Annotated in this window: 55 protein-coding genes and 1 pseudogene (1 of these 56 cut by a window edge); 30 read left to right on the top strand and 26 right to left on the bottom strand. The window is 59.7% G+C overall.

The window, feature by feature from the left end:
• Window positions 1-96: 96 nt before the first annotated feature.
• Complete coding sequence (locus D7241_RS19365; protein WP_408102871.1) at window positions 97-1,284, bottom strand: acetate kinase; 1,188 nt, start codon at window positions 1,282-1,284, stop codon at window positions 97-99.
• Window positions 1,285-1,521: 237 nt separating this feature from the next.
• Here D7241_RS19365 and D7241_RS19360 point away from each other — a divergent pair, with 237 nt between their 5' ends.
• From D7241_RS19360 to D7241_RS19345, 4 genes and pseudogenes are all read left to right on the top strand, one after another.
• The gene (locus D7241_RS19360) at window positions 1,522-2,007 is read left to right on the top strand and encodes a peptidylprolyl isomerase (RefSeq protein WP_255981241.1); all 486 of its coding nucleotides are present in this window, start codon (window positions 1,522-1,524) and stop codon (window positions 2,005-2,007) included.
• A 109-nt stretch (window positions 2,008-2,116) separates the two neighbouring features.
• Window positions 2,117-2,599 carry a glutathione peroxidase gene (locus tag D7241_RS19355; protein ID WP_255981243.1) on the top strand — a complete coding sequence of 161 codons (483 nt, stop codon included), beginning with the start codon at window positions 2,117-2,119 and terminating at the stop codon, window positions 2,597-2,599.
• A gap of 164 nt (window positions 2,600-2,763) precedes the next feature.
• Window positions 2,764-3,360: pseudogene (locus tag D7241_RS19350) on the top strand (TetR family transcriptional regulator C-terminal domain-containing protein).
• A 64-nt stretch (window positions 3,361-3,424) separates the two neighbouring features.
• Window positions 3,425-4,534 (top strand): NADH:flavin oxidoreductase, encoded by a 1,110-nt coding sequence (locus D7241_RS19345; RefSeq protein WP_408102870.1) that lies wholly within the window; start codon window positions 3,425-3,427, stop codon window positions 4,532-4,534.
• A gap of 92 nt (window positions 4,535-4,626) precedes the next feature.
• Here the strand turns inward: D7241_RS19345 and D7241_RS19340 are convergent, their stop codons facing one another.
• The 7 genes from D7241_RS19340 to D7241_RS19310 form a co-directional block, all read right to left on the bottom strand.
• Window positions 4,627-5,238, bottom strand: a complete 612-nt coding sequence (locus tag D7241_RS19340; protein WP_408102869.1) for a flavodoxin family protein — start codon at window positions 5,236-5,238, stop codon at window positions 4,627-4,629.
• 54 nt (window positions 5,239-5,292) lie between these two features.
• The gene (cysZ, locus tag D7241_RS19335) at window positions 5,293-6,051 is read right to left on the bottom strand and encodes a sulfate transporter CysZ (RefSeq protein ID WP_408102868.1); all 759 of its coding nucleotides are present in this window, start codon (window positions 6,049-6,051) and stop codon (window positions 5,293-5,295) included.
• 216 nt (window positions 6,052-6,267) lie between these two features.
• Entirely contained in the window at window positions 6,268-6,627 is a 360-nt protein-coding gene (locus D7241_RS19330) for a HopJ type III effector protein (RefSeq protein WP_255981253.1), read from the bottom strand.
• Complete coding sequence (locus D7241_RS19325) at window positions 6,624-6,917, bottom strand: DUF1244 domain-containing protein (protein WP_255981255.1); 294 nt, start codon at window positions 6,915-6,917, stop codon at window positions 6,624-6,626. Before D7241_RS19325 ends, D7241_RS19330 begins: the two co-directional genes overlap by 4 nt.
• A gap of 194 nt (window positions 6,918-7,111) precedes the next feature.
• The gene (gene folX / locus D7241_RS19320; protein WP_255981257.1) at window positions 7,112-7,486 is read right to left on the bottom strand and encodes a dihydroneopterin triphosphate 2'-epimerase; all 375 of its coding nucleotides are present in this window, start codon (window positions 7,484-7,486) and stop codon (window positions 7,112-7,114) included.
• Between the two features lie 16 nt (window positions 7,487-7,502).
• Window positions 7,503-8,213, bottom strand: a complete 711-nt coding sequence (folM, locus tag D7241_RS19315) for a dihydromonapterin reductase (RefSeq protein ID WP_408102867.1) — start codon at window positions 8,211-8,213, stop codon at window positions 7,503-7,505.
• Between the two features lie 99 nt (window positions 8,214-8,312).
• The gene (locus D7241_RS19310) at window positions 8,313-8,960 is read right to left on the bottom strand and encodes a PilZ domain-containing protein (RefSeq protein ID WP_408102866.1); all 648 of its coding nucleotides are present in this window, start codon (window positions 8,958-8,960) and stop codon (window positions 8,313-8,315) included.
• Between the two features lie 234 nt (window positions 8,961-9,194).
• On the opposite strand from D7241_RS19310, the gene D7241_RS19305 reads away from it, so the two are divergent.
• Complete coding sequence (locus tag D7241_RS19305; RefSeq protein ID WP_408102865.1) at window positions 9,195-9,647, top strand: flavodoxin; 453 nt, start codon at window positions 9,195-9,197, stop codon at window positions 9,645-9,647.
• A 104-nt stretch (window positions 9,648-9,751) separates the two neighbouring features.
• Window positions 9,752-10,528 carry a class II aldolase/adducin family protein gene (locus D7241_RS19300; RefSeq protein WP_408102864.1) on the top strand — a complete coding sequence of 259 codons (777 nt, stop codon included), beginning with the start codon at window positions 9,752-9,754 and terminating at the stop codon, window positions 10,526-10,528.
• Here the strand turns inward: D7241_RS19300 and D7241_RS19295 are convergent.
• The 3 genes from D7241_RS19295 to olsB are packed head-to-tail and all read right to left on the bottom strand — an operon-like array spanning window position 10,516 to window position 12,674.
• A complete protein-coding gene (locus D7241_RS19295; RefSeq protein ID WP_408102863.1) occupies window positions 10,516-11,118 on the bottom strand; it encodes an ACP phosphodiesterase in 603 nt (200 codons plus the stop codon). The two genes, D7241_RS19300 and D7241_RS19295, sit on opposite strands and share 13 nt — an antisense overlap.
• Before the next feature lie 39 nt (window positions 11,119-11,157).
• Entirely contained in the window at window positions 11,158-11,928 is a 771-nt protein-coding gene (locus D7241_RS19290; protein WP_408102862.1) for a lysophospholipid acyltransferase family protein, read from the bottom strand.
• Window positions 11,928-12,674: an L-ornithine N(alpha)-acyltransferase gene (olsB, locus tag D7241_RS19285; RefSeq protein ID WP_408102861.1), complete on the bottom strand. Its 747-nt coding sequence runs from the start codon at window positions 12,672-12,674 to the stop codon at window positions 11,928-11,930. The genes D7241_RS19290 and olsB overlap by 1 nt, the downstream gene beginning before the upstream one ends.
• Window positions 12,675-12,867: 193 nt before the next feature.
• On the opposite strand from olsB, the gene D7241_RS19280 reads away from it, so the two are divergent.
• The 4 genes from D7241_RS19280 to D7241_RS19265 all read left to right on the top strand — a co-directional run bounded on the left by D7241_RS19280 (window position 12,868) and on the right by D7241_RS19265 (window position 16,105).
• On the top strand, window positions 12,868-13,776 hold the full coding sequence (locus D7241_RS19280) for an acyl-CoA dehydrogenase (protein ID WP_408102860.1): 909 nt from the start codon (window positions 12,868-12,870) through the stop codon (window positions 13,774-13,776).
• A 217-nt stretch (window positions 13,777-13,993) separates the two neighbouring features.
• A complete protein-coding gene (locus D7241_RS19275) occupies window positions 13,994-15,154 on the top strand; it encodes a phospholipase D-like domain-containing protein (protein WP_408102966.1) in 1,161 nt (386 codons plus the stop codon).
• A gap of 53 nt (window positions 15,155-15,207) precedes the next feature.
• Window positions 15,208-15,789, top strand: a complete 582-nt coding sequence (locus D7241_RS19270) for a DJ-1/PfpI family protein (RefSeq protein ID WP_408102859.1) — start codon at window positions 15,208-15,210, stop codon at window positions 15,787-15,789.
• Window positions 15,790-15,874: 85 nt separating this feature from the next.
• Complete coding sequence (locus D7241_RS19265) at window positions 15,875-16,105, top strand: VF530 family protein (protein ID WP_255981277.1); 231 nt, start codon at window positions 15,875-15,877, stop codon at window positions 16,103-16,105.
• A gap of 49 nt (window positions 16,106-16,154) precedes the next feature.
• Here D7241_RS19265 and D7241_RS19260 read toward each other — a convergent pair whose 3' ends face one another.
• Window positions 16,155-17,678, bottom strand: a complete 1,524-nt coding sequence (locus D7241_RS19260; RefSeq protein ID WP_255981279.1) for a fumarate hydratase — start codon at window positions 17,676-17,678, stop codon at window positions 16,155-16,157.
• 366 nt (window positions 17,679-18,044) lie between these two features.
• Between D7241_RS19260 and D7241_RS19255 the strand changes: the two genes are divergently transcribed.
• On the top strand, window positions 18,045-19,175 hold the full coding sequence (locus D7241_RS19255; protein WP_408102858.1) for a diguanylate cyclase domain-containing protein: 1,131 nt from the start codon (window positions 18,045-18,047) through the stop codon (window positions 19,173-19,175).
• Window positions 19,168-20,103 carry an iron-sulfur-binding ferredoxin reductase gene (locus tag D7241_RS19250; RefSeq protein ID WP_408102857.1) on the top strand — a complete coding sequence of 312 codons (936 nt, stop codon included), beginning with the start codon at window positions 19,168-19,170 and terminating at the stop codon, window positions 20,101-20,103. The genes D7241_RS19255 and D7241_RS19250 overlap by 8 nt, the downstream gene beginning before the upstream one ends.
• Before the next feature lie 140 nt (window positions 20,104-20,243).
• Here D7241_RS19250 and pyk read toward each other — a convergent pair whose 3' ends face one another.
• On the bottom strand, window positions 20,244-21,698 hold the full coding sequence (gene pyk, locus D7241_RS19245; RefSeq protein ID WP_255981285.1) for a pyruvate kinase: 1,455 nt from the start codon (window positions 21,696-21,698) through the stop codon (window positions 20,244-20,246).
• Between the two features lie 179 nt (window positions 21,699-21,877).
• On the opposite strand from pyk, the gene D7241_RS19240 reads away from it, so the two are divergent.
• The 3 genes from D7241_RS19240 to D7241_RS19230 are packed head-to-tail and all read left to right on the top strand — an operon-like array spanning window position 21,878 to window position 23,207.
• Window positions 21,878-22,255: a tol-pal system YbgF family protein gene (locus D7241_RS19240; protein WP_255981287.1), complete on the top strand. Its 378-nt coding sequence runs from the start codon at window positions 21,878-21,880 to the stop codon at window positions 22,253-22,255.
• A gap of 38 nt (window positions 22,256-22,293) precedes the next feature.
• Window positions 22,294-22,722, top strand: coding sequence for a DUF4124 domain-containing protein (locus D7241_RS19235; RefSeq protein WP_408102856.1), 429 nt, complete (start codon window positions 22,294-22,296; stop codon window positions 22,720-22,722).
• Window positions 22,723-22,772: 50 nt separating this feature from the next.
• Window positions 22,773-23,207, top strand: a complete 435-nt coding sequence (locus D7241_RS19230) for a PilZ domain-containing protein (protein WP_255981291.1) — start codon at window positions 22,773-22,775, stop codon at window positions 23,205-23,207.
• Window positions 23,208-23,278: 71 nt separating this feature from the next.
• Here the strand turns inward: D7241_RS19230 and D7241_RS19225 are convergent, their stop codons facing one another.
• Genes D7241_RS19225 through D7241_RS19200 form a run of 6 tightly spaced genes read right to left on the bottom strand, consistent with a single transcriptional unit; the run spans window position 23,279 to window position 30,048 of the window.
• Window positions 23,279-24,607 carry a DUF58 domain-containing protein gene (locus D7241_RS19225; protein ID WP_408102855.1) on the bottom strand — a complete coding sequence of 443 codons (1,329 nt, stop codon included), beginning with the start codon at window positions 24,605-24,607 and terminating at the stop codon, window positions 23,279-23,281.
• Window positions 24,608-24,632: 25 nt separating this feature from the next.
• Window positions 24,633-25,646, bottom strand: a complete 1,014-nt coding sequence (locus tag D7241_RS19220) for an AAA family ATPase (protein WP_408102854.1) — start codon at window positions 25,644-25,646, stop codon at window positions 24,633-24,635.
• Entirely contained in the window at window positions 25,643-26,815 is a 1,173-nt protein-coding gene (locus tag D7241_RS19215) for a DUF4350 domain-containing protein (RefSeq protein ID WP_408102853.1), read from the bottom strand. The genes D7241_RS19220 and D7241_RS19215 overlap by 4 nt, the downstream gene beginning before the upstream one ends.
• A complete protein-coding gene (locus D7241_RS19210; protein WP_408102852.1) occupies window positions 26,812-28,374 on the bottom strand; it encodes a DUF4129 domain-containing protein in 1,563 nt (520 codons plus the stop codon). Before D7241_RS19210 ends, D7241_RS19215 begins: the two co-directional genes overlap by 4 nt.
• Window positions 28,361-29,344, bottom strand: a complete 984-nt coding sequence (locus D7241_RS19205; RefSeq protein ID WP_408102851.1) for a stage II sporulation protein M — start codon at window positions 29,342-29,344, stop codon at window positions 28,361-28,363. The genes D7241_RS19210 and D7241_RS19205 overlap by 14 nt, the downstream gene beginning before the upstream one ends.
• Window positions 29,341-30,048 (bottom strand): RDD family protein, encoded by a 708-nt coding sequence (locus D7241_RS19200; RefSeq protein WP_408102850.1) that lies wholly within the window; start codon window positions 30,046-30,048, stop codon window positions 29,341-29,343. Before D7241_RS19200 ends, D7241_RS19205 begins: the two co-directional genes overlap by 4 nt.
• Before the next feature lie 279 nt (window positions 30,049-30,327).
• Here D7241_RS19200 and sbcB point away from each other — a divergent pair, with 279 nt between their 5' ends.
• The gene (gene sbcB, locus D7241_RS19195; RefSeq protein WP_408102849.1) at window positions 30,328-31,755 is read left to right on the top strand and encodes an exodeoxyribonuclease I; all 1,428 of its coding nucleotides are present in this window, start codon (window positions 30,328-30,330) and stop codon (window positions 31,753-31,755) included.
• A 92-nt stretch (window positions 31,756-31,847) separates the two neighbouring features.
• Here sbcB and mvaT read toward each other — a convergent pair whose 3' ends face one another.
• A complete protein-coding gene (gene mvaT, locus D7241_RS19190) occupies window positions 31,848-32,225 on the bottom strand; it encodes a histone-like nucleoid-structuring protein MvaT (RefSeq protein ID WP_255981308.1) in 378 nt (125 codons plus the stop codon).
• Window positions 32,226-32,692: 467 nt separating this feature from the next.
• On the opposite strand from mvaT, the gene purU reads away from it, so the two are divergent.
• The 3 genes from purU to D7241_RS19175 all read left to right on the top strand — a co-directional run bounded on the left by purU (window position 32,693) and on the right by D7241_RS19175 (window position 35,310).
• On the top strand, window positions 32,693-33,544 hold the full coding sequence (gene purU / locus D7241_RS19185; protein WP_255981310.1) for a formyltetrahydrofolate deformylase: 852 nt from the start codon (window positions 32,693-32,695) through the stop codon (window positions 33,542-33,544).
• Between the two features lie 27 nt (window positions 33,545-33,571).
• Window positions 33,572-33,772: a hypothetical protein gene (locus D7241_RS19180; protein WP_255981313.1), complete on the top strand. Its 201-nt coding sequence runs from the start codon at window positions 33,572-33,574 to the stop codon at window positions 33,770-33,772.
• A gap of 71 nt (window positions 33,773-33,843) precedes the next feature.
• Entirely contained in the window at window positions 33,844-35,310 is a 1,467-nt protein-coding gene (locus D7241_RS19175) for a helicase HerA-like domain-containing protein (RefSeq protein ID WP_408102848.1), read from the top strand.
• 64 nt (window positions 35,311-35,374) lie between these two features.
• On the opposite strand, the gene D7241_RS19170 is transcribed toward D7241_RS19175, so the two are convergent.
• From D7241_RS19170 to yaaA, 3 genes are all read right to left on the bottom strand, one after another.
• The gene (locus D7241_RS19170) at window positions 35,375-35,596 is read right to left on the bottom strand and encodes a hypothetical protein (RefSeq protein ID WP_408102847.1); all 222 of its coding nucleotides are present in this window, start codon (window positions 35,594-35,596) and stop codon (window positions 35,375-35,377) included.
• Between the two features lie 421 nt (window positions 35,597-36,017).
• Window positions 36,018-37,463, bottom strand: a complete 1,446-nt coding sequence (locus D7241_RS19165) for a mannose-1-phosphate guanylyltransferase/mannose-6-phosphate isomerase (protein ID WP_255981319.1) — start codon at window positions 37,461-37,463, stop codon at window positions 36,018-36,020.
• Between the two features lie 710 nt (window positions 37,464-38,173).
• Entirely contained in the window at window positions 38,174-38,950 is a 777-nt protein-coding gene (gene yaaA / locus D7241_RS19160) for a peroxide stress protein YaaA (RefSeq protein WP_408102846.1), read from the bottom strand.
• Window positions 38,951-39,085: 135 nt separating this feature from the next.
• On the opposite strand from yaaA, the gene dmeF reads away from it, so the two are divergent.
• The 5 genes from dmeF to moaE all read left to right on the top strand — a co-directional run bounded on the left by dmeF (window position 39,086) and on the right by moaE (window position 43,010).
• Window positions 39,086-40,087: a CDF family Co(II)/Ni(II) efflux transporter DmeF gene (gene dmeF, locus D7241_RS19155; RefSeq protein WP_408102845.1), complete on the top strand. Its 1,002-nt coding sequence runs from the start codon at window positions 39,086-39,088 to the stop codon at window positions 40,085-40,087.
• Window positions 40,088-40,351: 264 nt separating this feature from the next.
• On the top strand, window positions 40,352-41,740 hold the full coding sequence (locus tag D7241_RS19150) for a PhoH family protein (protein WP_408102844.1): 1,389 nt from the start codon (window positions 40,352-40,354) through the stop codon (window positions 41,738-41,740).
• Between the two features lie 96 nt (window positions 41,741-41,836).
• Window positions 41,837-42,307 carry a cyclic pyranopterin monophosphate synthase MoaC gene (gene moaC, locus D7241_RS19145; RefSeq protein WP_255981327.1) on the top strand — a complete coding sequence of 157 codons (471 nt, stop codon included), beginning with the start codon at window positions 41,837-41,839 and terminating at the stop codon, window positions 42,305-42,307.
• Window positions 42,304-42,552: a MoaD/ThiS family protein gene (locus D7241_RS19140; protein WP_255981329.1), complete on the top strand. Its 249-nt coding sequence runs from the start codon at window positions 42,304-42,306 to the stop codon at window positions 42,550-42,552. Before moaC ends, D7241_RS19140 begins: the two co-directional genes overlap by 4 nt.
• 2 nt (window positions 42,553-42,554) lie before the next feature.
• Window positions 42,555-43,010, top strand: coding sequence for a molybdopterin synthase catalytic subunit MoaE (moaE, locus tag D7241_RS19135; protein ID WP_408102843.1), 456 nt, complete (start codon window positions 42,555-42,557; stop codon window positions 43,008-43,010).
• A 205-nt stretch (window positions 43,011-43,215) separates the two neighbouring features.
• On the opposite strand, the gene rhlB is transcribed toward moaE, so the two are convergent.
• The 3 genes from rhlB to D7241_RS19120 form a co-directional block, all read right to left on the bottom strand.
• On the bottom strand, window positions 43,216-44,610 hold the full coding sequence (rhlB, locus tag D7241_RS19130; RefSeq protein WP_408102842.1) for an ATP-dependent RNA helicase RhlB: 1,395 nt from the start codon (window positions 44,608-44,610) through the stop codon (window positions 43,216-43,218).
• Window positions 44,611-44,733: 123 nt separating this feature from the next.
• On the bottom strand, window positions 44,734-45,669 hold the full coding sequence (locus D7241_RS19125) for a GGDEF domain-containing protein (RefSeq protein ID WP_255981335.1): 936 nt from the start codon (window positions 45,667-45,669) through the stop codon (window positions 44,734-44,736).
• 214 nt (window positions 45,670-45,883) lie between these two features.
• Complete coding sequence (locus tag D7241_RS19120; protein WP_408102841.1) at window positions 45,884-46,540, bottom strand: alpha/beta hydrolase; 657 nt, start codon at window positions 46,538-46,540, stop codon at window positions 45,884-45,886.
• Between the two features lie 347 nt (window positions 46,541-46,887).
• Between D7241_RS19120 and D7241_RS19115 the strand changes: the two genes are divergently transcribed.
• From D7241_RS19115 to D7241_RS19090, 6 genes are all read left to right on the top strand, one after another.
• Window positions 46,888-47,916, top strand: a complete 1,029-nt coding sequence (locus D7241_RS19115) for an amino acid ABC transporter substrate-binding protein (RefSeq protein ID WP_408102840.1) — start codon at window positions 46,888-46,890, stop codon at window positions 47,914-47,916.
• 86 nt (window positions 47,917-48,002) lie between these two features.
• The gene (locus tag D7241_RS19110; protein WP_408102839.1) at window positions 48,003-49,187 is read left to right on the top strand and encodes an amino acid ABC transporter permease; all 1,185 of its coding nucleotides are present in this window, start codon (window positions 48,003-48,005) and stop codon (window positions 49,185-49,187) included.
• Between the two features lie 10 nt (window positions 49,188-49,197).
• Complete coding sequence (locus D7241_RS19105) at window positions 49,198-50,295, top strand: amino acid ABC transporter permease (RefSeq protein WP_408102838.1); 1,098 nt, start codon at window positions 49,198-49,200, stop codon at window positions 50,293-50,295.
• Between the two features lie 9 nt (window positions 50,296-50,304).
• Window positions 50,305-51,081: an amino acid ABC transporter ATP-binding protein gene (locus D7241_RS19100; RefSeq protein ID WP_255981345.1), complete on the top strand. Its 777-nt coding sequence runs from the start codon at window positions 50,305-50,307 to the stop codon at window positions 51,079-51,081.
• A 197-nt stretch (window positions 51,082-51,278) separates the two neighbouring features.
• Window positions 51,279-55,175, top strand: a complete 3,897-nt coding sequence (gene purL, locus D7241_RS19095) for a phosphoribosylformylglycinamidine synthase (protein WP_408102837.1) — start codon at window positions 51,279-51,281, stop codon at window positions 55,173-55,175.
• A gap of 210 nt (window positions 55,176-55,385) precedes the next feature.
• Window positions 55,386-55,700, top strand: the 5' portion of a protein-coding gene (locus D7241_RS19090; RefSeq protein ID WP_408102836.1) for an NGG1p interacting factor NIF3. 3 nt of this gene lie beyond the right edge of the window; the window shows 315 of its 318 coding nt (coding positions 1-315); its start codon is at window positions 55,386-55,388; the stop codon falls past the right edge of the window.

Here is a 55,700-nt window from a genome sequence, read left to right as displayed (position 1 = left end):
GGCGATGGCGTTGCTGAGCGCGAACCCGGCGCCTGAATGGGATTGCCGGATTCGCGCAACGCGCATACGTGACTGCCTGTTGTTCAGGCGTCGAGGTCAGGCGTCGAGCAGCGCGAGCGTGTCCAGGGCGATCTGGCGTTCTTCGTTGGTGGGAACCACCAGTACGCGCGTACTGCCCGCGGCCTGAATCTCGCCACCGACGCCGCGGATACAACGGGAGTTGGCGTCTTCGTCGAGCTTGAAGTTGAACAGCTTGAGGTGCTCCAAGGTACGGCTGCGTACGGCGACCGAGTTCTCGCCGATGCCGCCAGTGAAGATCAGACCGTCGAGCTTCGGCAGGGCGCAAGCCATGCTCGCCAGGGATTTGGCTAAGCGATAGCAGAACACTTCCAGCGCGAGGTTGGCGCCAGCGTGGCCCGCGGCACGGGCGTCCTGAAGGGTGCGCAGATCGTTGGACAGCCCGGAAAGCCCCTTCAGTCCGCTGTCGTGGTTGAGCATGCGATCGATCTGCTCGAGGCTCCAGCCCAGGGTTCGGTTCAAGTAGCTGTGCAGGTTGGGGTCGACGTCGCCGCTGCGCGTACCCATGACCAAGCCTTCCAGCGGTGTCAGGCCCATGCTGGTGTCGCGGCTTTCGCCGTTGACGATGGCGCAGGTGGAGCAACCGTTGCCCAGATGTGCCGTCAGCCAGCAGCTGTCGTTCACCGGTAGGTTGGTCATTTCAGCCGCGCGCTTGCTGACATAGTTATGGCTGGTGCCGTGGAAGCCGTAGCGGCGAACGCTGTGTTCCCTATAGAGAAATCCCGGCACGGCGTAGCGGAACGCGTGCTCGGGCATAGTTTGGTGAAAGGCGGTATCGAATACGCTCACTTGCGGCAGATTGGGGAAAAGAGCGATGGCTGCATCGATGCCGACCAGATTGGCCGGATTGTGCAAAGGAGCCAGCTGAGCGCTGTCGCGGATGGCCTGGAGCACCGCTTCGTCGATCAGGCTGGAGCCCGTGAAATGCTCGCCGCCATGGACCACGCGATGACCGATGCCGTCGAGCTTGCCGCCGGCTGACTCCTGCGCGAGCGGCAACAGTTGCGCCAGTGCGGCGCGATGATCTGCACCGGGGATGTCCAGGCTCTGCTTGGCGTCTCCCAGCTGCCAGTGAAGCACTGCCTCAGGACTGCCGAGACGCTCGGCCAGGCCCTGCAGGGGGAAGGTCGCTTGCGTTTCGTTGACCAACGCGAACTTGATCGACGAGCTGCCGCAGTTAATCACCAGGATGTTTCGAGCCGACATCGGTGCTCCTTGGATGCTAATAATTGTTAAATACATCGCTAGATTGCAGGCGAGAATTCTTTCATAGCTCTCGATGGACCGATGTTCTCCAAAGGTTGTATGCGACACCATCCGAGGAAGCGGCTACGGAGGGTTTGTCAAGACGGCGGATGGTCCCGTTTATCCGGGCTCGGTTCGCAATCGGCGCAGCTCGCGGTTAAACTTTGGCATCACATTCCCCAGCAAAGGTTTTGCCTCATGCAGATTGCCGCTAACAAGGCTGTGTCAATCGACTACACACTCACCAACGACGCCGGTGAGGTGATGGACAGCTCGGCCGGCGGCACACCGCTGGTCTACCTGCACGGTGCTGGCAACATCATTGCGGGTCTGGAAAAAGCGCTTGAAGGCAAGCAGGGCGGTGACGAAGTGAAGGTCGCTATCGAGCCGCAGGATGCTTACGGCGAGTACAGCCCGGAGCTGGTCGCAACGCTCAATCGCGCTATGTTCGAAGGCGTCGACGAGCTGGAAGTCGGCATGCAGTTCCATGCGTCCGGTCCGGACGGCGGCATGCAGATTGTCACCATTCGTGATGTTGAGGGTGACGATGTAATCGTCGACGGCAACCATCCGCTGGCCGGCCAGCGTCTGAACTTCGAAGTTAAAATTGTCGATGTGCGTGACGCTAGCGAAGAAGAAATTGCTCATGGCCACGTCCATGGCGAAGGTGGACATCACCATTGATCCTCTCGCTGCGAGGCGAGTGAGCAGCGACAAGGTCCAATCGAAAGATTGGGCGATGGAAGCGCTTCGGTATGCCGGAGCGCTTTTTTTACCCTCTGGAGAAGAGAGAATGAGCGCCTTCCACGAGTTGATTCTGCCCGGCCTTGCTGGCCAGGAGTTGCCCCTTGCGCCGCTGAAAAATCAGCTGACGCTGGTGGTCAATGTGGCTTCGGAATGCGGACTGACCCCACAGTACGCGGGGCTACAGGTGTTGCATCAACGCTATCAGGATCGTGGCTTTGGTGTGCTTGGAATTCCTTGCAACCAGTTCGCGGCCCAGGAGCCCGGCAGTGACGCAGAGATTCTGCAGTTCTGCAACGAAAACTACGGCATCAGCTTTCCGCTAAGCAGCAAGCTCGAGGTCAACGGCCCGCAACGTCATCCGCTGTACCGTCTGCTGGCAGGCGAAGGGGCGGATTTTCCAGGTGATATCAGCTGGAATTTCGAGAAATTTCTCGTCGACCAGGACGGCCGCGTATTAGCGCGTTTCTCACCAAGAACCGCCCCCGACGATCCGGCCCTGATCCAGGCCATCGAGAACGCACTCGCCTGACGACGTGCGTAATCCCCGTGCAGCGGCGCCCGCCGCTGCACCTGCGCAAGCCCCACGCTGGGCTATCTTTCCGCATTACCATCACCATTGCCCTGATCGTGGCACCGAAATAAGTGCTATTGATGGTGCTGTTCGCACGAGACGACCGGTCATATCCTCGGTTTATGAATAACCGAGCCCGAATCGACAAACGCGAACTGATCTTGGCCAAAGGTGCCCAGGTAATGACCCGTCGTGGCTATCACGGCACTGGTGTGCTGGAAATCGTCCAGGCGGCAGGGATTCCCAAGGGATCTTTCTACCACTACTTCGCCAGCAAAGAAGATTTTGCCCTGCAGGCGCTGGAATACCTTTATCAGCCTAGGCTGTAGCGCTATCAGGCCGCGCTGACCCATTCGCCGTTGAGCCCGCGTGAGCGAATCCTGGCTTATTACGCTCAACTGGTTGCTCATTTTGCTCGTCAGGAATGCCCGGAATATCACTGCTTCATCGGCAGCTTGAGTTTCGAGATGGCTGAGTTATCGCAGCCGATCGGACAACAGGTCGAGACAATTCTGCGACGTTCCGTTGAGGTGCTGGCGGGCTGCATCGAACAGGCTCGTGAAGCCGGTGAGATCGATGCGAATACCGATTGCCAGGCGCTGGCTGAATTTATCGGCAATGCCTGGGAAGGCGCGCTGCTGCGTATGAAAGTGGGGCGCAATGTCGCGCCGCTGGAAGTTTTTCTGACCCAGCTGGAGCGTCTACTGACGCTTCGTTGATTTTTGTGCGGGCGGTGAGAGACCGGTCGCTTTCGTTCTTGATCGAGTTAGCAAGGAGACAACAATGACCGCAGCCGTGAATGCCCTGTTTCAGCCCTTCCAGCTCGGCAGCCTGCAACTGCCGACGCGCGTGGTGATGGCGCCGATGACCCGTTCCTTCTCGCCAAACGGCGTACCGACCGCAGATGTGGTTGAGTATTACCGCCGCCGTGCCGCATCGGGGGTAGGGCTGATCATCACCGAGGGCACCACGGTGGGTCATCGGGCTTCCAACGGCTATCCACAAGTGCCGCGTTTCTACGGCGAAGATGCCCTGGCCGGCTGGAAAGCGGTCGTCGAGGCGGTGCATGCGGCAGGGGGCAAGATCGTTCCGCAGCTCTGGCATGTCGGCAATGTGCGTCGCAAAGGTACCGAGCCAGAGCCGGAAGTGCTGGGCTACGGGCCGATGGAGAAGCTCAAGGATGGGCATGCCGTTGTGCATGGCATGAGCAAGGAAGATATTCAGGACGTCATCGCGGCCTTCGCTCAGGCTGCGGCTGATGCCAAAGCCATCGGGATGGATGGCGTTGAAATCCATGGCGCTCATGGCTATCTGATCGATCAGTTTTTCTGGGAAGGCAGCAATCAGCGCACCGATGAGTACGGCGGCAATCTGGCAAATCGCTCGCGCTTCGCCATCGAATTGATCGAAGCGGTACGTGCGGCGGTGGGTACGGATTTCCCGATCATCTTCCGCTTCTCGCAGTGGAAACAGCAGGATTACACGGCGCGCCTGGTAACCACGCCCGAAGCGCTTGGCGAATTTCTTGCGCCGTTGGCAGCAGCTGGCGTGGACATTTTCCATTGCTCGACACGCCGGTTCTGGGAACCTGAATTCGAAGGCTCGGACCTCAACCTGGCTGGCTGGACCCGCCAGTTGACCGGTAAGCCGACTATCACGGTCGGTAGCGTCGGCCTCGACGGCGAGTTTCTCCAGTTCATGGTCAAAACAGACAAGGTGGCGCAGCCGGCCAATATCGAAGGCCTACTGGAGCGCCTGAACAAGCAGGAGTTCGATCTGGTCGCAGTGGGCCGAGCCCTGATTTGCGACCCGGACTGGGCGCTGAAGGTTCGCGAAGGCCGCATGCAGGAGATCCTGCCGTTCAGTCGGGATGCGCTGAAAACGTTGGCCTGAGTCGGTTATTTGTCTGCGCGGGTCGTTGCATCGTCGCGTGCCGCAACCCGTGCAATCAGTGCCGAATGTGCCGTCCCGGCGCTGATTTACTGCTACTCCGAAGCTCCGGGATAGCCGGACTGTTTGAGCAGAGTTGCCAGATGTACGGCGTTGCGTGCAAGCATCGCATTGGTCTTGGTGACCTTCTCGCTGGGGGCGTCCAGGTCTTTGTAGTCCGTTGAGCCCATAGCCTCGCCGACCCAATACGTACAGCCATTGGCAGGAATGGTGAAGCCCACGTCATTCAGCCCCTGGTACAGGTCGGCTATTACATGGTGGGCGCCGTCCTCATTGCCAACGACCGCGACACAGGCCACTCGGCCGTAGGAAACCATCCGCTGTTGGTCGTCGACTTCACCGAGAAAGGCATCGAGGCGCTCCAGTACACGCTGACAAACGCTCGCCGGATGGCCAAGCCAGATCGGAGTGCCAAGCAGCAAAATGTCAGCGGCTAGGATTTTCTCACGAATCATCGGCCAATCATCCCCAGGACCTTCGTCGGAGGTCACGCCCGGCTTGATGTTGAAGTCCACGGCTCGCAACTGTTCGCAGGCCACGCCGAGCTTTTCCAATTCGCGCTCGGCCTGGCTCAGCAGCAGGCTGCAAGATGATTCGTCTGGGGATGCTTTGAGTGTGCAGTTGATGGCTAGAGCGGAAAGCGTCATTGCAGATCTCCAAGTCTCAAGTGTTCAAATCTAGACACTCGCTTGGGCTGCAGTTCATCCTTTGACGACAGGCGTTAGCTGTCCCTTGCCTCCCTCGCGTACCCAGAACAGCGTCGCGCCGGCCACGGCTGCGGGCATGATCAGGAGGTTCAGGAACGGCACTAGCAACGCTGCGTAAGTCACCGCCCCAAAACTCAGGCTCTTCCAGCGTCTTTGGCGCAGCCAGGCCATCATCTCCGCCCAGCTCATCTTGTTGTTGTCCGCCGGGTAATCAATGTATTGAACCGCCATCATCCAGACACCGAAGAGCAGCCACAGCGGAGGGGCGATGAGATTGAGCGCGGGAATGAACGAAAGGATCAACAGTGCCAGTGCGCGTGGCGCGAAGTACGCAAGTTTGCGTGCTTCACGCCCGATGGTACGTGGCAGCATGGCCAGCAGCTCAGCCCAGCTGAACGGCGGCGAGCTGTCCTCTCCACGCGCCACCGTTTCGACCTTCTCGGCGAGAAAGCCATTGAACGGGGCGGCAATAATGTTCGCGAGCATGGTGAACGTGAAAAACACCATCAGCACGACCATGACCACGAACAATGGCCAAAGGATGTACTCCAGAAACATCAGCCACTCGGGCAGGCTGGGCATGAAAACGTCGACCCAACTGCCGAATTGGCGCAATGCCAGATAGATAAGGCCGCTGAATAAAAGCAGGTTAACCGTCAGCGGCAGGATAACGAACAGCCGCAGCCCTGGGCTCAAGATCAACTTCAGACCTTCGCGCAGGTATTGCGGGCCGGAAAGGGCTGTGATGGGCATGAGGTCGTACTCCGGATGAGTTCGGTCCGGACCTTACCGGCTTTGCACCGACCGGAAAAGCTCGAAAGCGAAGCGATAGCGGCTGGCTATGCAGCCGATCAGATTTACCCAATGGTCGGCGTTGCGTCTGGCCGTCAGACTTTGCTTCGAAACGCCTCTTTGGTTTTCAGGGCCGTCCGCTTTCAAGCCTTCCCCAAGTGCCTGGCCGGCCCTTTTTTATTTCGCCTCTAACTCGATTGGCTTGCGCGTCAACGGCTGCTGATCGAAGCGCACGCCGGGCAATCCGGTTTCCATCAATGCGCGGATGTTGCGGTGATCGTTTCCGCTGGGCGTCGCCAATACCGATTGGTAATGCTCGCCGAAAGCCAGCAGCGCTTCCTCGGTGGTGAAACCCTCCAGCACTGCCATCCCGAGTGTCTTGCACGAGCCTTCGTTCTCTCCGGCGGCATTTTCCACGGTGCCATTGAGAAAGCGGCTTGGCTGGTAATCATAGGCACTGGCGATATAGGCCAGCGTCTCGCTGAAGGCATGATTGCGGTTGCGCAGGCTGGCGCGGAAATCGCGAAGACCGGTCATGGCTTCTGGCCTTTGTCGAAGGCGGCTTGCTGCTCGGAGGTCGCTTCTTTCTGGTAGCGCTTCTTCCACTCGGCGTAGGGCATGCCATAAACCTCTTCGCGTGCCTGGTCGATGCTGACTTCGATGTCCAGATCGTCCGCGGCCGCTTTGTACCATTTCGACAGGCAATTACGGCAAAAGCCCGCCAAATTCATCAGATCGATGTTCTGCGCGTCCGGGCGGCTGCGCAGGTGCTGCACCAGGCGGCGAAAGGCGGCGGCTTCGAGTTCGGTGCGTTCTTGGTCATTCATCTCATGGGCCTCGGCGTTCAGACGTGGGCGGGATCATAACCTTGAGGGATTGGCGGGGCCAGCCGTTGGCGGGAACGCCGATTACGCCAGCAGCGTTTCGATGGTCATCCCGCACACTCGGCTGGACGCCCGCGGCGGTAACCGCGCACTAGGGACCACTGCCGCCTGCGGCAGTGATTTACTGACGCAGCGGCTCAGTCTCGATGCGCGGCGAGGGTGATCGACACCGATTCGGCGAAGCGCAGGGCGTGCGGCTTGTCCACTTCGACCTCGGCATAGCGCACCTCCGGGTGCTGCATGATCAGATCGAGAATTTCCTGGGTAAGCCGCTCGAGGAGCGCGAAACGGTTGTCCTCGACGTGCTGAATGATCGTCTTGGTGATGGTGCGGTAGTTCAGCGCATGCTCAATGTCGTTGTCGCGCACAGCGTTGGCCGCCGGATAGAGCATCGTCAGGTTGATCAACACATCCTGCTTGTTGAGGATTTCCTCTTCCTTGATGCCGATGAAAGTACGTAGTCGCAGGTCTTTGACGCGGATGCGCGCCATTGCGGGTTCCAGTCGGGGCATGTGGTTCCTTCGCATATCAGATCAGATGGCGGCCACCATTGACGGTCAATGTGGTGCCGGTGACATAGGGATTGTCGAGCAGGTAACGCAGGCTCTGGTAGATCACTTCGGCGCCGGGCTCGATGCCCAGCGCAGATTTCGCCAGCGCCCTTCGTCGATAAGTCTCGTCATCGCCGTCATTGAACTGTATCAGGGCCGGAGCGATACCGTTGACCTTGATGGCTGGTGCCAGGCTAGCCGCAAACGACAGGGTAAGGTTATCCAGACCGGCTTTACTAGCCGCATAGGCAATGTGCTTTTTGCTGCCGGTGCGGGTTACGTCGTCCCCGATGTGGATGATGTCGGCCGGGCCGCCGTATCGCAGCAGCTCGGCGCAGTGAAGATTGATTAAATAAGGCGCAAGCATGTGCACTTCGAACATTCGCTGAAACACATCCGCTTCCTCGCCAGGCGTCTCGACGTGCCAATCCGAGGCGTTGTGAACAACGGCGCGCAGCGAGTGGGTCTGTTGTTTCAGCGTGGTGATAAAGGCATAGATGCCCGCTGCGCTGGAAAAGTCGGCCTGCAACGTCACGGCCCCCCGTTCACGTAGCCCGTCGAGGCTTGCCCGCGGTGTGCGGTAGCTGACGATCACTGATTGCCCGTCATCGAGCAGGCGCTCGGCGCAATGCAGGCCTATGCGCTGGCTGGCACCGGTGATCAGAATCGGGGCCGTTGGCTGGGTCATGGTTTTCAATGAGTTTGGCGGTGGTTGGCGTGTCGACCAGCTTACACCAGCGCACTCTGCGTTGTGCCATGGCTCGTGAAAGCCAAGGCGAGACGATTGTTAGGGCTGGTCGGCGCCGTCGGCAAGCATCTCGGTCGGGAGTTCCGGCTGCAGTTCCGGATGGAGGCGCTGATGCTGCTCATAAAGATAGGAGCGGATGCGTTCAGCATCCTTGTCCTGCGGGTACTCGACTTCATATGCGGTCATCCCGCCCTCTGCATCGCGAATCCGATGCGCATCGATCTCGAGCGAATCCTCGCCCGGTAGAGCCAGGTGCAGATGAAGATGGTTAGGGGCCTTCTTCTTCGGTCCGGTATCCACCAGCAGGCCGTTGGGCGACAGCTCATGAACGCTCAGCGCGGTTTCGTCGCCATTGTCGTAGAGCAGCGGCAAGGGCTCGTCCAGATGCAGACGCCAGGCGCGAAGAATCGGCCCGCGCTCATAGATGGTCGGCGGTGCCAGTTGTAGCTGGATCGTGTGAAATTCATCTTCGTTCAACTGCACCGGGAAGGACATGCAGTAATCTTCGAGTTCCGCTTCGAGCGTCAGGTTGGCCTTGGCGGCCAGCTGTAACAGCAAGCCATTGGCGTGCTCACCGCCGTCTACGCGAAAGCCTGCACGCGTTTCGCCCGGCTCGGTCCGAGAGCTGCTGACTAGCTTGTTGATGTACGCCAGCTCGGCGCTGGTGAGTACGGTCTTTTTCGGCATTCTCGATGTCCCTCTCAAGGGGCAGGGTTGCCCGTGCCTTTGTCGCTCCGGTGCGTTCCGATCGCGCTTCTGCCAGATCGCTTGCGACAGTGCTTTCGTCGGCGAGTTCCCTTCGGTGCCCCGGCCTTGCCGCAGGCCTCTGTTGCCAACTGGTTAAAGTGTAGATCTACGCAAGCGGGCCGGATGCGTCGAATACGGCATAATGTTCGGCCTCAATTCGCAGCGGAGTCTTTCATGAAAATCGCCATCCTCTCCGGTACGGTCTACGGAACAGCCGAAGACGTCGCCCGCCATGCCGCCAGCATGTTGAAAGCGGCGGGCTTCGATACCTGGCATGACCCGCGCGCGCAGCTTCCACAGATCATCGAATTCGCTCCGCAGGCTCTGTTGGTGGTAACCGCAACGACCGGCATTGGCGAGTTGCCGGACAACTTCATCCCGCTGTATTCAGCCATTCGCGAACAATTTCCGGCCTGGCAGGGCTTGCCGGGCGGTGTCATCGCGCTGGGCGATGCCAGCTACGGCGATACGTTCTGTGGCGCTGGCGAACAGGTCAGAGAGCTGTATGCCGAACTCGGTGTGCGCGAGGTGCAAGAGATGCTGCGCCTGGATGCCAGCGAAACGGTCACGCCCGAAAGTGACGCCGAGCCTTGGCTGGAACGCTTCGCTGCAGCCCTGCGTGGCTGAGCAAATGTCTTCTGCGGTCATCAAGCTGGCTGGAAAGGCGACTTCCGGCCCGTTTCACGCTCGCTAGACTCAAGGCACCGGAAAACAACAAGAAGAGGTGCCGCGTGACCGCTCTGCATTCGATTCACTCGCTCAAGAACCAAGTCAGCGCCGCCGAATGGCAGGCGCGCGTGGATCTGGCCGCCTGCTATCGGCTGGTCGCGCTGCATGGCTGGGACGACCTGATCTTTACTCACCTCTCGGCGAAGATTCCCGACGCGGACGAGTTTCTGATCAACCCCTACGGGCTGATGTTTCACGAGATCACGGCGTCCAGCCTGGTGAAGATCGATCTGGCCGGCAACAAGCTGATGGATTCACCCTACGACATCAACCCGGCCGGCTACACCATTCATAGCGCGGTACATGAGGTCCGTCACGACGTGGCCTGCGTGATGCACACCCATACCGCGGCAGGCGTGGCGGTGTCGGCACAGAAGCAGGGGCTGTTGCCGATCAGCCAGCAATCGCTATTCGTACTCTCCAGCCTTTCGACCCACGGCTATGAGGGCGTGGCGCTCAACCATGAAGAAAAGGCCCGGCTGCAGGCCGATCTCGGCGAAACCGGCTTCATGCTGCTGCACAATCACGGCCTGATGACCTGCGGTGCGAGCATTGCCGATACCTTCCTGATGATGTTCATCTTCCAGCGCGCCTGTGAGGTGCAAGTGATGGCGCAGACCGGGGGTGCCGAGCTGATCCCGATTCCCGAACAGATTCTCGCCGGAGCCAAAGCCATGGCGGCAGGCGTCACGCGCAGCAAAGGTGGGATGGGTGGTGCGCTGGCCTGGCCCGCGCTGCTGCGCAAACTGGATCAGCAATGCCCCGGTTACGACGCCTGATGGCGGTCCGTCATGCCAGTGCTGCTGCGCTGGGCGAAAGCCTGTAGTTGTGGGTAGAACTCGCGAAAGTCCTGCTGGAGCGGCACGTACAGCCGCTCCAGCTCTGCCACCCCGCCAGCCAGCCCTTCCGGGCGTGACAGCCGGCGACTCATGCCTGCGACTACCTGCTCCATGACCGCAAAATCCCGGTAGCTGCCGAGCCAGTCCTGGGCCGCCATGCGTGGCGCGATCAAGGCCAGCTTGTCGGGTAGCGCAGCTTCGTCACGCAACACTTGATATACCCGCTCGGTGAACTGCTGCAGCGGCTCTTCAGCATAGTCGTGCCAGTGCGCGGCCAGGCAGTGGTCAAAAAACAAGTCGATCAATATCCCGGCGTAGCGCCGCCGCTCGCTGGGAAAACGCTGCTTGGCTTGCAGCACCAGTGGATGGTTATCGGTATAGGCGTCGATCTGCCGGTGCAGACGAATGCCGGCCTCGATGTCGGCGGGCCAGCGACCCTGCAAGGGGCCCTTGACGAAATCGCCATAGAGGCTGCCGAGCAGCTCTCCGGGCCGCGGGCCGCCGAGATGGAGATGTGCGAGATAATTCATTTGGTCAGTCTAGCAGTGCTTCCTTGCGTTCAGCTTGCATCAAGCCGCCGCGCACGTTGGCGCTGCGCTGCCATATAGCGCTTCGGCAATAGCGCTGTGGCAAAGGCGGGCGAGTCGGTTGCGCTCCATGCCTCGGCTTTCGATTGGCTGCAATAGCTGAATCTCCACCACAGCGACATCCGTTGCCAACAATCTGAAGAGGTGCGAAAGCAGATCGTCGTCGCCAATGAACGGTGCGATGGGATCGGCCTGGCCGTCACGCAGATAGCGGATCGCTACGGGCTGGATCGGCGTGCCTGTTTCGATCGCGCAAGCCAGCAGCCTCGAGTGGAAGGTGCGTAAAGCGGCGCCGTTCGTCGTGGTGCCTTCTGGAAAGATCAGCAAATCCCGGCCCTGCTGCAGCTCTGCGACCAATTGCTGAGTGAGCGCGCCGCTGTCGCCACCGCCACGCCGGATGAATTGCGTCCCCGCTTCGGCGGCGAGCCAGCCGAGCAGGGGCCATTTCCGCACTTCGGATTTCGCCAGAAAGCCCATTGGCCGCAGCATCCCGAGCAGCGGGATATCAGTCCAGGACAGGTGATTGGCGAGCCACAGCATTGGCTGGTCGGGACGGTTGCCGGTCAGTCGAACCTCGTACGGCAGGGCGGCCGCCAGCCGCGCGAGGAACCAGCGGCATAGCCGCTGGCGAGATGCAGGTGACGGTCTGAGTCGGAGTAGCGCCTGCAGTTTCAGCGCGCTCGCAAATAGCAGACCGACAGCAATCACCGCACCCAGTCGGATGATCCTCAGATAAAACCGCAGCCTTTTCATCAAACCGCTGCCTTGAAGTGCCTTGCGTAACGCGGACACAGCTCGTCTCGCTTGAGCAGAATGAACACGTCGGCCACTTGGAAATCCGGGTCCCAGCAGGGCTCGCCACAGATCTTCGCCCCAAGGCGCATGTAAGCTTTGAGCAACGCCGGCATTTCCGCGATGACATTGTCTGGCAGCTCCAGCAAGGGCAGCGGATTCTTCGGGCTGGCATGCAGTAGTTCGGTGCACAAATAGCGCTCGCGCAGCCGTTGCATGATTGCTTGCGCCTGGATGCCGCCATCGCGCATGGATATGCTCGCGCAGCCCATCAGATAGCGATAAGCGCCTTGATTCAGCGCCTCGGCCAGCTCCCCCCAGAGCACGGCGATGGTCGCCCCGTTGCGGTAGGCCGGGTGGACGCAGGTACGTCCGATTTCCAGAATCGGTGCGTCCAGCTCCGTCAGGCCGTGGAGGTTGAACTCGTTTTCGCTGTAGAAGCGTCCCAAACGATCTGCCGTCAGGTTGTCGAGCAAGCGCGTAGTGGCGACCAGCTCCCCGTTGTCGAGATCACGCACCCCTATATGGCTGCAGTGAGCGTCGAAATCATCGCAGTCCAGTCCGGCTTCGGCGCCTTGCAGGTGAGCGCCGAATTCACTGCTGAACACCCGGTACCGCAAGCTCTGGGCTTCGTGAAGCGCAACTGGTCCGTGCAGGCGCTCTGCCTGCAGGCGCCGCGTAGTACGAGGAAAAGCGATGGTGGTCATGCTCTGTCTCCTGGTTAGCCTTGGCGGTGGCAATGCATTCGGAGCGCGTGATTGTTATGGTTGGCGTTCCGTCAATCAGTGATGCCGGCTCAGGCTAGGCAGAGGCGGTGTCACCACTGTTACGGATCGGTGATGCTTGGATGACGGCTGCTGCTTTCACCGTAACCGTTCAAAATTCGCAGGAGATTGCTCGATGCCCTGGCAGGAGCTGCTTGGTCCGCTGCAACGCTTACCCCAGCCAACTGCGCTGGACGGCTGGTTCGCCGAGTTACAGTCGCGTGGCACGGACGGCACTGTTGAGCTGGCGATACTTGGCGGGCGCCTGGCTGCGACGCCCGGACTGGCTTTTCTGGCTGGCTATCAGGCCGCGCTGCGCCGGCTCTGGCCCGCTGCGCCCGGTGGTCTCGGCGCGCTGTGCGCTACCGAGAACCGCAAGCTGCGTCCGGCCGATATGCAGACCCGCCTGGACGAGCTGACATTGACTGGCAACAAGGATTTCGTCATCGCCGGCTCGGCCGCGGCGTGGCTGTTGGTACCGGCTCGCGACGAGGCTCCGGGTGATCGGCCTAGGCTGAGCCTCTGCGTGGTCGGCTGTGACGAGCGTGGCGTGCTCATCGAAGAAGGGCCACGGTTGCCGCTGGTACCGGATATTCCACACGGTCGTCTGCGCTTGGAGCGTGCACCTTGTCAACGCCTGGCTGGCGATGGCTGGGATGACTACGTTAAACCTTTCCGCACCTTCGAGGATTTGCACGTGTTGGTGGCGCTTGTCAGCTGGCTCCACGGCATCGGCCTGGAATGCGGTTGGCCGCAACGGCTGCAACTTCTGTTGTTGGGCATCCTGGCCGGTGCGGCTGAAGTGTCCCGGATGCCGCCGATGGAACCTTCCACGCACCTGTTGCTGGCTTCGCTCAATGCACAGTTCGAGGCCACGGCAACAGAGCTGGATGCTGCGCTGATGAGCGGGCCGGAACAATGGAGGCGCTTGTGGCAGCGTGACCGCAACATATTGCAGCTGGCAAGCAGCGCGCAGGCCAAGCGGCTAGCCCAGGCTGCCGCCGTCTTTGCTCTGACACCTGAAGGAGGAGCGCGCTCTGCTTGAGCGCAATGCAAGGGCGATCGACATGGGAACTCTGAGTCGCCGTACGGACCTATAACAAGCGTGTCGCAACGACACTGGCCGGTTCCTCTGCATTTGGTGACTTCCGCTGCCGGCGACACCCCTGAGTATTCACACGGACAAGGAATCCAATGTCTATCAGCTGTATCGATATCCTCGTGCAGAGCGCCGCTTCGCCCGCCCGGAGGCGTCTATGGTGATGCTCGCCGGGGAGGTATTTCCCTGGCGAGACGGCAACCGCTTCCGGTTGCTGATCGACGGCCCTCAGTTTTTTCCGCACATTCTGCAGAGCATCGATGCGGCCGAGCGGCGGGTGGACGTCGAGCTCTATCTGGTGGAAGACGGTCTATGCGCCGATCGCCTGATCGATGCGCTGGTGGCTGCAGTTGGGCGTGGTGTGCGGGTGCGCTGTCTGTTCGATGGTTTCGGTTGTCTGAAGCTGGGGCAGAAGGCACGGGACCGGCTATCCGATGCGGGCGCCGATCTGCGTCAATACAACCCGTTGAAGCTGCGACTGAAGTTTCGCAATCTCCACCGTGACCACCGCAAGCTGATCCTGATCGATGACGTCTGCTGCTTCGTTGGCGGTACCGGGGCAACTGATGAGTTCTGGAATCCCGATAAGCCGGAACAGCATTGGCACGAGGCGATGGTGAAAATCTCCGGCCCGTTGATGGACGATTGGCGTCGCTTGTTCGACGCGCAATGGGCGTTGTGCTTGAAGCGCCGCATCTGGCAACTGCCGTTACCGCAACGGCTGCCGAAGATCCCGGCCAACCCCCAAGCGGGAGAGGGGATGGGGCGGGTCGCTTATTCAGCGGCGCGTCAGCATCGTGACATTCTCCACAGCCTGTTGCGAAACCTGCAGCGAGCGGAGCGTCGGATTTGGCTGGCGACACCTTACTTTCTGCCCACCGGCCGCGTTCGGCGTGAGCTGATGCGCGCGGCGAGACGCGGCGTTGACGTGCAACTGTTGCTGACCAGCCGAAATACCGACCACCCATCGGTTCGCTACGCAGGGCAACGCTACTACCCGCGACTACTGCGCGCTGGCGTGCGGATTCATGAATATCAGCCACACTTCCTTCACCTGAAAATGGTGCTGGTCGATGACTGGGTAAGCGTCGGCTCGTGCAATTTCGATCATTGGAATCTGCGCTGGAACCTAGAAGCCAATCTCGAGGCGATCGACACGCAGTTGAGTGCCTCGGTGGCAGAGAGCTTCGAGCATGATTTTGCCCACAGTCTTGAAGTTGATCTGCAGCAGTGGCACTCGCGTCCACTGCGTCAGCGCATCTATCAGCGCATGTGGGGTCTGCTCGATCGGCTGACGATCAATATTTTCAACCGAAGCGGTTGATCGGCTCTCGCTGAGCTAGCCGCAAATGAATCACCTGACAGGAGAACGTTTCGATGGCTGCGAAGAAGATTCTGATGCTGGTCGGCGATTACGTCGAAGATTACGAAACCATGGTGCCGTTTCAGGCGCTGCAAATGGTCGGTCATACGGTGCATGCCGTCTGCCCAGGTAAGAAAGCAGGCGATACGGTGCGTACCGCGATACATGATTTCGAGGGCGATCAGACCTATAGCGAAAAGCCTGGGCACAACTTTGCGCTGAACTTCGATTTCGACGCCGTGCGCGCCGAAGACTATGACGCGCTGGTGGTGCCTGGCGGACGTTCGCCGGAATATTTGCGGCTGAACGACAAGGTGCTGAGTCTGGTGCGCGCCTTCAACGAAGCGCAGAAGCCCATCGCGGCCGTCTGCCATGGAGCGCAGCTGCTCGCCGCTGCCGATGTGCTCAAAGGGCGCGCCTGCAGCGCTTATCCGGCCTGCGCTCCGGAGGTGAAGCTGGCGGGCGGCGAGTTCGTCGACATCCCGGTCGATCAGGCGCATACCCAGGGCAACCTGGTCACCGCCCCGGCGTGGCCGGCGCATTCCGCCTGGCTGGCGGCGTTTCTGGAGCTGCTCGGTACGCGTATCACGCTGTAATATGCGGGCTGGACGAAGGCCTGGCAATCGCTGGGCCTTTTGTTATCTGCCGTCTTGGGCGGTGTTTCGGATTCAGAGGTCCGCTGTGCGAGAACCCACCAAAGACCCGCTCCATGGAATGACGCTCGAAGCCATACTTGTCGAGCTACAGGCGCAGTACGGCTGGGACGGGCTGGCGCAGCGGGTCGATATTCGCTGCTTCAGGAGCGATCCCAGCATCAAGTCGAGCCTGACGTTTCTGCGCAAGACGCCTTGGGCACGGTCGAAAGTCGAGGCGCTGTTCGTTCAGTTGCGCCGTTCGACACGTCGAGAGTGAGCCGCAAAAAAAAGCCCGGCTCATGCCGGGCTTTTTTGCTGTGCGTCGGTTACTGCACTTCTACCGCGAGGTTCTCTGCAATTTTCTTCTGCCAGATCGCCGGGCCGGTGATGTGTACCGACTCGCCGTTGGTATCCACCGCGACGGTGACCGGCATGTCCTTCACTTCGAACTCGTAGATCGCTTCCATGCCCAGTTCGGCAAAGGCCAGCACCTTGGACTTCTTGATCGCCTGGGCGACTAGATAGGCGGCGCCGCCAACGGCCATCAGATACACGGCCTTGTTGTCCTTGATCGCGTCAATGGCGATCGGGCCGCGCTCGGACTTGCCGATCATGCCCAGTAGGCCAGTGCTTTCGAGGATCTGGCGGGTGAACTTGTCCATGCGGGTGGCGGTGGTCGGACCGGCCGGGCCTACCACTTCGTCACCGACCGGATCGACCGGGCCGACGTAATAGATGAAGCGACCTTTCAGGTCCACCGGCAGCTCTTCGCCCTTGTTCAGCATGTCGACCATGCGCTTGTGCGCGGCGTCGCGGCCGGTGAGCATCTTGCCGTTGAGCAGCACGGTTTCACCCGGCTTCCAGCTCTGCACTTCTTCCGGAGTGATGGTGTCGAGATTGACGCGGCGTGCGCTCGGGCCGGCTTCCCAGACGATCTCCGGGTAGGCGTCCAGTGGCGGTGGAGTGAGTTCGGCAGGGCCGGAACCGTCCAGCACGAAATGCGCATGGCGGGTGGCGGCGCAGTTGGGGATCATGCACACCGGCAGCGAAGCGGCGTGGGTCGGATAGTCCATGATCTTGACGTCGAGCACGGTGGTCAGACCGCCCAGGCCTTGAGCGCCGATGCCCAGCTGGTTGACCTTCTCGAACAACTCCAGACGCATCTCCTCGATGCGGCTCTGCGGGCCGCGGGCCTTGAGCTCATGAATGTCGATGGATTCCATCAGCACTTCCTTGGCCATTACCGCGGCTTTTTCGGCGGTGCCGCCGATGCCGATGCCGAGCATGCCCGGCGGGCACCAGCCGGCGCCCATGGTCGGCACGGTCTTCAATACCCAATCGACGATGGAGTCGGACGGGTTGAGCATGGCCATCTTCGACTTGTTTTCCGAGCCGCCGCCCTTGGCTGCAACGTCTACTTCCACCTTGTCGCCGGGGACGATGGAATAGTGAATGACGGCTGGGGTGTTGTCTTTGGTGTTCTTCCGGGAACCAGCCGGATCGGCGAGGATCGAAGCACGCAGAACGTTTTCCGGCAGGTTGTAGGCGCGGCGAACGCCTTCGTTGATCATATCGTCCAGACCCATGGTGGCGCCGTCCCAGCGCACGTCCATACCCACGCGCACGAATACGGTGACGATACCGGTGTCTTGGCAGATTGGCCGATGGCCGGTGGCACACATCCGCGAGTTGATCAGAATCTGCGCCATGGAATCGCGCGCTGCAGGCGATTCTTCGCGCAGGTACGCCTCGTGCATCGCCTGGATGAAGTCGACGGGGTGGTAATAGGAAATGAACTGCAAAGCGTCGGCAACGCTTTGTATCAGGTCGTCTTGCTTGATCACGGTCATGCAGCGCGTCCTCTTGGCGGGGCGGAGGCGAGGCGCGTCGAGTAAGGCACTCGATGCGCTCAGGTTAGCTCAAGTTAAAAAAGGCGCGGCAGTATAACCCGCCGTGACGCAGGGTACACAGACGGACCAAAGGTGAAGGGATGCACATCAAAACAGGCATGGCGATGCTATCGGATGTCCGCCGCGCTACGGAATCAAGCCGCCGGTGGCGTATTCGTGAACGGCGCACCATGAACCGACTGAATGCGGCAGAACGGTCGCAATTGGGACTGTCGGCGTTTCGCCCGGGCCTTGTCAGTACAGCTTGTAGGCTTTTTCGAATGGCCGGCGTAGAGTGTGTCGGATTGCCACTATGGGATGGATTCCATGCGCGCGTTTCGTGACGAGAGCGAACAGCAGGCGCTTCAGCAACTGGTAACCAAGCGGTTTGGCATGGCCGCCGGGACTTACGGCCTTGCTCTGCTTTTAACCTGGATTACCGTTGCGGGCGGCTTCTATCAGGCATCGATCGACACGGCGGTAGCCGGCTCGGTGATGATCCTGGCGAGCCAGCTAGTGTTCTCCTGGATTTTCTACCGAGGCCACAACCTGCGCTTTCGCGACCCTAGCCTGACGGAGCCTCAGGTACTGGTTGCGCTGGTCTGGCTGACGTTCTTCCTGTTCCATTTCGGTGATCATCGCGGCTCGTTGTTGGTGCTTTACGTGCTGGTGCTGATGTTTGCCGTATTCCTCCCGCCGAAAGTCTTCATCCGCTACGCCCTGCTGGCGCTTTTTAGCTTCGTCGGCATGTCACTGCTCGATGTACAGCTGAATCGGCTGGACGATCCGCAGGCTGCGCTATTGCAGGGCAGCGTGCTGCTGGTAACGCTGATCTGGATGTGCCTGTTCGTCGGTTACGTCTACAGGCTGCGCCAGCGTATGCGGCAACGCCGTTTCGCCCTGCAGGCGCACCAGGAAACCCTGCGGGGGATGATGCGGCAACTGGAGGATTTGGCATCCACCGACGAGCTGACCGGACTGTATAACCGTCGGCATTTCCTTCGTCGAGCCGAAGCGGAGTTAAGCCGCTTGCGTGCTGGGCATCAGTCCGGTCTCGCACTGATCGACCTGGACCATTTCAAACGGGTCAATGACCTTCACGGGCACGCAACGGGTGATCGGGTGTTGCAGGCCTTCGCGTCAGTGGCGCGCTCATGCCTGCGCGATGGCGATATCCTCGCCCGTTATGGCGGCGAAGAATTCGTGCTGCTGATGCCGCACACCGATGCCGAGCAATTCAGTGCTTGTTGCGAGCGTCTGCGCGAAGCCTTCGCCACTGCCCAGCCGTTGGACGTTCAGCTGCAGGCGGGGCATCTCAGTCTGTCGGTAGGGCTGACGCTGATCAATGCCGGCGATGAGCTCGACGATTCCTTGCAGCGGGCCGACGAGGCGCTGTATCGGGCCAAGGGCAATGGGCGCAACCGCTGCGAGGCCAGCTGGACGACCGCCAATGCCTGAACTTACCTGCGGCTCACGAACCTGGACCGTGACCGAGGGTAGCAATCTACTCGATGCGCTCAACGCTGCAGGTCTGAACGTGCCCTATAGCTGCCGCGCAGGCAGCTGCCATGCGTGCCTGGTGCGCTGCTTGCAGGGCGAACCGCTGGACGCCCGTCCCGACGCACTCGATGCCAGCCGGCGCCTGCAAGGTTGGAGGCTGGCTTGTCAGTGCAGCGTGGCCGAAGATCTTTGCGTGGCGGCATTCGATCCGGCGCGAGAGGGATTGGCGGCGCAGATCGACGGGCTCGACTGGCTCGGTGACCAAGTCCTGCGGCTACGGCTGACGCCCGAGCGCCCGTTGCGCTATCGCGCCGGTCAACATGTGTTGCTGTGGAACGCCAGTGGCATTGCCCGACCTTATTCTCTGGCGAGCCTTCCGGGCGTGGATCCTTGGCTCGAGTTCCACCTCGATTGCCGTATGCCCGGTGCGTTCTGCGATGGGGCGCGTGAGTTGGTTGTTGGCGACAGCTTGCGCCTCGGCCCATTGCACGAAGGCGCGTTGCACTACGAGCCCGATTGGCAGACACGTCCGCTATTGTTGCTGGCTGCGGGGACCGGGCTTGCGCCGCTCTGGGGCATCTTGCGTGAAGCCTTGCGCCAAGGACATACCGGGCCGATTCGACTGCTGCACTTCTGTCGGGGCGAGTCCTACTTGCGAGGTCCGCTCGGTGAGCTCGCCGGGTTGCACTGCAATCTGAGTGTCGAGTTGATCGATGGAAAACAGACGCAAAGCCGCCTGCAGTCCCTTCGCGCGACGTCGCGTCAGGAGGTGGCGTTGATCTGCGGGGGGAGCGCTTTCGTCGAAGACTGCGCCAAGCGGATGTTCCTGGCAGGCATACCAAGAGGACAGGTGTCGAGCGATACCTTCGTCATACGGAAAGTCTGATTGCGGATGTAGCAAGCGCTGCATGAGGGGTGTTACTGAAGGGCAGGGTTCAGCTCGTATTGAATGCGTGGCGGCTCCTGGAAGGCATCGGGCCAAAGCTGGCCGATGCCTTCCGGTTTTGCCGCAATCCGTCCGCGATATCAGCTCAGCGAGTCGCCGACACGCAGGATTTTCATGGTGTTGGTGCCGCCAGTCGAATCGTGATAGCTGTCGCCCTTGGTCAGGATGACCCAGTCTCCCGGCTGCACGATGTTGCGCTTGACCAGTTCGTCCACTGCTGCCTGGCTGACCTTGTCCGCCGGCAGCGCGGCTGGGTCGAACGGAACGGTTTGCACGCCGCGGAACAGCGCCACGCGGGCTTGGGCATCGCGGTGCGGGGTAAAGGCAAAGATCGGTACCGAGGAGCGGATGCGCGACATGATCAACGTGGTGTAGCCGCTCTCGGTCAGGCTGATGATCGCTTTCACACCAGGGAAATGGTTGGCGGTGTACATCGCCGCCAGCGCGGTACTCTCGTCGCTGCGCTCGAAACGCTGGCCGAGGCGGTGGCCGGACTTGATGCTGGTCGGATGTTTCTCGGCACCGACGCAGACGCGTGCCATGGCCTTGATCGCTTCCACCGGGTATTCGCCTGCGGCGCTTTCGGCCGACAGCATGACCGCATCGGTGTAGTCCAGAACGGCGTTGGCTACATCGGACACCTCGGCCCGGGTCGGCATCGGGTTCTGGATCATCGACTCCATCATCTGGGTCGCGGTGATGACCACCTTATTGTTGCGGCGTGCATGGAGAATGATCTTTTTCTGAATACCGACCAGCTCGGCGTCGCCAATTTCAACACCCAGGTCACCGCGAGCGACCATTACGCCGTCGCTGGCACGAATCAGGCCGTCGAGCGCTTCGTCATCGGCTACCGCTTCAGCGCGCTCGATCTTGGCGATCAGCCAGGCGCTGGAGCCGGCTTCGTCGCGTAGGCGGCGGGCCAGTTCCATGTCGGCGGCATCGCGCGGGAAGGAAACGGCGAGATAGTCCAGATCCATCTCGGCGGCCAGCTTGATATCGGCCTTGTCCTTGGCGGTCAATGCCGGTGCGGTCAAGCCGCCTCCGCGACGGTTGATGCCCTTGTTATCCGACAGCGGGCCGCCGATCAGCACGGTGCAGTGCAGCTCATCGGCAGTCGTGCTGTCGACGCGCATGACCACGCGGCCATCGTCGAGCAGCAATTCATCACCCACGCTGCAGTCTTTGACCAGATCCGGGTAATCGATACCCACCACATCCTGGGTGCCGGCATCGCGTGGATGGGTGACGGAGAAGCGGAAACTATCGCCTTCGGCCAGCTCGATGCGCTTGTTGGTGAACTTGGCGATGCGGATCTTCGGTCCTTGCAGATCGCCCAGCAGCGCGACGAAACGGCCATGTTTCGCGGCGATGTCCCGTACCAGCTGGGCTCGGGCGCGGTGTTCGTCCGGAGCGCCGTGGGAGAAATTCAGGCGCGCAACATCGAGTCCGGCCACGATCATTTTTTCCAACACTTCCGGAGAGCTGCTGGCTGGGCCCAGGGTGGCGACGATTTTGGTACGGCGCGAGATCATTCAATGCTCCTTTTTCAGAATGGTCGGGAGGCTACTATGCCGTGTGGCTGTAGTCATCGTTGGGGTGCACTACTCTTTGGGCGGGGCTGCGCGCGGGTAGATGGGGTCCGGCTCGCCGTTGAACGGGGCTGCAGTTTTTTTCGCCGTGGTCGATAAGCCAGCATCGGAGGATTTTACCCATGCGCACCCTGTTCATTCTTTTCCTGGCCACCCTCAGCGTAGGCTGCAGCAGCAGAAACGCACTCGATCGGCATCTGGACGATGCCTACAAGCATTACGAAAGCGGCGATTGCGACAGGGTGATGCTGGAGCTCTCCCAGGCCGAACGCCGCAGCCGCCCGCGTGACAATGTTCAGCCGGAAATCTCGCTGCTGCGTGGTCAGTGCCTGGAGCGCCAGGGTCTTTTCGTTGATGCGGCAGAAACTTATCGCTTCATTCAGACGCGCTATCCGGCTAGCGAATACGCCTTTCGCGGTCGCGCCAGGCTGGAGACGTTGCGCCAGTTGGGGCACTATCAGCCGGAGGAGCGGGTGGTCACCCACGCCGCCAAACCCTAAAGCGAAGCTGGTATCGATGGCCGGCCGGGAAGGAACCCATGCGCGTTGTACCGATAATGTTTGTAGCCTTGTTGTCTTCGCCGTTGGTGACCGCCGAGATTTACCGTTGGGTCGATCCGCAGGGAAATGTACATTTCGACGCGCGATCGCGTCCCGGCGCCGAGCAGATCGAGGTCAGGCCGCAAATCGTCGAGCGAGACGAGGCGACCCGCGAGCGTGAGGCACGCACCGAACGGTTTTTCGAGGCCCGCCGGCAAGAGCAGCAGGAAGCCGATCAGGCTGCCAGCGAGCGGCATGCGCAGCGCGACCAGGAGTGCCGTCAGTTGCAAGAGGAGCTGTCGCGCCTTTCCCGGGGTGGGCGTTATTTTCGTGCCGATGCAAAGGGTGAGCGGGTCTACTACAGTGATGAAGAAATAGGGGCGGCGCGGCGGCAGTTGGCCAGTCGTATCAGTCAAAACTGCAGCTGAGTCGCCGGTAACGGTGGCAGCGACCAAACTTGGCGGCAGGCCCGGAACCGATGAACATGTTCAATCAACGCAGCATTGAACGGCACCAGTTGCCGTATTACCTCAATGTATTCAATCGTTTCACTGACAAGCCCTTGGGCTTTATCGGCAATCTGTCAGAGTCGGGTCTGATGCTTATCAGCCCGTATCCGATGATGACGGATGCGCGCTTCGAGATGCGCTTGAAGATACCCGGCCAGCACGGCCAACTGCGGCATATTGACTTCAGCGCGACCTGTCGCTGGTCCCGCGAAGACGTAACGCCTGGCAGCTTCGATTCGGGCTTCGTCCTGCTCTCGCCGCCCAGCGAGATCAGGGACATGATCGACGCGTTGCATCATTACTTCAGCTTTCGGCCCATGCTGCATATTCCACCGGCTCGCCTGCCACGCATGGATGTACCAACCAGCAAGGCGGCCGATCAGGATCGTTGCCTCGGAACCTGAAAGGGGTGATGTCGAAATTTTCACTCGCGTCGCTCAAGCACACTTTCATGCCTCTCTGCGAAGCCTGCGTGCTATAGCACGCCACCTTTTTTCCAGGCCAGATATCGGCTGATTAGCGCCGGCCCAAGTTCGTGCGGCCGCGCATCGAGTACCGGCACGCCATGAGCCAGCAGCCGCTCATGCAGACCGCTGCGCGCGTTCAGATAGTCCAGGGTGCCGCAATAGGCCAGCGCATCCTGGAAGCTGCTGACCGGTTGCTGCCGCAGCCCATCGAGTACCTGCTCGCGCAAGCTCACCACCAAAACTCGATGTCGGCGCGAAAGGCGGCGGACCGCGCCGAGCAGGTCTTCATCGTCCTCGTCGCGCAGGTTACTCAGGATGATTACCAGCGCCCGACGTTTCTGCAGCGCCAGAACATTGCTCGCAGCCAGCGCAAAGTCCGCCGGCTGCCGGGTATTGATCAGGTCATAGACGCCGTTGAGCAGGGCGTTCAACTGTAACTGGCCCTTGGCCGGTGCGAAGAAACGGCGTTGTTCGGTGGCAAATGTGTAGAGTCCCAGAGCATCGCCCTGGCGCAAGGCGACATAACCCAGCAGCAGGCTCGCGTTGAGCGCATGGTCGAAGTGCGAGAGCGTGCCATCCTGGCTGCGCATCCGCCGGCCGCAATCGAGCATCAGCAGGATCTGCTGATCGCGATCATCCTGGTATTCACGGGCGATGGGCATGCGCTTGCGCGCCGTGGCCTTCCAGTCGATCTGCCGTAGGGTGTCGCCTTCGCGGAACTCGCGTAACTGATGAAAATCCAGCCCCAATCCGCGGCGAGGTTGCTGCCGCACGCCCAGGCGGCTTAGCCAGCTGTCCACAGCCATTAGCGGCGCGCCGTGCAATCGAGTGAAGTCGGGGTAAACGCGTGTCTGCGATTCCAGGCGCAGCAGGCGGCGCTCGCGCCATAGCCCAAACGGACTGTACAAGCGGATCTCACATTGACTGAAATGGAAATGTCCGCGGCGTTCCGGGCGCACTCGGTAGCTGAGGTCGCAGTGTTGCCCAGGCAAGAGAATCAAGGATAGGGGCAGGTTCTGGAGCTCCATTCCGGTGGGAGCGTGGTCGAAGATTTCCAGGCGCAAAGGCTGAGTCAGTGAATGTCGAACCTGAAGCTGCACCTCATGCCAGCGGCCCAGTGCCAGGTTGCCGGTCAGGTTGCGTCGCAGACTGGGTGAGGGCAGACGGTGCAAGGACAGCGCGTCGAATGCCGACAGCAGGCCCAGGCACAGCAGCAATCCCCACCAAGCCACGTTTGTTCCGGGCAGGTCGGCATCCAGGGACGACGATATCCCCAGCGGCTGAGCAAGGCCGAGCAATGCAGCCAGCGCGTAGATCAGCCGTCGTGATGGATTCATCGAAGGTCCAACGCGTTGGGCTGGATCACAGTCGCGGCGCCGCAACTTGGTCGAGCAGCTGTTGCAGCAGCTGATCCACCGAAATGCCTTCGATATCCAGTTCGGGCGAGAGCCTGACGCGGTGCCGTAAAACGGCCAGCGCAGACCCTTTTACGTCGTCTGGCGTGACGAACTCACCACCGCGTAACAACGCGCGCGCCCTTGCGCAGCGAACCAGGGCGATAGAGGCACGGGGGCCTGCACCCAGTGCCAGACCCGGCCAGTTGCGTGTCGAGCGAGCCAGGCGCACCGCGTAGTCGAGCACTTGCTCGTCGAGCGGCATGTCACTGGCGATTTTCTGCAACGCCTGGACGTCCTTCGCTTGTAGCAGAACGCGTAGCCCGCTGACATCAAGGATATCGGTGCGAGCCGAGCGCGTGACCTGACGGACCAATTCCAGCTCTTCGTCGACCTGTGGATAGTCCATGCGCAGCATCAGCATGAAGCGGTCCAACTCGGCTTCCGGTAGCGGATAGGTGCCTTCCTGTTCGATGGGGTTTTGCGTGGCCATTACGAGGAAAGGTTGCGGCGCCGCCAGCGCACGTCCTTCGAGCGTGACCTGACGCTCCTGCATGACTTCCAGCAGCGCCGCCTGAGTCTTGGCTGGTGCGCGGTTGATCTCGTCGGCGAGCAGCAGGTTGGTGAACACCGGGCCCTTGCGCAGCTTGAACTGTTCGCTGGCAAGGTCGTAGATGGCGTGGCCGGTGATATCGCTAGGCATCAGGTCGGGGGTGAACTGGATACGTGAAAATTCGCCGCCGAAGCAGCGTGCCAACGCACGCACCAGCAACGTCTTGCCCAAACCCGGAACACCCTCGACCAGCACATGGCCGCCGGCGATCAGCGCGGTGAGCACGCCGTCGACGACGTCCTGTTGACCGATGATGGCCTTGTGCAGCTCCTGGCGCAGCGCTTGTGCCAGTTGGGCGGCGCGCTGTCGTTGAGTGCTTGCGCTGGCAGCGGGGGTAGTGTTGTTCGATTCGCTTGTGGCGTCGCTCATAGGGCATTCCTGAGGCTTTGCAGGCGGGCAACCTGAGTGGTGAATTCGGCGGTGCTGGCAGGCTTTGCGGCGAGTGAGCGTAATGCCTGATCGATTGAGTCGATGGAAAGGCGGCTGAATTTCGCCAGTATCTCGCATTGTTCGGCATGCCCGAGCGTTTCGAAACCGGGATGGCGGCGGCACGCCTGACGCAGTATGTCGCGTTGCAGATTGCTCAGCAGGTAGCGCTGCCCCGCGTGCCGATAGAGAAAATCGGCGCTGCCACGAAGGTGTTCCTGCAACTGTCGGCGGCCGCGGTCGGGTGGAGCGAGAAGCGGTCCCTGGCGTTGAGCCAGATGCCAGGTGGTGAATATCAGCATCAGTAGCAGGGCGACCAGCGCTTCGGGAAAATAACGCAGCAGTTGTTGCAGCAGGCTGTTGTGCTCGGTGCGATAGGCCAGGGTCACGTCGCGGTCCTGGGTGAGATACCAGAGCAGCCACGCATGGTCATACCTGGCGATGTTGTCGTTTTGCCAGATCCAACTATCGGTAAGTGCGGTGACCAGACCGTTGCCGTGCTGTAGCTGCAGCATATGCGTGGCGCCGGCGCTGTTGGCCCAGGCGTGTGCTTTTTTGCCTGCGTCGTAGAGGTGATAGTCGGTATCGAAGGCGAGGTAGGCCGGCGCGTTTTCATTTTCCAGATAGAGCCGGGTCAGCGGCGGATGCTTCTCGGCGCTGGCTATCCGGTCGGCAACGTCTTTGCCGTCGCGGCCCTCGGTAGTTTCGTACTGCTGCAAATTCAAGGTGTCCAATAGCAGGTCACCGCTGCTAGCCGTACGCTCATTCCAAAGGCGCTCGGCGACGAACACCAGGTGACCACCATCTGCGACCCACGCTAGCAAGCGAGCCGATTGGCGTGGCGTCATCTCGCTGCGGTCACCCAGCAATAGCAGGACCTGCGTGTCCGGTTGCAGGTCGACCAACCCCGTAACACTTTCCGTGCGGGTGACCGCTCTGCCCTGGTCAGCAAGGAAATGCTCGGCAGCTAGGTAGGGATTGCTGCGCACCTGCGGCGACGGCCCATGCTCGATGACTTCTTCGTAGGGCGTCGCCTTGTTCATAGCGAACAGCAGCAAAGCGCCGAGCAGCACGGCTGCCAACGCCAGATAGATCGCGCGACGGTAGATCATGCGCGCGCCTCTGTCCCGAACAACTCACGCCACCGAGCGCATAGTTCGGTCTTGGCGGCACTCGGTGGCAAGCGATGCCCATAGGCGAGATTCAGCCAGTGACCGGTGAGCGTTTCGGCATAGCCGACGAGCTCCGGTTGCTCCTGACGCAGCAGTCCGAGCACCTCACCTTCGGTATGGGCGCTCTTCAACGGCAGGTTGCGCTCATGCAACAGTCGACTGAGAAAAGCTCGATAGAGCAATCCGAGGGCTTCGCGTGGCTGTTTATCCCAAAGCCGCTCCACTTCGCCGGGAACGTCCTGTGGAAGGCTTTCGGGCAGCATATCGAGACCGAACAAGATGGCCGGCGCGGGCGGGCGAGGGCTATCGGATGGTCGGTGGAGTCGCCCGACGTAGAGTCTGATCCACTCTCGATAACGCCAGAATACAAACGTGATCAGGCCGAACAGAGTGGCCCAGAGCAGAATCTCTATGCCCGTTGCGACATGGTCGAAGCCGCGTTGCAGGCCGCTGCCGTTAAGCAGTTGTTCTAACAAACGCGCCAGCCAGCCAGCCTCGGAATCGTGCTGTTCCTCGCCAAAACGCCAGCGGGTAACCGTTTCGCGGTTTCTGAATGGTGGTTGATCCAGCAGCTCGGCGATCCGTTCGCTGGCGGCCTGGCTGGTCAATGGCTGGTTGAGTAATCGGCTGCTTTCCGGGCTCGGCTCGGCTGTCTTCTGTTCAGCTTGAGCAATCGGAGGCGCTGCCTGGGCGTCGTCGATCGGTGGGATCAACAGCAGGCTCAGGCCGAGCAAAAGTGCCGGTAGCACGGCTTTCAGCCGTTCCTGCAATCGGCGGAAGCTCAACTCGATATCCCAGGCCTCGAGTACGGTTCGTCGATTGAGATAAAGGCTGAAACCGCTGGCGACATAGATCGGCTCCCAGACCACCAATGCCAGCACGTACAAAAGGTTGGAGAAGTGCTCGAACCAGAGCCAGTCGCCGTCCAGTTTCAGCAGGTCCTGCCACTTCCATTCAGCCAGTAGTTGCGACGGGATCAATACGTAAAGCAATGCCAGAGCGCCCAGCCACAAACCGCTCTCCAGATGGACGCCGGCGATGGTCAGCCAGCGTGCTGCGCTGGTGTCACGTTGTTTCAGGACGACCAGCCGTTGACGCCGCGCGGAGCCGGACAACTCTTCGAGCTGCAGAACCGGCAGGTCGAAACTGCGGGTCAGGCTGAAGCGGCGCCAAGTGATGCTGGAAAACCACTGCGAACGCAGCAGTCCGGGAAGCGCCTGGAAACTGCGGCGCATTGTCGGGATATCACCGAACAACGAGCGGGAGACGATGAAAAGCGGCAGGCGCTCATAGAGTGGCTTGAACCACCAGAACAGCAGCAACGAAAGGCTAGGGTGCTGCCAGAACACCAGACTGAACAGGGCGAATAGCGGCAGGGTCAGCAGCGCCCAACTGAACATCAGCAGTCCGGCCTGTCGCCGAGCCAGTAGGATGCCGAGGTCCAGCGCTTCCCAGGCACTGCGCGGGCGAATCTCCATGCTCGCGTCAGTCAGGCGCATGGGTGTTCCTGCCGCTCAACAAGAAATACAGGCCGACCAGCAGCCACAGTAGCGCACCCACAGCATATTTCACCGGCGCAGAAGGATAGGTCATCGACGACCAGTAGGCCTCGATGAACGCGGCGATCAGCAACAGCACAGTGGCGCCGATTATCAATCGCACCGCCTTGGCTGCTGCCAGCCGTAACGCTTCAGTACGTGTCAGCCGACCTGGCGCAACGAGCGCGGCGCCGAGTTTCAACCCCGCTGCGCCAGCCAAGGTAATGGCTGTCAGCTCGAAGGCACCGTGACCTACGACGAACGACCAGAACGGCTGATGATAGCCAATCCCGGTCAGGTGACCGGCAACCGCACCGATCATCAGTCCGTTGAAAAGCAGGTAGAACAGGCTGCCGACGCCGAATAGCAAGCCGCCAGCAAACGTCTGGAAGGCGATCCCGATGTTGTGCATGACGTAATAGCCGAACATCACCCAATCGTCACCGGAATCTCGTTCGCCGAAGCGACCAAGGCGGCTGGTGTCTGGGTCGTACATCGCTTCCATCTGAGCGACCTGTTCCGGGTCGATCAGGCTGTAGACCAGCTCCGGGTACGCCAGCACCAGCGCGCCCATGCCCAGCAGGCTGGCGTAGAACAGCAGGCTTGCGACTGCCACGTATCGCCATTCATTGCGGACCAGCCTGCCGAAGCCACCCAGGAAAAAGCCGAGCAAACGGCCCGTCAGCGGGCTGCGATGGCGGTACAGCTGTTGATGCCCGCGCTGCACCAACAGCTGCAGGTTATCGATCGAATGGGTGCTGTAACCGCGAGCCTGAGCCAACGCGAGCTGCTGGCAAAGTCGCCGATAGGCCGCCGGAAACTCAGCAATTAAGGTAGATGGGGGCTTTTTGCCGCGCTCGAACGCATCGAGCGTTTCGTCAAACACTTGCCATTCGGCTTGGTGCCGGCTTTCGAATTGGCTCTGTTTCATGCGGGGCCCACCAGGCCGCGGGCGATGCCATTGATATACGCTTGCGCCTGCTCCGGCGGGACCTGCAGCGGCCCCGAGAGGATCGCCGCCAGCTCCTGGCGACGCTCCGGTGACAGGCTCGATTGGCGCTCGGCGAAGCTAATCAGCGCACGTTGTTCGGTCAGTTCCAGCGGGAAGGGCGCGGCGATGGCGTCGACCGCCGGAAGCGTTGGCGCGGGGATGCTCCGCTCGTGATAAACCACCAGTGTGCCGGCGGCTAGATCGCCAAGCCTTTTGAAGGATGGGTGCCAGAGGCAGGAGAGGGCCCCGAGGAAATAGCCGAAAGGGAGCATGTCGATGAAACGCAGCAGGTTGCGCGTCAGCGATGACGCCCAGCCGATCGGTGTGCCGTCATCGTGGACTACCTTCAGCCCCAACCAGTACTTGCCAGGTGTCCTGCCTTGATTGAGGACTTCGAACAGCACCATGTACCACCATTGAACCAGGAACAACAGCAGCGCGCCGACGCCCATCCCGAATTTGCCCAACAGCGCAAAACCCAATCCCAACAGGGCCAGTATGGCACCGCGAATCAGCAGATCCAGGGCAAACGCCAGCGCTCGCGGGACCAACCCAGCCGGACGGAGCAGCAGATCGATACCTTCCGGCGTTTCGACCCGGTGTGTGTTGTCCAGTAGCGCTTCGGATGCTGAGGCGGGAGGCAATGAATTGGCTCGTTTAACGGTATCGGTGAGCCTGCTGCAGCTCATCATGGTTTGGTCAATTGATCGAACGTAGTGCTGGAGCAGCCGGTTTTGGCGGGCATGAAAGCATCGAACGGATCATTCGGCCAGAGCCTATGAAGAATTTTGAGGCGAAATGCTGGCGCCTGCACACGACTGCAGCGCCATTGTGCATAGCGCCTCGCGTCTGACGCAGGCGATGCGGCCAGCAGTTGCTCGGGCGCGCTAGACTGGCGCCAGACGACCGAGAAGGAATCTCCCGTGACATCCAGCATCTTCTGGTACGACTTTGAAACAACCGGTATTTCTCCACGTTGCGATCGGCCTCTTCAGGTCGCCGGGATCCGCACCAACGAGGCATTAGAAGAAATTGGCGAGCCGCTGAATATCTATTGCCGCCTCAGCGATGACATCCTGCCGCATCCGGCGGCATGCCTGGTAACAGGCATAACCCCGGCGACCTTGGCTGAGAAGGGGTTATGCGAAGCCGAATTCATTGGTCGGCTGCATCAGGAATTGGCGCTACCCGGCACCTGCGGCGCGGGTTACAACAGCTTGCGTTTCGATGACGAAGTGCTGCGCTACAGCCTGTATCGCAACTTCTTCGATCCTTATGCCCGCGAGTGGCAAGGCGGCAATAGCCGTTGGGACCTGATTGATCTGGTCCGCACGGCTTATGCGCTGCGGCCGGAAGGGCTGGTCTGGCCGGAGGAAGACGGCCGGGTGACGCTCAAGCTGGAGCGCCTGAGTGTGGCCAATGGACTTGAGCATTTGCAGGCGCACGATGCCTTGTCCGATGTGCGAGCGACCATCGCCCTGGCGCGGTTGATACGTGAGCGCCAACCGAGGCTCTACGACTATTTATACAAGCTGCGCCGGAAGAATGCGGTGATCGAGCAGATCGAACTGTTGAAACCGTTGGTGCATATTTCAGGGCGCTTCTCTGCTGCCCGGCACTACTTGTCGGTGGTACTGCCGCTGGCCTGGCATCCGCGCAACCGTAATGCACTGATTGTTTGCGATCTAAATGCCGAGTGCGCGCCCTTATGGGAAGACACGGCTGAGGATCTTCGTGTACGGCTTTATACGCGTCGTGAAGATCTCGGCGAGAAACTTCCGACTCCGCTGAAACTGGTGCATGTGAATCGCTGCCCGGTGCTTGCGCCAATGAATGTGCTGCGTGATTCCGATATCGATCGCTTGGGGCTGGATCTGGAATGTTGCGAGTTCAGGGCACGCGATCTGCGCAGCCGACGGGCAGACTGGGAAGCGAAGCTCGCCGACATCTATCAGGAAGAGGTTTTCGCAGGTTCGGCTGATCCGGAACAGCAACTTTACGATGGCTTCCTAGGCGAACGAGACCGGCGGCTTTGTGATCAGGTCAGAACTCTTGCGTCGTCGCAAAGTTCGGGCGGCGTGTTCCCGTTTGACGACGCCCGTTTGCCTGAACTGCATTTTCGTTATCGCGCCCGTAATTTCCCAGAGTGCCTGTCGGCAGCGGAGAAACTGCAATGGGACGAATTTTGTCGGCAGCGCTTAACTGCCCCCGAGTTTGGCGCGCCCAATACCTTGGCTCAGTTCGAAACATGCGTTCAGGCACTGCTGGCCTCGGCGAGCCCGGAACAAGCGCAGTTGCTACGGCAGTGGTCCATGCATGCTGACAGCTTGCGTGACCGTTACATTCGCTGACTGCTGCGCCTAATCGGCAGATACAAAAAAGCCATCTGACGCAGCATGCCTTGGCATGAAGCGTCAGATGGCTTTTAGGCGTAGCGCGCCAATTAACCGAGCAGAGTGGCCCAGCCTTCAACCTCATCGGAGCCCCACTGCGCTTTCCATTCTTTCAAGGTCTTGTGATTGCCACCTTTTGTTTCAATCACTTCGCCGTTATGCGGGTTCTTATATTGCTTTACTCGGCGGGCACGTTTGGCCGTAGCTGGCGCTTTGGTTGCGCGCTGTGCCTTGTTGCTTCTGGCGTCCGGATCAAGCAGGGCGATGATATCGCGAAGAGATTTTTGGTATTCGCCCATCAATTCACGCAGTTTGCCTTCGAACTCAAGCTCCTTTTTCAGCTTGTCGTCTGCGGAAAGAGACTTCAGGCGTTCCTGAAGTTCCTTGATAGCTTCTTCAGTGGCGCGGTATTCGTTGATCAGCGACATGTCACATCCTTGGTATAGGTTTGAACGCAAGTGTTGGTAATCATAGACAGCTGCAATGCACAAGTAAATATTCTTTGAATAAAGTTTAACCGCGCTCCTGCCTTTGCTTGATTCTAACGTCGTTCAGTTAGTTCGTTCGGGTTGCGGATAGTACTCGTCAAAAAAAACTAGCGCTTGAACGAGCGCATCGTTGTTATATCTACAGCGGTTTGTCTGCAGTAGAGGTTGTAGCGTCGCGATACCTCTACGGCGCCGTTCGCGTAGTTGACACCGCGCCATGCTCGGCTTTGTCGCAGTGCTAAAAACTCCCCATGTATACCAGGCGAATGAGCCGTTTCCTGTCGTATATCCGGTGCAATGCCACCTAGCCACGAGGTAGCGGGGTGCTGGGCCTGCTCGATAATGTGGCTGCAGTTTTTTTCGCTGCGCTAGAATGCGGGTCTTTTTGTAAGTCGGAGTTACTTTTAATGCGTACATTCAGGCTGGTTATTGCCTGTCCCGATGGCGTTGGCATCGTTGCCAAGGTCAGCAATTTCTTGGCTACTTACAATGGCTGGATCACCGAAGCCAATCACCACTCCGACCATCAGAGCGGCTGGTTCTTCATGCGCCATGAAATTCGCGCCGACTCGCTGCCTTTCGATCTTGAAGGTTTCCGTCAGGCATTTGCTCCTATAGCACGCGAGTTTTCCATGGAATGGCGCATCACCGACTCGGAGCAGCGCAAGCGCGTCGTGTTGATGGCCAGTCGGGAATCGCATTGTCTCGCCGATCTCTTGCACCGTTGGCATAGCGGTGAGTTGGATTGTGAAATTCCTTGCGTTATTTCCAACCACAACGACTTGCGGAGCATGGTCGAGTGGCATGGAATCCCATATTTTCATGTGCCCGTCGAACCGGGGCGCAAGGAGCAAGCGTTTGCCGAGGTGTCGCGTCTGGTGCGAGAACAGCAGGCCGATGTCATTGTGCTTGCGCGTTATATGCAGATTTTGCCGTCCGAGTTGTGCGAAGAGTTCGCTCAACGCGTGATCAACATTCACCACAGCTTCCTGCCTTCGTTCGTCGGGGCCAAACCGTACCACCAAGCCTCGCTGCGGGGCGTCAAGCTGATTGGTGCGACCTGTCATTACGTTACCGAAGAGCTAGACGCCGGCCCGATAATTGAGCAGGACGTGGTGCGCATCAGCCACCGCGACAGTGTCGAAGACATGGTTCGTCTGGGTAAGGATGTGGAAAAGATGGTGCTATCGCGCGGTCTGCGCTATCACTTGCAGGAACGTGTGCTGGTCCATAGCAACAAGACCATGGTTTTCAACTGACCCGTCGTCATCGGCGCGGGAGCGTGTATGACCGATCTACTGAAAAAGGCAGGCGCAACAGCACCACCGATCATTGGTAGCGGGTGTACGCAACGCTACGATCCCGAACACCTTGGGCCGGAACTCGGCACGGACTTTCCTGGTGCCGAAGCGCTGTGGAAGCGTCACCAACCCGATGCCGAAGTGGCTGTTGATGACGTTGCGTCCACTGTCCCGGCTAGCGATTGAGCAAAAGCATCGGCGCGGCAGCGCTAGCACTGCCGCGCTCATCCGCAGCTTCCCGTTCTGGAGACGGCCAGATGGAACACAACGATTGCTTGGTGTTGGGCGCTGATGCTGCAGGCGACCCCAATATGCATCCGCTACGCCTGGCCAACCGTCACGGTTTGATCGCTGGCGCGACGGGTACTGGCAAGACCGTTACCCTGCAACGGCTCGCAGAGCAGTTCAGCGATGCCGGTATTGCAGTATTTGCGGCAGATATCAAAGGCGACTTGTGTGGGCTGGGCGCTGCCGGGGTTCCGCAAGGAAAGATCGCCGAGCGTATCTCTAGCATGCCCTGGCTCAAGCATCAGCCGCAGGCCTATCCCGTTACCTTATGGGACGTGCATGGCGTGAGCGGACATCCGTTGCGTACCACCTTGACCGAGATGGGGCCGCTCTTGCTAGGCAACTTGCTCGAACTGACGGATAGCCAGCAAGCGGCTCTCTATGCCGCGTTCAAGGTGGCCGATCGCGAGGCGCTACTGCTTCTGGACCTGAAGGATCTCAAAGCACTACTCGCCCACCTCAAGCAGAACCCCGAGGTGCTAGGTGATGACGCCGCCTTGCTGACCGGTGCCTCGTCCCAAGCGCTGTTACGGCGGCTGGCGACGCTGGAACAGCAGGGCGCCGAGGCGCTGTTCGGCGAACCGGCATTGGCGCTGGAAGATGTGCTGCAGTCGGATCACGACGGGCGTGGCCGGATTCATCTGCTCGATGCCAGTCAGCTCGTGCATCAGGCACCCAAGGTGTATGCGACGTTCCTGTTGTGGTTGCTGGCAGAGTTGTTCGAACAACTACCCGAGCGCGGCGATGCGGATCGTCCGTTGCTGGCGCTGTTCTTCGACGAGGCACACCTGCTGTTCAACGATACCCCGAGAGCTTTGCAAGACCGGTTGGTGCAGGTCGTTCGGTTGATACGCTCGAAAGGCGTTGGCGTCTATTTCGTCACCCAGTCGCCGGCAGATTTGCCGGATGAAGTGTTAGCTCAGTTGGGCTTGCGCATTCAACACGGCCTACGGGCCTATACGATCAAGGAGCAGAAAGCCTTGCGTGCCGTGGCAGAAGGGTTTCGAGCCAATCCTGCATTCTCTGCGCTGGACTCGCTGGTCGATCTTGGAATCGGCGAAGCCCTGGTTGGCGGGCTCGAGGACAAGGGCACGCCTGCCATGGTGCAACGCGTGGCTATCGCGCCGCCTCAGTCGCGTGTGGGGCCGCTCGATGATCATGAAAGACGTGCGCTGATTGCCAGTTCACCGTTGCGTACTCGCTACGATAAAGCGATCGATCGCGAATCCGCCTACGAAATATTGCTCAACCGGGCGAAACAGGCGACAAATGCCGAGCCGCAGGCGAAAGCGGCGACGCAGAAAGATAATGCAGGTGATGCTTTCGGCGATCTCGCCGGGCGAGTGTTCAAAAGCGCTGTGCGTCAGGCGGCCAACCAGCTAGGCCGGCAATTGGTACGAGGATTGATGGGCTCGCTATTTGGCGGAAAACGCTGACCGGGGCGGCAATGCTGCCTGGGCCACTCGTCCGCCCGTTGTGCCTGTCATGGCAGCACGGTACTTAGAGGTTGTTTTTATTTGACTGAGAAGGCTGTTGCGACAGCTCTTTTTCAATCTTTTGTAATTCTTCTTTGAAAACCTGATCGTGAATAGTTGGCTTTTTGCGCCAAGGCTTGCGTTCAGGATCGGGTTGCGCAGCGTAGGTGGTTATCTCGCCTCCGTATACGGCCTGGAAGCGGTTGGCCTGTCGTTCCAGTTCGGCGCGTAGTTCTTCTTTTGTCACTTCTTGATCTGTCCTTTTCGATAGTTCGAATATACCTGCAAGCACAGGTTGAGGCGCCGCAAGCAGCAGATCGGCACGTGCGATGCAACTCGGCGGCTGGTTATTTAATGGACTGGCTGGCTCTATTGCAAGCGGATGGCGAAAAACAAGTGTAAGCGAAATTAGTATGTGCCGCATGCAGTACGGGCGTCTAGGTTGGTGCTGGCGGAGCATCGACTAATTGCGTGCTCGGTTACACCGAAGGATTGAATTAGTGATTTCGCGAGCCGCGTCTCCCTTGATTGCTGTCTCCCATTCCGACGCTGAGCAGCAACCGATATAACCCGATAGAGCCTGCGCTGGTCAGCCGATTAATTCGGATCGTCCCAGATATAAAAAAACCGCGCCTGATCCTCGGCGCGGTTGTTTATATCTCAGACAATCACCGTGCTGATTGGCTCGCCACGTTATCGTGGGCGCGTCCGTACACATCGTCTAATCGCTCGATGTCATCTTCACCGAGATAGCTGCCTGACTGTACTTCGATGATCTCTAGCGGAATCTTGCCGGGGTTGGCCAGCCGGTGAATGGACGTCACCGGAATGTAGGTCGATTGGTTCTCGGTCAGCAGGAAGGTCTTGTCATTGCAGGTAACCTGGGCGGTGCCGGATACGACGATCCAATGTTCAGCGCGGTGATGGTGCATTTGCAGTGACAATTGCGCGCCCGGGTTGACGCATATCCGCTTGACCTGGAAGCGACCGCCCATATCGACCGAGTCATACCAGCCCCAAGGGCGATACACGGCGCAATGATTGACCGTTTCGGAGCGCTTCATGGCGTCGAGCTTGTTCACCAGCTTCTTGACATCTTGGACTTTGTCCTTGTGCGCGATCATCGTCGCGTCCTTGGTCTCGACCACAACGATATTGTCCAGACCGACCACGGTCACCAGCTTGCCGTTGCCATGAACAAGGCAGTTGCGGCTGTCTTCGACAATCACGTCGCCTTTGGTCACGTTGCCATTTTCGTCTTTTTCCAGCACGTCGTATAGCGAAGACCAGGAGCCAACATCGCTCCAGCCTGCCGACATGGGCACTACGCACGCCAGTGCGGTTTTTTCCATTACTGCGTAATCGATCGAGTCGTCAGGGCAGCAGGCGAAGGTCTCTGGATCGATCAGTACTTCGTCACCATTTTTGGCGCTGCGCTCCAGCGCGGCTCCGCAGGTGTCGTAAATGTCCGGATCATGTTTCTTCAGTTCTTCTAGGAATACACTGGCGCGGAACAGAAACATGCCGCTATTCCAATAGTAATCACCCGACTCAACATACTGTTGAGCACGCGCTTCGTCAGGTTTCTCGACGAAATTGGTGACACGGTTTACGCCTTCCGGCAGGCCATTGCGCTCGTTGTGATCGCACTTGATATAGCCGTAACCGGTCTCAGGACTGGTTGCGGGAATGCCAAACAGTACCATCTCGCCGTTTTCCGCAGCGTTGGTGGCCAAGGCCAGCGAACGCTGGAACGCTTTATGGTCCTCGATCACATGGTCCGCTGGCAGGACCAGCAGCAACTCGTCACGGCCATCCTCGAGCAGTTTCATCGCCGCAATGGCGATCGCAGGCGCGGTGTTGCGACCGAATGGCTCGAGCATAAGGCCTTGAATGCCCAGCTTGCGTGCCGCCAGCTGCTCTTTGACGATAAAGCGGTGTTCTTTATTGCATACCAGCAGGGGCGGCTGCATGCCTTCGAAGGCGAGACGCTCGATAGTCTGCTGGAACAGCGTCTGTTCAGCCGTCAGTGCGAGGAACTGCTTGGGGAACGCTTTGCGTGAAAGAGGCCAGAGCCGAGAGCCGCTGCCGCCTGAGAGGATGACCGGAATCATGTTGTTTCTCCTGAATCGTTGAGAAGGGGAGTTCTTCTTGTCCATTTAGGTGGCGTAGAGGTTTGTGCTCGCCATGCGCTTCTTGGTCGGGCCTCCAGGATGCCGCGCGCCGTCAAGCTGTGTTTTCTCACGAGAAAACTACCGTCGGAACGAACTGCGCGCTCCGAGCCTGAATATGGGACTGTTGCCTGGTTGTTGATCGCAGCCGGATTTGAAATAGCGGTGTCGAGCGCCGCTCCAGAGTGAGAGGCGACATGCCCTCTATCGGTCTGACGTAAACGGGCCTGCACTGTCTTCGGGCGGACGCTGCCTGATTGGCACCGGTGCGCTTGGCACAGTGCGGTCATTACCGGCACTGCTTTGGTTCGGCCGATCTGACCTCGGCTAGTCGCGCCTGGTGATCCTGAAAGATAGCCATGGCTGACGTTTTGAAAGCATTGTTCTGAATTCCGCTGCACGTTCATGTGCGACGTCCCTTTCCATCTGGAATTGTCGGTACGCGCTTATGATTGTCGGTGCCTTCGGATAGTTCCCTGGTGGACGGCCGCTGATCGGAGAGTTTTTTGAGGTCGTAGGACGGGAGCTGTCAGGCGGCGTGGTAGACGTAACTGTGACCCCAATAGCAGCGACGAATGGCGCCTGCGTCGGTGCTGTGCGTAGCGAGAAAAGACGCCCGCCTCTGCTTGCCATTCGAGCGAGGCGGCAATCCTTTAAGTTTGAGTGTCACGCAGGAACACTAGGTGATCGGTCGATGAATCATCCGGGCTGTAGCGGTAGCCGTCGTAAGCGAAATTCTTTAGCTGTTCGGGCTGCTCGATGCGTTCCTTGATAACGTAGCGGCTCATCAGGCCGCGCGCTTTCTTGGCGTAGAAGCTAATGATTTTGTACTGACCGTTTTTCAGGTCCTTGAAGTCGACGTCGATCACTCGGGCATTCAGGGCCTTGCGTTTGACCGCGCCGAAGTATTCATTCGAGGCAAGGTTGAGTAATACATCGTCGCCCTGTGACGCCAGCGCTTCGTTAAGCCAGCCACTGATGCGTTCGCCCCAGAATGCATAGAGATCCTTGCCACGTGCATTGGCTAGTTTGGTTCCCATTTCCAGCCGGTAGGGCTGCATCAGGTCGAGCGGGCGCAGGATGCCGTAAAGCCCGGACAACATTCGCAGATGTTTCTGAGCGAAATCGAAGTCCTGCTCGGAAAAATCGCTGGCGTTCAATCCGGTATAGACGTCTCCCTTGAACGCGAGTAGCGCCTGCTTGGCATTGTCCGGCGTGAATTCCGCTATCCAGCCGCCGAAACGAGCGACGTTCAGGGCGGCGAGCTTGTCCGAAAGGTGCATCAGTTCGCTGACCTGCTGGGGTGAAAGGTCGCGCAGTTGATCGATCAGTTGCTGGGCGTGGTCCAGATGTTCGGGTTGGGTGAAGCGTTTGGTCGTCGGTGGGGTGTCGTAATCCAGGGTCTTGGCCGGCGAAATCACCATCAGCATGTATCGGTCTCCTTTGAAGGGCGCTGATTTTAGGCTTATAGCTGGGTAAGGCTCCACCTATGGCCCCGATTAACCGAGAGGTTGACCTTGCCCCGGTGTTAAGGAACAAGCTTGTCCCCTCGAAGAGGAGCGCTTATGACCGCTTGCAATCATTCAAACTGGGAACCTTCCCATGATTATCGTCCGCTCGAGCAAGGAGCCGAGCGGCAAACCTGGGCGGTGGTGGCGCTGACCGGGGTGACCATGGTGGCTGAGATATTCGCCGGCTACCTGTTCAACTCCATGGCGCTTCTGGCCGATGGCTGGCACATGGCATCGCATATGGTGGCTATCGGTATGGCGGCGATTGCCTATCTTCTGGCTCGCCGCTACGCCCACGATCGGCGCTTCGCATTCGGAACCTGGAAAATCGAGGTATTGGCGGGCTTTGCCAGCGCGGTGTTGCTGGTAGTGGTGGCGCTGATGATGATCGGCGAGTCGCTGTCGCGCTTCTGGTCACCTGCGCAAATTGGCTTCGACGAAGCGTTATGGGTGGCGATTATCGGATTGTCGGTGAATCTACTATCGGCTTGGCTGCTGCGTGATCACCACGGCCATCACCACGGCCATCACCACCATCATGCTCACCACGATCACGATCACGATCACGATCACGATCACGATCACGACCACGAGAGCTCCGCAGGGCCAGGGCGAGATCTCAATCGCCATGCCGCCTTCATTCACGTGCTGACCGACGGGTTGACCTCGGTTGCGGCCATTTTCGCCTTGCTGGGAGGCAAATACTTCGGCTGGAACTGGCTGGACCCTCTGATGGGCATCATCGGTGCGATCGTCATTCTCGTATGGGCCAAGGGCCTGCTGCGCGATACCGCGAAGGCATTATTGGACCGGGAAATGGACGATCCGCTGGTGCAGCGCGTTCGAGAGCAGCTGGAAGCAGTGCCGGACACAGACGTAATCGATCTGCATCTATGGCGAGTCGGTCGAGCGCAATACAGCTGTATCGTCAGTATTGTCACCCACCAAGCGCATTCGGCGGATCGCTACAAGGCCGAGCTGAAAGGGTTTTCAGAGCTGGTGCACGTGACGGCGGAGGTGAATCAGTGCGGGGAAAACGCGCGGGCTGATTACTGAGCCTAGCTGCCCATCGGAAGCCAGCCAAGCGTTTTTCGTCGTTCCGATAAAAAAACGTCGTCTGGTAGAAAAAGACTTTTTACTGTCATCCATTTTGCGGTATTACCTTTCATCAAGACCGCCGAAACCTGCACTCACAGGTGGCGGCCTCTGGGTGGCCCCAGGCCCCTGCTACCCAAGTCCGCTCACCTTGCGCACGGTGGTTTTCTCTACGGCGGAGTGCATTCGGCTCTCCGTCGTCCGGCTCCGAAAAGGTGATCGCGTATGGATGACTACGGCAGACCCCGCGCAACTCAGCCCACCCTCTACGTTCTTGATACTAACGTTCTGATTCACGATCCCAATGCGTTGTTGAATTTTCAGGAGCATCAGGTCGCCATCCCAATGACCGTGCTCGAAGAGCTTGATCAACTCAAGACCGGCAAGCACAGCGTGGCGGCTGAGTGCCGTCAAGCCATTCGCTTGATCGACAAGGTGCTCGGCGATGCGACCCCCGAAGAAGTCGAGCTGGGCGTACCGATCCAGCGAGAGAAGAGCGGGCCCTGTGGCAGCCTGTCGATTCTGATGAGCAAAGGCGCCGACTCCAGCGCGCTTCCAGAAGATCTCAACGACAACAAGATCATCAATCAGGTCGTGGATCTGCAGCGGCGCAGCGCTGGCGTTCCGGTGGTGTTGGTTACCAACGACATCAATATGCGTTTGAAGGCGCGCGCCTGCGGCGTTGCCTCGGAGGATTACCACACCGACAAGCTGGTGGACGACGTTGGCCAGCTATCGCGCGGCTATCACAGCCTGAGCGGGTCGTTCTGGGATCGTGTCAGCAAGGTCGACACACACCAAGGTCACGGCCGGACCTGGCATCGGGTCCAACTGATCGACAATCTGCCTGCCGTGCACATCAATGAGTTCATCCTCGACGAGCAAGGCTTTGTCGGCTGGATCAAGGGCATCAAGGCCGACGAGTTGCTCTTGCTCGATATGCACCAGGAACCATTGTTGCATCAGGAGGCATGGGGGCTGCGCCCTCGCGATATCCATCAGGCCTTGGCGCTGTTCGCCTTGCTTGATCCAGATATTCATCTGGTCAATCTGTCGGGTGCCGCAGGATCCGGCAAGACCATCCTGGCCTTGGCCGCGGCCATCGAACAGACCGTGGTGAGCAAACGTTACCGGCGAATCATTGCGACACGCAGCGTGCAGGGGCTGGATGAGGACATTGGTTTTCTGCCTGGTACCGAGGCGGAAAAGATGGAGCCTTGGCTCGGCGCAATCACCGATAACCTCGAAGCGTTGCATATGGATGACGAGAGCACCCACGGCAGCGTCGATTACATTCTGCAAAAAGTGCCGCTCCAGTTCAAATCCCTCAACTACATCCGCGGCCGCAGCTTTCAGCAGAGCTTGATACTGATCGATGAATGTCAGAACCTCACGCCGCATCAGATGAAAACCATCATCACACGGGCAGGGAGCGGATCGAAGGTGGTTTGCCTGGGTAATCTGGCGCAAATCGACACGCCATATTTGTCTGCCACCAGCTCGGGATTGACCTATCTCACGGAGCGCTTCAAAGACTTCCCGCATGGCATGCACATCACCTTGCAAGGCGTGCCTCGTTCGGTACTTGCCGAATACGCCGAGGCCCACATGTAAGCCAGCGCGTGCCGCCCGACGGCGCCGGCAGCGGAGGGTGCGGTGCGGCATATTGTGTATACAATGTGCCGCATCGATATTCGGAGTCGCCTGCTTATGCTTACTCACCTCGATTCCCAAGGGCGCGCCAATATGGTCGACGTCACCGCCAAGGCCGTTACGGCACGTGAAGCGGTGGCGGAGGCGAAAGTGCGTATGCGTCCTGAAACTCTGCAAATGATCCAGCAGGGCGGCCACCCCAAGGGTGATGTATTCGCAGTTGCCCGCATCGCTGGTATCCAGGCGGCAAAGAAGACTCATGAGCTGATTCCCCTTTGTCATCCGCTGCTGCTGACCAGTATCAAGGTCGAACTGCAACCGGAAGGGGGCGACTGCGTGCGGATAGAGGCACGCTGCAAACTGGCCGGTCAGACCGGCGTGGAGATGGAAGCGCTGACTGCCGCGAGCATCGCCGCTTTGACCCTCTATGACATGTGCAAGGCCGTCGATAAGGGTATGGTCGTGGAGAGTGTCCGACTGCTGGAAAAGCTAGGCGGAAAAAGCGGACATTGGCAGGTGCAGGCATGATTCAGGTGCAGTACTTCGCGCGCTATCGTGAGGCGTTTGGCCTCGATACCGAGCAGCTGGAATGGGATTCGTCACTTCGGCAGGTCGACGATCTCAGGCGGCGACTGCTGGCGCGAGGTAACGAATGGACTGTACTGGGCGAACAGAACCTGATGTGCGCGCGCAATCAGGAATTGTGCGGGCTCGACGAGCCGCTGGTCGATGGCGATGAAGTAGCATTCTTTCCCACCGTGACTGGAGGCTGAGCATGAATGTGCGGGTACAGCAGGCGCCGTTCGATCCAGGTGCAGAGCTCAACGCGTTGCACGCAGCCAACCTTGGCATCGGCGCGGTAACCGGCTTTGTCGGCTACGTTCGTGATTTCAACGATGGGCATGACGTCGCCGGGATGTTTCTCGAGCACGCACCGGGAATGACGGAGAAGGCGCTGCAGAAAATCGTCGAGGAGGCCACCGTGCGTTGGCCCTTGCTGCGCCTGGAAATTCTGCACCGAGTCGGTCGGCTCGAGCCCGGTGAGCCGATCGTCTTCGTCGGCGCCGCCAGCGCACACCGTGAGGCTGCATTCGATGGTTGCCGGTTCGTCATGGATTATTTGAAAACCCGCGCGCCGTTCTGGAAGAAGGAAGATACCCCGTCAGGACCGCGCTGGGTCGAAGGTCGCTGTAGCGACCAAGCCGCTGCGGAGCGGTGGCGTCAGGGATAGCAAGCCAGCCGAAGGTGATCTGCAGCTTTAGAACAACGTGAAAGCATCGTAGCGAGTTTCCTCTATTCTGCTCTCTGTCATTGACGCCTGCGCCCATCAGCGAGAAGCGAGCTCGGGAGATCAGCAGTACCATCAGGTACGGGCGAAAAAAGGCGAAGCCGCTGCCGGCTTCGCCTTTTTGTTTAAGTATTTGCTCCAAAGCTGCTCAGCGCTTGGCCGGGACCGCAGCCAGCAGTTCGGCGGGAGGCATCTCGCAACTAATCTTGCGCCCCAGAAGTGCTTCGATCGCCGGCAGGGCAAAGGCATCATCTTCCCCGGCAAAGCTGATCGAAGTGCCGCTGGCGCCGGCCCGGCCGGTGCGGCCGATGCGATGCACGTAGTCGTCCGGCACTTCTGGCAGAGTGAAGTTGATCACGTGGCTGATGCCATCGACATGAATGCCGCGGCCTGCCACATCGGTCGCCACCATTACGCGAATCTTGCCTTCGCGGAAGCCTTCCAATGCACGAATGCGCTTGTGTTGCGGGACGTCACCGGACATCTGGACGGCGCTTATACCGTCGCGAGTGAGGCGCTCCTCAATGCGGCGCACCTCGTCCTTGCGATTGGCGAATACCATCACCCGGGTCCAGTCATTCTGGGTGATGAGGTTGTACAACAGCTTGTACTTATCGCTTCCCGCTACGGCGTAGACATGTTGCTCGACGGTGTCGCTCGCAACATTCACCGCTTCGATTTCGACGATTGCCGGGTCCGTTGTCCACTGCTTGGCCAGATTCATCACGTCTTCAGTGAACGTAGCGGAGAACAGCAGAGTTTGGCGTTCGCTCTTGGGTGGGGTCTGGCGGATGATTTGGCGGACCTGCGGAATGAAACCCATGTCGAGCATGCGATCCGCTTCGTCGAGAACCAGAACCTCAACCATATCCAAGTGCACTTCGCCGCGCTGATTGAAGTCCAGCAGGCGCCCCGGTGTAGCCACGAGAATGTCGCAATAGCGGGATTCCAGAGCTTTGAGCTGTTTGTCGAAATCCATGCCACCGACGAAGCTCATCACGCTCAGCCCGGTGTACTTGGTCAGAGCTAGCGCATCGTTGGCGATCTGCACGACCAGTTCCCGCGTCGGTGCGATGATCAGCGCGCGCGGCTCGCCCATGTAGCGATCGCCGGGTGGTGGGGTCTGTAACAGCTGGGTGATGGTGGAAATCAAAAAGGCTGCAGTCTTGCCGGTGCCGGTCTGGGCGCGGCCGATCGCATCTCGACCCTTGAGGGTAAACCCCAACACCTGGGCCTGGATCGGTGTGCAGTAAGGGAATCCAAGATCATGGACGGCGTGCATCAGCTCCGGAGCGAGCTTGAAATCATGAAAACGTGTCTTGCCTTCGGCGGGCTCGACCTTGAAGTCTTCCAGTTTCCACGCAGGTGCAGGCGGTGCGGCGGGCTTGCGTGCACGTTCAGGGCGCGGCTTGGTTGCTACCGCTGAAGCATCGGAACGCGCAGGGCGAGGGTTATCGGTGCTTTTCGAGGTGTTGCTGATGGGCTGGGCGGCGGGTAGCTCGGCCTGGCCTTTGCCAAAAATTTTTTTGAGTGCTTCGAGCACGGGCTTCTCGTCTGTGTCTATAAAGGTTTGCCCGCCAGTGTAATGCAAGAAGCAGATACGGCGAAGATTTGCTCGGAACTGGCATCGAACTTGGGCTGGTCATGCTATCGGCGCGGTTGTAGGTCAGCCGCAAACGCGGTTTCGCCCCCGCTTCTTGGCCTGATAAAGCGCTTGGTCGGCGATGTGAATTAGCGTTCTCAGGTCGTCCTTCGGTTGCATCGGCGCGACACCGACGGAAATCGTCACGCCAGGCAGAACCCCTATAGGTGAGCGGAACGATTTTATATCTTCGAGGCTCTGGCGCAGGCGTTCGCCAATGTTGCGAGCATCTTCGAGTGACATGTCGGGAAGCAAAATCACGAACTCCTCGCCGCCGTAGCGCACCAGGCTGTCTGCTGGACGCAGCAGCTTGCTGAGCGTGTCGACGACAAGGCACAACGCATGGTCGCCGGCCAGATGGCCATGTCTATCGTTGTAATCCTTGAAGCGATCGACATCGAGCATAAGGATCGATAGCGGTTGTCCGCTGAAGGCGCAGCGGGTGCTCTCGCGCGTGTAGATATGTTCGAGCCAACGGCGATTGAAGGAGCCGGTTAGGGTGTCGACGTTGGCGTTCTGCTCGCTGTTAATGATCAGCCGATCACTCAGGCGAACACGTTGGCAAAGCAGTTCGGCAAGGTTCTGCATCAGCTTGGGGGACCGGGTAAGCAGTGGCATCGAGCGACGATGCAGACGCAGCAGTACCGAAGGCACGAGCGAGACGACGTAGGCCGACGGCGGCAGATTGTCCATGAAGCTGATTTCGCCGGCACAATCGCCTGGGCCGATGGCGCGTACCTGATGGCTTTCGAGCGAATCCAGGTGAACGGCCAGCTCGCCGTCGAGGACCAGATAAAGATAGTGATTGTGTTCGAGTGGTGAAAGCAGGACCTCGCCAGCCCCGACCAGGCACGGTTCGAAGAACTCCTGCAGCAGCCGCAGGCACGGCTCGTCCACATGATCTAGCAGTCGTGCCTGTTTCAGGTGCTGCATTTCGGCCCGCCATTCGGCAAGCTTCATGACTGCAACATCCGGCTGGATGGCGTCTTTGTCATGGTTATCGCTAGCGCCCCGTAACTACTGGCTGGTCGGCTTCGTCTGACCGCAATGAGCGCTACAACTGCAGGCGCATCAAGTTTTTTCTGCCCATGCCAAGCGTAGCTTTATTTGGCCATCCGGACAGGCGCGCAGCGTCACAAATTTCTTAGCGGAATGAGCCGCTGTTCAAGCGCAGTTAACCCAGCCGGGCTTTTAGCCAATCGCCGATATCGCGAATCTCGTCCGGTACCACCTCATGGCCCATCGGATAATCCTTCCAGGCCGCTTGTACCTGGTTCTGTACCAGGCATTCATAGGCGGCGCGCCCCATTGAGGGCAGTACGACGTCATCCCTCGAACCGTGCAGACAAAGCACCGGCAGACCGGCTTGCAGCGGCGACAACCCCAGAGCGGCGTTGAAAGTCGGCGCATAGGTAGATAACGCCAGAACTCCGCCCAGCGGGCCGGACCAGCGCAGGAACGCGGTGTGATAAACCACCGCGCCGCCTTGGGAAAAGCCGGCGAGGAAGATGCGCTTGGGATCGATGCCACCGTCGCGCTGCGCTTCGATCAGCTCGATCACACTCTGCGTCGATTGCTCGAGCTGCGCCTGATCAATCGCTCGAGCAGGACTCATGGCCAGGATGTCGTACCAGCTCGGCATCGCCCAGCCGCCATTGATGGTTACTGCCCGGGTGGGTGCCTGGGGGAGCACGAAGCGGGTCGCCAACAGACGCTGCTGCAGCATTTCGGCCACGGGCAGGAAGTCGTAGCGATCAGCGCCGAGGCCATGCAGCCAGATAACACAGGAATCGGCAGTTGTTGCGGGTTCGATGATTAGAGGGTCGCTCATGTCGGGCTCCATTCGGGCGGCTCGCGCCATGTTTGGGCGAGCGCAGAAAAAAGTGCAGCAATATGCGGCGAGATTACCTGCTCATAGCCTTGCTATGAAGCGCGCCGCGGCTCCAGAAGGCGCTGTTGCGATCTGGTACGCCACTTGCTTTGCCGCTGGTACCTAATGCGCCGATGTCGTCGGCACTGTCGCAGATAAGCGCATCGGGAGAAGTTGCCGATAACCAATCGGCGGCTAGACTCAGGTCAGGCTCTTCTGTCATGTCGGTTGATGCGTGTCGATTGGCAACCTGTGATGCAGGTAGAAGACCCCGACCCCGTAAGAATAAAAGCAAACTGGAGGTTTCGATGATAAGGGCAAAATCCACACTGGCCGTGCTTAGTGCCGCGACACTTTTGGGCGCCAGCGGCTTGGCTCAGGCAGGGGCGACTCTGGATGCGGTCAAGAGCAAAGGTTTCGTGCAGTGCGGCGTCAGCGACGGGCTGCCGGGCTTCTCCTACACCGATGCCAAGGGCGAATACAAGGGAATCGATGTGGATGTATGCCGCGCGGTAGCGGCTGCGGTATTTGGTGATGCCAGTAAAGTCAAGTTCAGCCCGCTGACGGCCAAGGAGCGTTTCACCGCGCTGCAATCTGGTGAAATCGATGTGCTTTCGCGAAATACCACCTGGACCAGCTCTCGTGACTCGGCGATGGGACTTAACTTTACCGGCGTGACCTATTACGACGGCCAGGGATTTCTTGTAAATAAGGAACTCGGCGTATCCAGTGCCAAAGAACTCGACGGTGCGACCGTATGCATCCAGGCCGGTACCACTACCGAGCTGAACCTCTCCGACTACTTCCGCGCCAATAGTCTCAAGTACACCCCAATCACCTACGACACGTCCGATGAAAGCGCCAAGTCGCTGGAGTCCGGCCGTTGCGACGTGCTCACTTCCGATCAGTCCCAGCTGTACGCTCAGCGCATCAAGCTAGCCAAGCCGGACGCCTATATCGTGCTGCCGGAAGTCATCTCCAAGGAACCGCTCGGCCCTGCGGTGCGTCAGGGGGACGAAGAGTGGTTCGATATCGTGCGCTGGTCGCTGCTGGCCATGATCAACGCCGAGGAGCTGGGGATAACCGCGGCTAATGTCGAAGAAAAAGCCAAAACTACTAAGAATCCCGACGTTGCGCGTTTGCTCGGCACCGAGGGTGAATATGGTAAGGATCTGAAGCTGCCGAAGGATTGGGCGGTGCAAATCGTCAAGCAGGTCGGCAATTATGGCGAAGTGTTCGAGCGCAACATTGGCTCCGGCAGCGACCTTAAGATCGAGCGCGGTCTGAATGCGCTCTGGACCAATGGAGGCCTGCAGTACGCACCGCCGGTGCGCTGATCGAGCCGGGCCAGCGAGCGCTGGCCTTGTTTCAAGGATGAGCGCTGCCGGTGCCCTTGCACCGGCGCGTCGTATGAGGTTTCTTAATGCGAACCATCGCCAAAACGGGAGCAGCGCGCGGCTCGCTGCTCACGGATCCGCAGGCGCGCGCCTGGTTGTTTCAGATTGTCGCGGTAATAACGGTAGTAGGGATCGGCTGGTTTCTGTTCTACAACACCCAAACCAACCTCGCCCACCGAGGCATCACCTCGGGCTTCGGCTTTCTCGACAATGCCGCCGGCTTCGGCATCTCCCAACATCTGATCGACTACAGCGAAAGCGATTCCTATGGACGGGTGTTCTGGGTCGGCTTGCTTAACACGCTGTTAGTTAGTGTCATCGGCATCGTTCTGGCGACCATCATCGGATTCGTACTCGGTGTGGCGCGACTATCGCCTAACTGGCTGATCCGTCAAATCGCTACGGTCTATATCGAGACCTTCCGCAACATCCCGCCGCTGCTGCAGATCTTCTTCGTGTACTTCGCCGTGATTGGCCCTTTGCCCGGCCCAAGGGACAGTCTGAGCTTGTGGGACGTTATCTTCGTCAACAACCGCGGGGTGCAGATGCCTTCACCCAGCGCGGGAGAAGGCTTCTGGCCGTTCTGGGGCGCGATGTTCGTGGCGCTGGTAGCCATCGTCATGCTAAATCGCTGGGCCCGCGCGCGACGCCACGCTACCGGGCAGACCTTTCCAGTGTTCTGGGCCAGTCTGGCGCTGTTTATCGGGATTCCAGGGCTCTGCTCACTGCTGCTTGGCGCGCCGTTTCTGTGGGAAATTCCGGAGCTGCAACGCTTCAACATCCGTGGCGGTTGGGTGGTAATACCGGAGCTGGTGTCGATTGTGCTGGCGCTGTCCATCTATACCGCGGCCTTTATCGGCGAAACCGTACGCGCCGGGATTCAGTCGGTCAGCCACGGGCAGACCGAAGCCGCCGCTTCGCTGGGCCTTCGTCCGGGGCGTGTATTGCGACTGGTCATCATCCCCCAGGCAATGCGCGTGATCATCCCGCCGCTGACCAGCCAATACCTCAATCTTGCGAAAAATTCTTCGCTGGCGGCTGCCATCGGCTATCCGGATATGGTGTCGCTATTCGCCGGTACGGTGCTCAATCAGACCGGTCAGGCCATTGAAACCATGGCCATCACCATGAGCGTGTATCTGGCGATCAGCATCAGCATTTCGCTGCTGATGAATGGGTACAACAAGCGCATTGCGCTGATCGAGCGGTAAGGACGAGCGCATGACGACCCATACTTTCAAACCGGACCTGCCGGCACCTTCCACCAACATCGGTGTGGTCGGCTGGATGCGGGCTAATCTGTTCTCCAGTTGGATCAATACGCTACTCACCTTGGTGGGGCTTTATCTGATCTGGTTGATCGTACCGCCGATCCTCGATTGGGCCATCATCAAGGCCGACTGGACCGGCGAGACACGAGCCGACTGTACGCGTGAAGGTGCATGCTGGGTCTTCGTCCAGACGCGCTTCAGCCAGTTCATGTACGGTTTCTATCCATCAGAGTTGCGCTGGCGCGTGGATGCGACAGCCTGGCTCGCCGTCATCGGCGCCGCGCCGCTATTCCTCCGACAAATGCGGAACAAGGCGCGTTACGGCATAGGCTTACTGCTGCTCTATCCGTTGCTCGCCTACTGGCTGCTGCATGGTGGCTTCCTGGGCCTGGAAATGGTCCCGACCAGCCGCTGGGGCGGGTTGATGCTGACCATCGTCATCGCTGCTGTTGGCATCGCCGGAGCCTTGCCGATGGGCATTCTGCTGGCGCTCGGCCGTCGCTCGGACATGCCTGCGATTCGCGTGCTGTGCGTGACTTTCATCGAGTTTTGGCGCGGCGTGCCACTCATCACCGTGCTGTTCATGTCATCGGTCATGTTGCCGCTATTTCTGCCCGAAGAAATGAACCTCGACAAGCTGATGCGGGCCATGGTGATGGTGATTTTCTTCGAGGCCGCATATATCGCCGAAGTGGTGCGCGGCGGGCTACAGGCGATACCCAAGGGCCAGTACGAGGCGGCCGCCGCGATGGGGCTGGGCTATTGGCGCAGCATGATCCTGGTGATCCTGCCGCAAGCACTGAAGATGGTCATTCCCGGCATCGTCAATACGTTTATCGCCCTGTTCAAAGACACCAGTCTGGTGATCATCATCGGCCTGTTCGACTTTCTCAACAGCATCAAGCGCGCCACCGCCGACCCTGCCTGGCTGGGCATGTCGACCGAGGGCTATGTATTCGCCGCGCTGGTCTACTGGATTTTCTGTTTTGGCATGTCGCGCTATTCCATGCATCTGGAACGCAAGCTCGACACCGGTCACCGGAATTAGGAGAGGCACATGAACGATACATCTCTGCAACCCAAACAGCCTGAACGGGCCGGCGAGCCGGTCATCCAGATGCACGGTGTGCATAAATGGTTCGGGCAGTTTCACGTGCTCAAGGACATCAACCTGAATGTCACCCAGGGCGAGCGCATCGTGCTATGCGGGCCATCCGGCTCAGGCAAGTCCACCACCATTCGATGCCTCAATCGGCTTGAAGAGCATCAGCAAGGCCGCATCGTAATCAACGGTGTCGAGTTGACCAACGACCTCAAGCAGATCGAGGCGATCCGCAGCGAAGTCGGCATGGTCTTCCAGCATTTCAACTTATTCCCGCATCTCACCGTGCTACAGAACTGCACCCTGGCACCGATGTGGGTGCGCAAGCTGCCGCGGCGTCAGGCTGAGGAAATTGCCATGCACTATCTGGAGCGTGTGCGCATACCGGAACAAGCCGATAAGTATCCGGGGCAGCTCTCGGGTGGTCAGCAGCAGCGTGTCGCGATTGCTCGTGCGCTGTGCATGAAGCCGAAAATCATGCTGTTCGACGAGCCCACCTCGGCGCTGGACCCGGAAATGGTCAAGGAAGTGCTGGACACCATGGTCGGCCTCGCCGAAAGCGGCATGACCATGCTTTGCGTGACCCACGAAATGGGCTTCGCCCGTACCGTCGCCGATCGAGTGATCTTCATGGACAAGGGTGAGATCGTAGAGGAAGCCGACCCAGAGACCTTCTTCACCAATCCGAACAACGAGCGGACCAAGCTGTTTTTGAGTCAGATACTGCATTAGGGCGGCAGGCCACAGGCTTCAGGGCATAGGGTGGGCCGGGCGGCGCTCCGCTTCAGCCCACCGGCAGGGCTACGGTGCGGGGCGGACGTTTCGCGCCAGCTGTTACCTGAATCGCTTCAGCTTCCAGCTGCCCCTTGCCCTCCGTCATGAGCTAGAATACGCGCCCCCGACTGCTCCCCTCCGAGGCTGTTCCGACGATGTTGATCCTGCGCGGCGCTCCCGCTCTTTCCGCCTTCCGTCACGGTAAGCTCCTGGCACAATTGACCGAGAAGGTCCCCGCTGTCAGCGGGCTGTACGCCGAGTTTGCTCATTTCGCCGAAGTATCCGGCGCGCTTGGCGCGGATGAGCAGCAAGTATTGGCTCGACTGCTGAAGTACGGTCCAAGCGTCCCGGTTGAGGAGCCAGCCGGTCGCCTGTTCCTGGTCGTGCCGCGCTTCGGCACCATTTCTCCATGGTCGAGCAAGGCCAGCGATATTGCCCGTAACTGCGGCCTGGACAAGATCCAGCGGCTCGAGCGGGGCATCGCCTATCACGTCGCGGGAAGCTTTTCCGAGGCTGAAGCAGCGCAAATCTCCGCGGTTCTGCATGACCGCATGACTCAATTGGTGCTCGAGCAGTTCGAGGACGCGGCGAACCTGTTCAGCCATGCCCAGCCCAAGCCGCTCAGCGCCGTCGATGTGCTGGCTGGCGGTCGCGCTGCGCTGGAGAAAGCCAACGTTGAGCTAGGCCTGGCACTGGCGGACGATGAAATCGAGTATCTGGTGGACAGCTTCACCACTTTGGGGCGTAACCCGCACGACATCGAATTGATGATGTTCGCTCAGGCCAATTCCGAACATTGCCGTCACAAGATTTTCAACGCCAGCTGGGATATCGATGGTGAGAGCCAGGAAAAGTCCCTGTTCGGCATGATCAAGAACACGTTCCAGCTGCACGGTGAAGGCGTGTTGTCCGCTTATAAGGACAACGCTGCGGTGATTGTCGGCAATGTGGCGGGGCGCTTTTACCCGAACGCTGAAACCGGTGAATACGCGGCGAATCAGGAACCCGTGCACATCCTGATGAAGGTCGAAACCCACAACCATCCTACGGCCATTGCGCCGTTCCCCGGCGCAGCTACCGGTTCCGGCGGCGAGATCCGCGACGAGGGTGCAACCGGCCGTGGCGCCAAGCCCAAGGCCGGCCTTACTGGTTTCACTGTTTCCAACCTGAATATCCCCGGCTTCGAGCAACCTTGGGAAGTGCCTTACGGCAAGCCTGAGCGCATCGTTACGCCGCTCGACATCATGATTGAAGGCCCACTGGGCGGTGCGGCCTTCAATAACGAATTCGGTCGGCCGGCGCTAAACGGTTATTTCCGTACCTTCGAGCAGACCATCGACACGCCGCATGGCGCCGAAGTGCGCGGCTACCACAAGCCGATCATGCTTGCTGGCGGCATGGGCAACATTCGTGAAGATCATGTGCAGAAGGCTGAAATATCGGTTGGCGGCAAGCTGATCGTATTGGGCGGCCCGGCAATGCTGATCGGTCTTGGTGGCGGCGCGGCATCGTCCATGGCCACCGGCAGCAGCTCAGCGGATTTGGATTTCGCCTCGGTGCAGCGTGACAACCCCGAGATGGAGCGCCGCTGCCAGGAAGTCATCGACCGCTGCTGGCAGCTGGGCGAAAACAATCCGATCAAGTTCATCCATGACGTCGGTGCGGGTGGCCTATCCAATGCTTTCCCGGAGCTGGTCAACGATGGCGGTCGCGGTGGCCGCTTCGAGCTGCGCAACGTCCCTAACGACGAGCCGGGCATGGCACCGCTGGAGATCTGGTGTAACGAGTCCCAGGAGCGCTACGTGCTCTCGGTGGATGCCGCCGATCTCGAACGTTTCGAGGCGATCTGCAAGCGCGAGCGCTGCCCCTTCGCGGTTGTTGGCGAGGCGACCGCTGAGCCGCACCTGACTGTTTCCGACAGTCATTTCGGAAATAATCCAGTCGACATGCCGCTCAACGTGCTGCTCGGCAAGGCGCCGCGCATGCACCGCAGTGCCGTCCGCGAAGCCGAGCTGGGCGATGACTTCGTTGCAGATCAGGTCGATCTGGGCGAGGCGGTCACTCGTGTCCTGCATCATCCGGCGGTAGCCAGCAAAAGCTTTTTGATCACCATCGGCGATCGCAGCATCACCGGCATGGTTGCCCGCGATCAGATGGTCGGTCCGTGGCAGGTTCCGGTGGCCGATTGCGCGGTGACCGCTACCAGTTATGACGTCTACACCGGCGAAGCGATGGCCATGGGCGAGCGCACGCCGCTGGCGTTGCTCGATGCCCCCGCCTCGGGACGCATGGCGATCGGCGAGACGCTGACGAACCTTGCTGCCGCACGTATCGAGAAGATTTCTGACATCAAACTGTCTGCCAACTGGATGGCTGCTGCTGGCCACCCAGGCGAAGACGCGCGCCTGTACGACACGGTCAAGGCCGTCGGTATGGAGCTGTGCCCGGAGTTGGGCATCACCATCCCGGTGGGCAAGGACTCGATGTCGATGAAGACCCGCTGGACCGACGAGGACGTCGAGAAGAGCGTGACGTCGCCGTTGTCGCTGGTCGTGTCCGGCTTTGCCCCAGTGGCCGATATTCGCGAGACCCTGACGCCGCAGCTGCGGCTGGACAAGGGCGAGACCGACCTGATTCTTGTGGATCTCGGTCGCGGCCAGAACCGTATGGGTGGTTCGATCCTGGCTCAGGTTTACGGACAGATCGGTCGCCAGGCGCCGGATGTGGACGACGCCGAAGACCTGCAGGCGTTCTTTGCGGTCATTCAAGGTCTGAATGCCGATGGTTTGCTGCTGGCCTATCACGACCGTTCCGATGGCGGTCTGCTGACCACCGCGCTGGAGATGGCGTTTGCTGGTCACTGCGGCCTCAACCTCAGCCTTGATGCTCTGGTAGAGAGCACCGCGGAAATTTCCGCTGTGCTGTTCAACGAGGAATTGGGCGCACTGATTCAGGTCCGCCAGGGCGACACCGAAGTGGTTCTGGCGCAGTTCAGCGCCGCCGGTCTGGCTGACTGCGTCGCCGTGGTCGGTCAGCCGATCAACAACGGCCACGTGGCGATCAAGTTCGACGGCGCCGACGTGTTTAGCGGCGACCGTCGTTTGCTACAGCGTCAGTGGTCCGAAACCAGCTACCAGATCCAGCGTCTGCGTGACAATGTCGATTGTGCCGATCAGGAATTCGATGCGCTGCTCGAGGAAGACAACCCGGGCCTCAGCGTGAATCTAGGGTTTGACGTCAACGAGAATATCGCGGCGCCGTATATCAAGCGTGGCGTAAGGCCCGAGGTAGCGATTCTGCGCGAGCAGGGCGTCAACGGTCAGACCGAAATGGCTGCTGCGTTCGACCGCGCTGGTTTCGCTGCCGTCGACGTGCACATGAGCGACATCCTGTCGGGGCGCATCAGTCTCGATCGGTTCAAGGGGCTGGTTGCCTGTGGTGGCTTCTCCTATGGCGACGTGCTCGGCGCAGGTGAAGGTTGGGCCAAGTCGATTCTGTTCAATGGCCGCGCCCGTGAAGACTTCAGCGCCTTCTTCGAGCGCAAGGACAGCTTCGCGCTGGGCGTTTGCAACGGCTGTCAGATGCTTTCGAACTTGCATGAACTGGTACCTGGCAGCGAGTCCTGGCCGCACTTCGTGCGTAACCGTTCCGAGCAGTTCGAGGCGCGCGTAGCCATGGTTCAGGTGCAGGATTCGCCATCGATCTTTCTTCAGGGTATGGCCGGCTCGCGTCTGCCCATCGCCATTGCGCATGGGGAAGGGCACGCGGAGTTCGAGAGCGAAGAGGCGTTACTCGAAGCCGATCTATCCGGCACCGTGGCGCTGCGTTATATCGATAATTACGGCAAGGTCACCGAACGTTATCCGGCCAACCCGGGCGGTTCGCCGCGCGGCATTACAGGTCTCACCACCCGCGACGGTCGTGTAACCATCATGATGCCGCACCCGGAGCGCGTCTTCCGCGCGGTGACCAACTCCTGGCGCCCGGATGAATGGCGCGAAGATGGTGGCTGGATGCGCATGTTCCGCAATGCTCGGGTCTGGGTCGACTGACCCGGTATCTGGAAGAAGGAAAGCTCGGAAGCGTGCAGGCGCTCCGGGCTTTTTTCTTAACTGTGATCCGGGTCCAGCGTAGCGGCTGAACCAAGCACTTAGGGCTGCGTCTGATGTAGATAGGCCGGCCGAAGAAGCCGGTCCGGCCATTGCAAGCTGTTTGCTATTCGCGGGGAGTTGCTCCGCTGATAGTTCTTTTCGGAGATGTTGATGTACAAGCTGTGTTTCTATGTTCCGGAAAGTCATCTGGACGCAGTTAAGAAGGCGGTTTTTACAGCGGGCGCCGGACGTATCGGTGCATATGACAGCTGTTGCTGGCAGGTTCTTGGGCACGGACAGTATCGGCCGCTCGAAGGCAGTCAGCCGTTTCTCGGCCAGCACGGCCAGTTACAGTCGGTATCGGAATGGAAGGTCGAATTGGTGGTGGCTGACGAGCTGATTCACGACAGCGTCAAGGCGCTCAAGCGAGCGCATCCGTACGAGACGCCTGCTTTCGAGGTGTGGCGGCTCTCTGACATGCAATTC

It is taken from the genome of Stutzerimonas sp. VN223-3, from assembly GCF_045999685.1.
Lineage (GTDB): Bacteria > Pseudomonadota > Gammaproteobacteria > Pseudomonadales > Pseudomonadaceae > Stutzerimonas > Stutzerimonas stutzeri_AR.
The sequence above is the reverse complement of the archived record's forward strand: the minus strand, read 5'-3'. Positions and strand labels throughout refer to the sequence as shown.

What these genes read in the sequence shown, in the direction of transcription:
- D7241_RS19295 (WP_408102863.1), bottom strand. Translation starts at nt 11,118, where the DNA reads ATGAATTATCTCGCACATCTCCATCTCGGCGGCCCGCGGCCCGGAGAG.
- D7241_RS19365 (WP_408102871.1), bottom strand. Translation starts at nt 1,284, where the DNA reads ATGTCGGCTCGAAACATCCTGGTGATTAACTGCGGCAGCTCGTCGATC.
- D7241_RS19230 (WP_255981291.1), top strand. Translation starts at nt 22,773, where the DNA reads ATGAACATGTTCAATCAACGCAGCATTGAACGGCACCAGTTGCCGTAT.
- D7241_RS19345 (WP_408102870.1), top strand. Translation starts at nt 3,425, where the DNA reads ATGACCGCAGCCGTGAATGCCCTGTTTCAGCCCTTCCAGCTCGGCAGC.
- D7241_RS19125 (WP_255981335.1), bottom strand. Translation starts at nt 45,669, where the DNA reads ATGAAGCTTGCCGAATGGCGGGCCGAAATGCAGCACCTGAAACAGGCA.
- D7241_RS19360 (WP_255981241.1), top strand. Translation starts at nt 1,522, where the DNA reads ATGCAGATTGCCGCTAACAAGGCTGTGTCAATCGACTACACACTCACC.
- D7241_RS19235 (WP_408102856.1), top strand. Translation starts at nt 22,294, where the DNA reads ATGCGCGTTGTACCGATAATGTTTGTAGCCTTGTTGTCTTCGCCGTTG.
- pyk (WP_255981285.1), bottom strand. Translation starts at nt 21,698, where the DNA reads ATGATCTCGCGCCGTACCAAAATCGTCGCCACCCTGGGCCCAGCCAGC.
- D7241_RS19240 (WP_255981287.1), top strand. Translation starts at nt 21,878, where the DNA reads ATGCGCACCCTGTTCATTCTTTTCCTGGCCACCCTCAGCGTAGGCTGC.
- D7241_RS19270 (WP_408102859.1), top strand. Translation starts at nt 15,208, where the DNA reads ATGGCTGCGAAGAAGATTCTGATGCTGGTCGGCGATTACGTCGAAGAT.
- purL (WP_408102837.1), top strand. Translation starts at nt 51,279, where the DNA reads ATGTTGATCCTGCGCGGCGCTCCCGCTCTTTCCGCCTTCCGTCACGGT.
- D7241_RS19120 (WP_408102841.1), bottom strand. Translation starts at nt 46,540, where the DNA reads ATGAGCGACCCTCTAATCATCGAACCCGCAACAACTGCCGATTCCTGT.
- D7241_RS19175 (WP_408102848.1), top strand. Translation starts at nt 33,844, where the DNA reads ATGGAACACAACGATTGCTTGGTGTTGGGCGCTGATGCTGCAGGCGAC.
- yaaA (WP_408102846.1), bottom strand. Translation starts at nt 38,950, where the DNA reads ATGCTGATGGTGATTTCGCCGGCCAAGACCCTGGATTACGACACCCCA.
- D7241_RS19340 (WP_408102869.1), bottom strand. Translation starts at nt 5,238, where the DNA reads ATGACGCTTTCCGCTCTAGCCATCAACTGCACACTCAAAGCATCCCCA.
- dmeF (WP_408102845.1), top strand. Translation starts at nt 39,086, where the DNA reads ATGACCGCTTGCAATCATTCAAACTGGGAACCTTCCCATGATTATCGT.
- D7241_RS19330 (WP_255981253.1), bottom strand. Translation starts at nt 6,627, where the DNA reads ATGACCGGTCTTCGCGATTTCCGCGCCAGCCTGCGCAACCGCAATCAT.
- D7241_RS19180 (WP_255981313.1), top strand. Translation starts at nt 33,572, where the DNA reads ATGACCGATCTACTGAAAAAGGCAGGCGCAACAGCACCACCGATCATT.
- D7241_RS19325 (WP_255981255.1), bottom strand. Translation starts at nt 6,917, where the DNA reads ATGAATGACCAAGAACGCACCGAACTCGAAGCCGCCGCCTTTCGCCGC.
- D7241_RS19140 (WP_255981329.1), top strand. Translation starts at nt 42,304, where the DNA reads ATGATTCAGGTGCAGTACTTCGCGCGCTATCGTGAGGCGTTTGGCCTC.
- olsB (WP_408102861.1), bottom strand. Translation starts at nt 12,674, where the DNA reads ATGACCACCATCGCTTTTCCTCGTACTACGCGGCGCCTGCAGGCAGAG.
- D7241_RS19210 (WP_408102852.1), bottom strand. Translation starts at nt 28,374, where the DNA reads ATGCGCCTGACTGACGCGAGCATGGAGATTCGCCCGCGCAGTGCCTGG.
- D7241_RS19280 (WP_408102860.1), top strand. Translation starts at nt 12,868, where the DNA reads ATGCCCTGGCAGGAGCTGCTTGGTCCGCTGCAACGCTTACCCCAGCCA.
- cysZ (WP_408102868.1), bottom strand. Translation starts at nt 6,051, where the DNA reads ATGCCCATCACAGCCCTTTCCGGCCCGCAATACCTGCGCGAAGGTCTG.
- mvaT (WP_255981308.1), bottom strand. Translation starts at nt 32,225, where the DNA reads ATGTCGCTGATCAACGAATACCGCGCCACTGAAGAAGCTATCAAGGAA.
- D7241_RS19100 (WP_255981345.1), top strand. Translation starts at nt 50,305, where the DNA reads ATGAACGATACATCTCTGCAACCCAAACAGCCTGAACGGGCCGGCGAG.
- D7241_RS19225 (WP_408102855.1), bottom strand. Translation starts at nt 24,607, where the DNA reads ATGAATCCATCACGACGGCTGATCTACGCGCTGGCTGCATTGCTCGGC.
- D7241_RS19150 (WP_408102844.1), top strand. Translation starts at nt 40,352, where the DNA reads ATGGATGACTACGGCAGACCCCGCGCAACTCAGCCCACCCTCTACGTT.
- moaC (WP_255981327.1), top strand. Translation starts at nt 41,837, where the DNA reads ATGCTTACTCACCTCGATTCCCAAGGGCGCGCCAATATGGTCGACGTC.
- D7241_RS19220 (WP_408102854.1), bottom strand. Translation starts at nt 25,646, where the DNA reads ATGAGCGACGCCACAAGCGAATCGAACAACACTACCCCCGCTGCCAGC.
- D7241_RS19355 (WP_255981243.1), top strand. Translation starts at nt 2,117, where the DNA reads ATGAGCGCCTTCCACGAGTTGATTCTGCCCGGCCTTGCTGGCCAGGAG.
- D7241_RS19105 (WP_408102838.1), top strand. Translation starts at nt 49,198, where the DNA reads ATGACGACCCATACTTTCAAACCGGACCTGCCGGCACCTTCCACCAAC.
- D7241_RS19260 (WP_255981279.1), bottom strand. Translation starts at nt 17,678, where the DNA reads ATGACCGTGATCAAGCAAGACGACCTGATACAAAGCGTTGCCGACGCT.
- moaE (WP_408102843.1), top strand. Translation starts at nt 42,555, where the DNA reads ATGAATGTGCGGGTACAGCAGGCGCCGTTCGATCCAGGTGCAGAGCTC.
- D7241_RS19165 (WP_255981319.1), bottom strand. Translation starts at nt 37,463, where the DNA reads ATGATTCCGGTCATCCTCTCAGGCGGCAGCGGCTCTCGGCTCTGGCCT.
- D7241_RS19250 (WP_408102857.1), top strand. Translation starts at nt 19,168, where the DNA reads ATGCCTGAACTTACCTGCGGCTCACGAACCTGGACCGTGACCGAGGGT.
- D7241_RS19115 (WP_408102840.1), top strand. Translation starts at nt 46,888, where the DNA reads ATGATAAGGGCAAAATCCACACTGGCCGTGCTTAGTGCCGCGACACTT.
- folX (WP_255981257.1), bottom strand. Translation starts at nt 7,486, where the DNA reads ATGCCCCGACTGGAACCCGCAATGGCGCGCATCCGCGTCAAAGACCTG.
- folM (WP_408102867.1), bottom strand. Translation starts at nt 8,213, where the DNA reads ATGACCCAGCCAACGGCCCCGATTCTGATCACCGGTGCCAGCCAGCGC.
- D7241_RS19310 (WP_408102866.1), bottom strand. Translation starts at nt 8,960, where the DNA reads ATGCCGAAAAAGACCGTACTCACCAGCGCCGAGCTGGCGTACATCAAC.
- D7241_RS19275 (WP_408102966.1), top strand. Translation starts at nt 13,994, where the DNA reads ATGCTCGCCGGGGAGGTATTTCCCTGGCGAGACGGCAACCGCTTCCGG.
- D7241_RS19215 (WP_408102853.1), bottom strand. Translation starts at nt 26,815, where the DNA reads ATGATCTACCGTCGCGCGATCTATCTGGCGTTGGCAGCCGTGCTGCTC.
- D7241_RS19110 (WP_408102839.1), top strand. Translation starts at nt 48,003, where the DNA reads ATGCGAACCATCGCCAAAACGGGAGCAGCGCGCGGCTCGCTGCTCACG.
- purU (WP_255981310.1), top strand. Translation starts at nt 32,693, where the DNA reads ATGCGTACATTCAGGCTGGTTATTGCCTGTCCCGATGGCGTTGGCATC.
- D7241_RS19205 (WP_408102851.1), bottom strand. Translation starts at nt 29,344, where the DNA reads ATGAAACAGAGCCAATTCGAAAGCCGGCACCAAGCCGAATGGCAAGTG.
- D7241_RS19305 (WP_408102865.1), top strand. Translation starts at nt 9,195, where the DNA reads ATGAAAATCGCCATCCTCTCCGGTACGGTCTACGGAACAGCCGAAGAC.
- D7241_RS19290 (WP_408102862.1), bottom strand. Translation starts at nt 11,928, where the DNA reads ATGAAAAGGCTGCGGTTTTATCTGAGGATCATCCGACTGGGTGCGGTG.
- D7241_RS19255 (WP_408102858.1), top strand. Translation starts at nt 18,045, where the DNA reads ATGCGCGCGTTTCGTGACGAGAGCGAACAGCAGGCGCTTCAGCAACTG.